Here is a 56,803-nt window from a genome sequence, read left to right as displayed (position 1 = left end):
GCCGCTGCCATCCGGCGCAATGGGCGCATCGAGATCATTCCGGGAAGGCCTGCTTCCCCCCGGAGGTGGCTTGGATTCGGCGCGAGTTCGGCGAGTGCCCAGCTGATGAGCTGGCTGGTCGGCCCGGGCCTGGTCGTGCTGCTGGGCTCGCTGGGACACTTTGCCGATTCGGCAAAATTCCGGATCCTGCTGACGGTGCTGCTGCCGGCCCAATATGTCCTGATGGCGCTCGGCTATCACCTGATGCCCAGGTTTGCGGCCTCGTTCAGGCAGGACGACACCATGGCGCTGGCCCGGATGTCTGTCCTGTTCGTGCTTGGCGGTGTCGCGCTGGCCGGCGCACTGAGCGTGCTGCTGCTGCTGTTCGGCGATGCCCTCGTCGTCATGCTGTTCGGCGCGGCGTATGGGGATCTCGATGTGCGCTTCTTTGCCCTGTTCCCTATCGTGTTTGCCGTCGTGATGTGCCTGAGAACCTTGTTGAAATCCTTCGGCATGCCCCGCGCCGTCTTCCTTGCCGCGGGCATCGGCCTGCTGGCAGGCATCGGCCTGGGGGCAGGGCGCTATCCTCAGCTCGACTACCTCGTGGCAGCGCAGATCATGCTGGTGTCGTTCCTGGCCATCGCGCTGATCCAGGGCGGTGCGCTCGCAATGGGCGTGCTGCGCAGGCATGCCGTCCAGTAAGGCCTTCGCCTTGCCCGGCCGTGCGCTTGCGCGCGCACTGGCGCTAGCCGCGAGCCTGGCGGTGTCTGGCACCTTGCCTTGTCAGCAAGCGCGCGCCGAACCGCCCCAGGCTTCGAGCCGGATTGCATCGATGCCGGCCTTTGCCGTGCAGATCGATCCCGCCACGGTGTCGTACCGCGACCTCGCCACGATCAAGAGCCTGGGTTTCTCGCATGTGCGATTCGGCGTGCGGCCCGAAGTGGTCCGCGGGCATCTGACGCAGGCGCGCTACGTGCAAGTCATCAGCCAGGCGCGCCAGGCCGGCCTGCACATGCTGATCACGCTTTACGGCGGACGCTATATCTGGGGGGATGCCGGCGAGGACGGTTCGAGCGATGCGAATGAAGCGAAATTCGCCGACTTCGCGGCCCGGTTCATGCTGCGCAACAAGGGGCCGGACCTGTCGTATGAGATCTGGAACGAGCCGGACAACAAGACATTCCTGCACCCGTCGGTACCGATCTCGCGGCTGCTCTCGACTGCCGGCAGGATTTGCGACGCGCTGGCGCAGCAGGATAGCGGTCCGCTGCCATCCCTGTACCTGTTCGGCCTTGCCCGGCTGCCGAAGCCAGGGAACCCTGCGGGGGAGCAGGCCTTTTCCCGGCTGCTGACGGATCCGCGCCTGGGCTGCTACAAGGGATTGAGCATTCATCCGTACCGGGCAACGCCCGAGACACTGTTGCAGGACTATCGGCAACTGAGTGGCCGGATCCGCAATTCGGCACGCCCGTCCGCGCAGCTGATCGTCAGCGAATGGGGCTATGCCTCGTACCTGCCGGTGCGCAGCGAGGAAACCCAGGCCGCGCTGATCGCCAGGCAGTTGCTCTCCGGCGTCATCTCCCAGGTGCCCATGCTGGGCATCTATTCCTGGCGCGACCGGGGTAATGCCCGCTGGGACCGGGAGGCGAATTTCGGTCTGGTAAGGGCTGATGGGTCCGAAAAGCCTGTCGTCGCCATGCTGCGCGACATGCTGGGCCTCCTGGCCGGTGCAAAGGATGCTGACTGGCGCGAGCGTAACGGAAGCTTTGTCCTGTCGCTGCGCAAGGATGGTGCGGTCCATCGCATCTATTGGGGACCGCAAAGCCGGTCCCTGATGCTCGAAGAACTGGGCAACGACAGGGCGGACGGCTGCAAGGTCAAGGCATTGGGTATGTCCACCGGAGCGCGGCCTTGCGCCGCGGTGCCGCAGGCCGATGCCGAATTCTCCAATGGGGCGATCCTGCTGGTCAGCCGGACAGGCGGGGCTGTGCCGCCCTGACCTGCAGGGTCGACGGGCGCATCAGGCCACTATGCAAGCGCTTCGCGTGAATAGAAGGATTCGAACTTCAGGGCCTGCGTGAAGATATTGAACTCGGACTTCGCGCGGGTTGCGGCGTGCCCGGACATGGTTTGCCAGAGCTGGTCGTCCCCGACGATCGCTTCAATGGCGCTTGCCATGGAAGGAGCATCATCTACCGGGACGATGAAGCCATTGCTGCCATCCACGATGATGTCCTTGATGCCATCGACATCGGTGCCGACCACCGGGATCGCCAGCGCATTGGCCTCGGCGAGCACGTAGCCGAAGCTCTCGTAGTGCGAGGTCAGCACCACCACTGCGGCGGAGCCCAGCAGCTCCAGCAGGTCGGACCGGCTCATCCACGCGATGGTCGTCACATCCGCGCCCTCGACCAGGTTGCGCTCCCGCAGCAGTGCATCGAGCGTGGCCCGGTCATCCTCGTAGTGGCCGTAGCCGACCAGCATGAATTCGATATCCTCGCGGCCCTGGAACAGCCTGGCCACGTCCAGGAACATGGGGATGTTCTTCTGCGGGCTGATTCGCGCCACCATGATCACTCGCTTGACGCCCGCAGCCAGCCGCCTTGACACTGGCAGGGGCCGCGGCTCGACGGCGTTCAGTATCGAGTGCGCGCGTTCCTGGGGCAGTCCGACGTCATGGATGGCGCGATGGCGTTCCGACGGCGAGGTGGCCAGCACCGCGTCGGTAAGACGATGCAGAAACCGCTCCGCCATCAGGAACACGCGGCGCTTGATCCCGCTGAGGCCGAGGTAGTAGTAGGCATGGGGCGTATAGACGACGCGTACGTTCAAGCCGACGCATGCCAGCCGGCCTACCAGTCCGGCTTTCGAGCTGTGCAGGTGGACGATCTGGGGGGCGACGCTTTTCACCAGCGCGCGCAAGCTGAGCGCCGCCTTCAGGTCGTTCAACGGATCGAGCTTGCGCGGAATCGGCAGGTAGCTGACGCCAAAGTTGCGGGCATCCGCAACGGTCGAGATGGAGCATTGCCTGGGCAGGGCAAAGTGGAAGCTGATGTGCTCGGCATTGATATGGGATGCCAGCAGGTGAAGGTAAGTCTCGACACCGCCCAGGCACTCGGTCACATGCAGGACTTTGATCATTGGTTGCGTATTGGTGTGGTCCGTGTGGATATGGTCCGCGGTCTCAGTAAGCGTTGCTTCCCACCCAGCCCCGGAATGCGGTCCAGAAGATGATGCGCAGGTCGAGCCAGAATGACCAGTTGCGGATATAGAAGATGTCGTGCTCCACCCGCTTGGCCATCTTGTCCAGGGTGTCGGTCTCGCCGCGGTAGCCGTTGATCTGGGCCCAGCCGGTGATGCCCGGCTTGACGCGGTGGCGCAGCATGTAGAAGTCCAGCTGCTCCTTGTACATGTTGTTGTGGGCCATGGCGTGGGGTCGCGGCCCCACCACGCTCATCTCGCCCTTCAGCACATTGATGAACTGTGGCAGTTCGTCCAGGCTGGTGCGGCGCAGGAAGGCGCCGATCGGCGTCACGCGGCTGTCGCCCCTGGTGGCCTGCGTGACGATGCCGTGCTCGTTATGCACCTTCATGCTGCGGAACTTGTAGACGTGGATGACACGGCCATCCATGCCGAGGCGTTCCTGCCTGAAGAAGACCGGACCCGGCGAGTCGCGCTTGATCAGGATGGCAATCAGCAGGAACAGCGGCGACAGCGCGACGAGCACGAGAGCCGAGAAGCCGCGGTCGAAGATGGCCTTGATGGTGCCTCGCACGCCGAGCGAGGGCGGCTTGTTCATTTCCACCGCGGGCATGCCCAGGAAGTTGCCGACGTTGTGGTTGAGCAGGTCGAAGTCGAGCACGCTCGGCATCCACTTGATGTCGATGAAGTCGTTGCGCAGCGAGAAGGCGATCTCCTGCATCAGGCGATGCTCGCTCATCGGCAGGGTGATCCAGATCTCGTGGATGCCGTGCTCGCGGGCGAAATCGGCGATGTGGGCGCTGTCGGTGATGCGACGGCGTCCTTCCGGCGTGGACTCGCCTTCGGCGGCATAGATGCCGCTGATCTTGAATCCGGTGGTGTGGTGTGCGGTCGCGCGGCGGTACATCTCCCGGCCGGTCCGGCCAAAGCCGACAATGATCACGCGCTTGTTGTTGGCGCCGGCAACGCGCAGCAGGTTGAGCACGGCACGGGTGACCACGCGCAGGCCCACCAGCCCGGCCAGCGCGAACGCGTACCAGTACACCATCCACAAGCGGGAAAGGGAATCGGCCTGGTGAAGCAGGTAGGTCAGCAGCAGGCTGATCAGCCAGACCAGGCTCCAGCCGGACATCAGGCGCGCGGCGAGCGAGAACAGGCCGCGGCCGCGCCAGGAAGTGTAGACGTCGAACCCCGGCAGCACGATGAAGGCGATGGCACAGCCAAAGTACTGGATGAACTGGTGGATCGGCGCGTGCGCAGTGGCAAACCGCACTTCACTGGCCAGGATTGCCGCAAGCCAGATGGCGCCGGCGTCGAGCAGGCGAGCCATCAGCGCGAGCTGATCGTGGTGCCTGGCAAACATATCGCGATAGATACCCAATTGCTTCCCCCAGAAGCGTTCGAGTAATGGGCGCCCAAGCGAGTGCCCATGCCCTTGTTGTCTCCTCCGAACTCGCAGTCCGCGCGCAGTGGCGGCCAGCTCGATGCATGGCATGCATCGTTGCTGTGCATGCTCGGGATGTGGACAAAGCAGAGTCGTGCGGGGCTGCTTCGCGGCAGCTGGTTCCATGGTGTGGCAGCGGTCAGCTGGTGACCGGCCACGGCCGGCTCCTTGAGGGCCGTCCATCGAACTGCAACGCTCTTGTGCTGCCGGCGCGCTGATGGCGCCGGCGTGCTTCGTGTTTTCAGGTGCGAATAGTGCGATGCAGCGAAATGCCTCGGTACCCTTCATCGGAAGGGAAAGCCTGGCCTTGGCCGATGAAGCGTTCGAGGTCTATTCGCGATGCGTTTCATCGGTTTTTCGCGCGCGAAGATGCCGTGCAACTGACTTGGGCGTTACCCCGCGCAAGGAGGGAAGCGAGATGGCAGCGCACCCCTCGCACTGGGGGTGAGAATAAAAAACAAGGCATTGGCGAGCGGATTCGGCACCGCCGAGTTTGTGTGATGCACATGAAAGGCGGAGGCGGCTCGGCCTCCGGCATCTGGGCATCCTTCACTCAACCGCGGCAAGGAAATGAGAAAAAAACCAGAGCCACATACGGTATTCACGCGCGAGCAGCTGGATTCGTATTTCGCGTCGTACGTAGGGATGGAAGGTGGAAATCCAGGCGCTGCAGTATGGTTCTGCGATAGCTCCCCGCATCCAAGCGGGCCGTCGCTCCTGGCCCCGTTGGTGCCGCTTGCACAACCCGGCGCATGGGATGCAGCCTACCGCTACAGGTATCGCCATCACATGGAGCGCTGGCAATCGCACCAGAAGATTGCCCGGATCATGTCGGCGGCGCGCGCGCAAGTCTTCAAGACGGCCGTCGGCGAGCAGGACTGGAAGCATTACTTCGACCACCATCTGTACGCGCCGCACGGCGCGGAGTTCAAGCTCAGCCTGTTCCCGCTGCCTGCGCGACTGGTCAACCAGACAGCGTGGTCGAAGGCGTTCCGCGGCCAGCCGGAACTCTTGCCCAGGCAGCGTTACCTCGATCTTTGCCGCGGTGGCCGGCGCTTCGCCTTCATCGATGCGATTCGCCGGCGCTGGAAGCCGAAGGTGGTGATATGCCTGGGCGAACGGCACACCGACGACTTCGTGCAGGCGTTCGACCTCGCGAATGCGCGCGCCACCGACCACGTCCTGCAGCCAGCCGATCAGCCCAAGAGCTTGCGGGTGCTGGAGCGGGACGGCACCACGTGGCTCATCTGTCCGGCTCTGGCCGGCCCGGCGGGCCTGATGTCTGACGTGTTGCTTGACGCGATGGGGCAGTACCTCACGCGCTGGCTGCGGCCGGACGATTTTCGCGGGCATTCCGCTGATGCAGAAGAACCGATAGCGAGGCGGCCATGCGTCATGGCGAGCGTGGATCGTTGACACCGCTGGCCTGCCTGCGGGACCTGCGTCGGCAGAGGATTGACTTTCCCCCGCCAAGTAGGGGTGACACGGATTGGCGGATGCGTTTATCTGCCGGCTGGCGCGATCTGCAAGCTGCTGCCGCGGTATTCGCTCGCCAGTTCGTGCGTGGCATCGGAGGCAGTGCAGGGCGCTGGAGACCGTGCGCGGCAGTGTCCCGTCGCAGGATTCCCCACCATGTTTCGTTGTATCGAAGTACCGACCTCAGGAGAGCAGCGTGCAAACCAAAACCCGGAACATCTTCATTCTCGGCATCATGGCAGGCGCCGCGGCGACGCTCGTGGCCTGCGGCGGTGGCGGCGACGATTCGCCCCCGCCTTCCCAGCCTTCCGGCACCGTGAGCGGAAAGGCGGTGGACTTCTACCTGTCCGGCTCGACTGTCACCTTCCTCGATTGCGACAACAAGACCGTGCTCACGAATGCAACCGGGGACTTTACCTTTCCGGCAGGGTGCACGAAGAGCGCGCTGAGAGTGACCGGCGGCACCGATATCGGTACCAACCAGCCGTTCACCGGGATGCTGCAGGCACCGGCGCAGGATTTCAGGGAGGGCGTGATACAGGTGGTATCGCCGCTCACCACGTTGGCGGTCCAGCTCGGCTCGGGCCAGGTTGCACCTCTGGCAGCGGGACTCGGTCTGGCAGGCAAGGACCTGGGCACGCTCGACCCGATGCAGGACGCGGCCGCGCTGCGGGCAGCAGTCGTGGTACAGCAACTGGTCGACCACGTCGCCAAGACGCTGACGGGCCTGGGCGCGGGTGGCACGCTGACTCCCGCGGATACCGCCGCAGCGGCCTCCAAGGCGGTCGCCAGCGCCGTGGCGAGCGCGCCAGGCACGGCGGATCTGACCAGCACCGCGCTGGTTACGAACGTGGTGTCCAGCGCAGTACAGAACGCCCAGTCCGGCCTGCCCGCCGGCTTGCAGTCGGACATCGGCGCCGTGGCAGCCAATGTGGCCGCACTGGCTGCGCCGGTGATCACGAGCCAGGTGACAAGCGTCAACACGGCGCTGGAGGACGTCGACCTGCGTAGCAGCCCCGCCGGGACGTTGTCCGCCCTGACAGAGAGCGGATCGATCAACGTCGTGACCGGGAGTGCCCAGTCCACGACGACCACGGCGCTGGTCCAGGCGGTGACGACTGGTGGGCTGACGGATGCATCGAACACGACCGGGCTGGCCGGACTCGGTGATGCAGTGTCGACCGGTAATACCGCAGCGATCCTGCAGGCAGCGACGGGCCTGGGCAGCGCGGTGGATGCTGGCGCAATCAACAAGGTGGCGGACGCGGTCCGGCTGAGGAACTCCCTGGTGCTGTCGAACCTGACGATCAACGGGGCGAATTATCCGATCACCGACGCGATCTCGGCCACGGGTGGCACGCTTGGCGCGATCCAGGTTGCGCTGACGCAGGATGGTGACGCTTTCAACGGCCGTCCGTCGCAAGTTCGCGCCGGCCTGAGCTACACCTACGGTGGCAATCAGGTCGATGTCATCATCGAGAACGTGGCGCTGACGTTCAACGGGCCGCAACTGGTGGATGCCGTAGTGCCTGCCAATACCGCTTATTCGTTCCGCATCAGCGGCAACCTGTCTGCCGCGGCAAGCCTGACCAATAACGCTGCCGACAGCCTGTTTTCCAGCGCCAACGGCGGCTCGCTGAACCTGCCGTTCACGGTGTTCCTCGGCAAGCTCAGGTCTGCCGGTGCGCTGAGCCAGGCGCAGGTTGACGCGCTTACGCCTAAGGCGACCAGCTCGCTCCCCGTGACGTTTGCGACAACCACTGGTGCTCCCGGCAGGGATGTGAGGCTGGGCATGCTGGTCAACGACGGCGTGGCGTTCGCCAAGACGGCACTGGTGAAGACCGACGCCGAGATGGTGGTCGGCGACGGCCTCAAGACCACGGTCACGCTCAACCCGTGACCGACGCGTAGGTGGTGCCTTCCGCCCGGATGGGGAAGGCCGAGCCCCCCGGTCATCCGGACGCGTGTCTCATCAAGGCAATGCCAAGGGTGACCGGGGTTTTCTTGTCTGCGCCGGGCGCCTCCTCCGGAGCGCGCCATGCATGAGGCTTGCCCAGTGGCCTCGGAGTTTTCTATGCAGTGGATTCGCAAGCGCCGGTTGAACCACGCCTGCGCCGTGATGCTGGGCCTGTCGTGCGCGGGTACGGCCAGTGCCGCGCCGGACGATGTGTTCATGCAAGCCGAGCCAGCCACCGGGGAGTTCACCTCGGTGCGTGTGGAGGCCAGTTACGACATGGTCGATCGCAACGTGGATATCTTCAACCTGCGCGGGCGGCAGGGTCCCGTGTCGGACAACGCCGGCGACTATCGTGGTGGCAAGCTGATGCTGGGCTACAAGTTCTCGCCGCACTGGTCGGGATCGGCCACCTACTGGCGGCGTGGCATCGATTACGGGCAAGACCACAACCAGATCGATACCTGGATGCTGGCGATGCACTATGACCCGTTGGCGGAGGCCGGTGCCCGCGATCGCATCATGCTGCGCTTCTCGCTATGGGGAGATCACGCCGGCAGCCTGAACCGCTCTTCGCCAGTGATGGTTCGCAATACGACGTTCAACAGCCTCACTGTGAATAACGCGAATGATGTCCAGGCCCAGGCCGACGTCATCTTCTCCGGCGAGTTGACCGAGCGCAGCCAGCTCACTGGTTTCATCGGGCTCGGCATCAGCCGCGTGACCATCGACAGCATCAATACCCGCCTGCAGCGAGGCAATTGCAACTTCAATGTTGCTATCGGCTCCGACAACCTCGCCAATGGCCAACTGGCCGCGCCGTGCAACGTGGGCAACGCCACGCTCCAGTCGGCATCATTCTCGGTCGACGCCAGCCAGTTCGGGCTGAATTTCAACGAGGATTTCAACTACACGGCCGGCTACCTGAACCTGGGCGGGTCATGGCGCTGGCAGTACGAGCGCTTCGCGGCGCGGCTCGGATACCAGTTCCAATACCTGCTGCGCAGCAATGTCGATAGCCGTGCGCAAGCCTATGGCAACTCGCCGATCCGCTCCAACCATACGCTGGGCCTGGAGCTGTCGTATGCGGTGGTGAAAAACGTGGAAGTGTTCCTGCGCGGCCAGGCGTCGCTGTACAACTTCGTCGGCACCATCCCATTCCTCTATAACGCGACGACCGCGGGCAAGCTGGATCGATACTACGGCTACGGCTCGATCGGCATTCGCTTCTCCGGGTTTTGAGCTTGAGTCCAGGTGACAGTTGCCCGTAATTTCCAGGGATCGCCGCGACATTTCGATCCCCTCCGGTGAGGGGATCGAAAACAGAGAACTCCTGAAATATTGCAGCGCAGCAGAGCCACTTATGTCAGACCTTAGAAGATTGAAATTCCTAAATCAGGAAGCTTTGGTTAAAATGATCACAATCGATAAAAGATATATATATACAAATCAATTTAATGAAAGTCGCGAGGTTGCACGGTCGGGATAAATATCAATTAATCCTTGGCAGCAGTCAGCGCCAAGCGTGCGATGCCAGGAGGGCTGTTTCCTCCATGGCAAACATCACCTGAAAACAAAAATTATCCCGGCTACGGGATAACGCAGGCTCACAGTTTCTGTGCGGGCCGAGATTGCTTTCAGCAGCCCCACGACTGGATTTCAGGCAGGCCGCACCGCATGCGAGTGCGAGCCTGTTTCCATCATTCAAGCAGGCCGTTCAGGGCATTGGAAAAGATCCAATCGGCGCAAGCATGCCGCTCGCGACGGCGCACTGACGCTTTCGCATCCTGTCTGCGGATAAAGATTTGTAAAAGACCACGGCAGTACGTGCGCCCCAGAGGTGCCGGCATGCTGCGGCATTGAATATTTGGGGGTCCCACCAAGCAGCAAGGGATAACATGCAGCATTCACAGGTGTTCGCGCGCCAGGAACTCGATCGTTACTTTGCCTCCTACGTTGGCATGGAGGGAGGCAATCCACGGGCTCCCGTCTGGATTTGCGACAGAAGCCCGGCGTGGTCGGAGCCGCTGGCCGCACCGCTACAACCGCGTATGGCACCGCCAGCCTGGGACGCCGTGTTCCGCAGCCAGCACCGGGAAGACATGGGCAAGTGGTTCGGCCATCAGTGCATTGCACGCATCATGGCCGCCGCACGCGCTGAGGCGCTGCGCGTCCGGCTCGGGGACAACGACTGGGAACAATACTACCGGCGCCATCTCTACTCGCCACGGGGTGCCGAGTTCAGGCTCAGCCTGTTTCCCCTGCCTGCCCAGGTCGACGGGCGCACGACCTGGTCCAAGGCATTCCGAGGTCAGCCTGAACTGATCCCGCAGTCGCGCTACCTGGATCTGTGCCGACATGGTGAACGCTTCCGGTTCCTCGAAAAGACGCGTGCCCGCTGGCGCCCGAAGGCGGTCATTTGCCTGAGCCATCGCCATGCCGACGAATACATCCACGCCTTCTCACTGAACGGGCTCACCAGCGAGGAGCATGCACTGCAGCCAGCAGACCAGGTCAGGCGCTTGCGCCTCTTCACCAAGGACGGAACGACGTGGATTATCTGCCCGGCTATCGGTGGCAGCGCCGGCATGACGTCGCAGGTTCAGCTGGATGCGTTTGGCAAGTTTCTGGGCATGCGCCTGGCGGCGAGCGACTTCAAGCACTGCCTCGATCTCGATGCCGTCGACCACGCAGCGTCGGCGCAGCCGGTGCGCTTGCCGGAGCCGCACCAGCGGAGCAGGTTGCCCGCCGACGCGGCTGTTGGCCATACTGTGGAACGTGTTCGACGCGTGTCTCCGGGAATGGAGCCCGCCCGGGCGGGAAATTTCGCATTGTTCGCGTAGGGCAACAGGAAAAAATCTGATTTAAATAAGTTTCAATTTTTTGAAGTGCAGATATTTGGCATAATTATCGTTCTTCATTCATTGAAATTTCCCATTGAAGGCACCGTTATGGCGGTAATGCCGTTCAGTTAACCCATCTCGTTATACATAAGTCGAGGCGCGCGATCGCCGCCCTGGCCGCCAGAAGTTGACGGAACTGGACGATATGACTGTTGTAAACCTGCTCGGAATGGCGTTTACTCTTGGATTTTCCAGAGCAAATGGGCAACGAGTCGGGGGCATGGGTGGACGAGGAATTTGAAACGCTGGATCTGGGCGATCCGAGACGGGATCGGCGAGCGAAGGCGCTGCTCAAGCGGTTTGCAGCCATGCCAACGGCAAGCATTCCGAGCGCCTGCGACGGCTGGGGCGAGACCATGGCGGCTTACCGCTTTCTCGGCAACGAAGAGATCGAATGGCGAGACCTGATGCAGCCGCATTGGGAGCGTACGGCTGAGCGCATGGGGCAATTTCCGGTGGTGCTGTGTATTGCCGATACGACCGAACTGGACTTCAACGGTCAGGAGATGGAAGGCGCGGGACCGTTGAGCTACGAAGCGCAGCGAGGGATCTATCTGCATCCGACCTACGCGGTGACGCCGGATCGGGAGCCATTGGGGGTTGTGGACGCCTGGATGTGGGCACGCGAGCTGCGGGATGCGAACGGAGAGCGCGGCGGCATCAAGGAGAGCGTGCGGTGGATTGAAAGCTATGAACGCGTGGCTGAGCAGGCGGGCACGCTGCCAGAGACCCGCCTGGTCTACGTAACGGATCGTGAAGGCGACATCGCTGCGCTGATGCAGCGAGCCGAGGAGTTGGGTCATCCTGCAGACTGGTTGATTCGTTCGCAACACAACCGCAGCCTTGGGGCCGAGGGCAAGCTGTGGGAGGCGGTGGAAGCAAGTGAAGCGCTCGGGGAGATTACCTTCATCCTGCCCGGACGTGCCGGCCAGAAGGCACGTGAAGTCAAACAGGAGTTGCGCGCCCAGCGCGTGAGGTTGCCGGGCAAGAACGGTCTGGCGCTCACTTGCCTGGTGGCCCAGGAATGCGGCGCCCCGGCCGGCGTGAAGCCGGTGGTGTGGCGCTTGCTGACTAACCGAGAAGCGCAAGACTTGGATGCGGTGATTGAGCTCATCGACTGGTATCGGGCCAGATGGGAGATCGAGCTGTTCTTCCATGTGTTGAAGAACGCCTGCAAGGTGGAGGCCTTGCAGCTATCGCAGATGGATCGCGTCGAACGGGCGCTGGTGCTGTACATGGTGATCTCATGGCGCATTGCGCGGCTGATGCGCCTGGGCAGGACGTGTCCTGATCTTGATGCGTCGCTGTTCTTCGACGCCGATGAGATACGAGGGACCTATCTGCTGTCGAAGAAGCCGCGGCCCCAGACGCCACCTACGCTCAATCAAATGATTCGCCTGATTGCATCGCTCGGTGGTTTCCTGGGCCGCAGGGGCGATGGTGAACCAGGCGTCAAAACCATCTGGCTTGGCTTGCAGCAGGTCATGGTCGCCGCTCAAACTTTGCAGGCTTTACGCGCCGAACAGCTGTGAGATCTGTATAACGAGATGCAGTTAACCACCGTCGTTCCCGCCTGCGCGGGAATGACAGTAGTGGTGGTGCCCGGGCTTAGCGTGTTTCTTGCCGGTTTCCCCAGTAGGGTTCGCGACCATAGTATTCGTGCACCGAGACGCCCCACTGGGGGTCGGCCATGCTCGGCCAGTTGTCCTTGTCGAAGCCGGGCGCCGTCTTGATCCGCTCTGCCGTCATGGCAATCCGAAAGCACTTCTCGTCGGTGTCCATCATCAGGGCGCTCCACGGAATTGCGTGCAGCCTGTTGCCGATACCGAGAAAGCCACCGGTGGTCAGCACTGCATAGGCAATGCGCCCATGCGGGACGTCAAGCATGATCTCGGAGATCTTGCCCACGTCTTGACCGTCCGACGAGTATGCGGTGGTGCCGTCGAGGCTCGACGCAGCCATCACTTGCGGGCCTGGCCCATCGCCTATGCCGGATCCTATGATTTCCGCGCCTGCGGGGATGTGAGGTTGTGATTGCATGCTGTGCTCCCATGGTGCGGGGTTGACGAACGCTAAGGATGTTGCAACGAGCATGCCTGGCCGGTCTCGCGCCTCCCGTCAACGGAGCTATTGCCGACAGGAGGCGTCATGCGTAATTTTTTCCAGGCGTTTGAAGGAAGTGACGGGTAGCGTTGCCTTCGCGGACGCTCTCAAAGTGGGACTATCGTCTGACGTGATTTGCCCCCGTACCTCCGGACATCGGGGCCACCGGCAACGAGGGGGGCGATTATCGAGCGAAGGCCTGGCCTGATGGCGGCTTGCCAAGGAGTGCCGGGGCATCTTCAGGAAATTGTTCAGCAGTGCTCGTCGGGCTGGCCCGTTACAATTTCCCCCCTTGGCCATCTTCCGTCTCGCTTCGCGCACCCATGGACCACAACCTGCCTCTCATCACCACCCTTGCCGCAGGCTTTGGCATTGCGCTCATCCTTGGATTCCTCGCCGAGCGCATCCAGATACCGGCACTGGTTGGCTACCTGGTGTCAGGCATCATCATCGGTCCTGGCACGCCGGGATTTGTCGCCGACGTCCACCTCGCCTCACAGCTTTCCGAAGTCGGCGTCATGCTGCTGATGTTTGGCGTCGGCCTGCATTTCTCCTTGACAGACCTGCTGGCAGTCAAGCGAATCGCGATACCGGGTGCCGTGGTTCAGATGGCGATTGCCACCGTGCTGGGCATGCTGATCGCATGGACCTGGGATTGGCATTGGGGGAGCGGGCTGATATTCGGCCTGTCATTGTCGTGTGCCAGCACTGTTGTGCTGCTGAAGGCACTGGAGAGCCGTGGTGTGCTGGAGACCATGAACGGCCGCATCGCCGTCGGCTGGCTGGTGGTCGAGGACCTGGCCACGGTATTGGTGCTGGTGCTGCTGCCCCCGCTGGCAGGGCTGCTGGGCGGCTCCAACAGTGCGCCGGCACAGGCCTCGGAGGCCATCGGCGTCACGATTCTTCAGACGCTGCTGCAGGTGGTCGCCTTCATCGCGTTGATGCTGATCGCCGGCCGGCGGGTATTGCCGTGGTTGCTTTGGCAGGTGGCCAAGACCGGCTCGCGCGAATTATTCACGCTTTCCGTCGTGGCGGCTGCCATTGGCATCGCGTTCGGCGCAGCCGAACTCTTCAGTGTGTCGTTCGCGTTGGGCGCTTTCTTTGCGGGCATGGTCATGCGCGAGTCACAGTTCAGCCACCGGGCGGCGGAAGAGTCCTTGCCGCTGCGCGATGCGTTCTCGGTGCTGTTCTTCGTGTCGGTTGGCATGCTGTTCAAGCCTGGCATCCTGCTGGAACAGCCGCTGCATGTCCTGGCAGTGGTCGCCGTCATCATTCTCGGCAAGTCGGCCGCCGCCTTTGCCCTTGTGCTGGCGTTTCGCTACCCGCTCAACACGGCTTTGACCGTTTCGGCCAGCCTTGCGCAGATCGGCGAGTTCTCGTTCATCCTGGCCGGCCTCGGCTTGTCACTCAACCTGCTGCCGGCGGAAGGGATGAGTCTCGTCCTGGCGGGAGCACTGATCTCCATTGCCCTGAACCCGTTACTGTTCGCGGCCGTGGAACCGGTCCGGAAATGGATCCTGGCGCGCTCGTCCATGGCACGACGCCTGGAGCAGCGTGGGGACCCCTACGCCGAGTTGCCGACGAGCACGGAACGAAAGTACCTTCAGGGCCAGGTGGTGCTGGTCGGTTATGGACGAGTCGGGAGGCGGATTGCCAGCGCCATGCAAGAGCGTGGCGTCCCCTTCGTGATTGCCGATGAGAACCGGGAGCTGGTGGAAAGCTTGCGGAAGTCGGGTCATGCAGCCGTATCCGGCAATGCCGCAGACCCGGCTGTCCTGATCCAGGCGCATATCGCAAACGCGGCAATGCTCGTGGTCGCGGTGCCTGAGCCTCTTTACGTCCGGCAGATGGTCGAGACCGCCCGGACGCTGAATCCAGAGATCGAGATTGTCCTCCGCACGCACAGCGAGGACGAGTCGGCGCTTCTTCGCAAGGAAAAATTGGGCACGGTCTTCTATGGCGAGGAGGAGCTGGCGAAGGGTATGTCCGTTCACGTGCTGGGGCGATTCGTTCCTCAAAGTGGCGGCGGGCACTGAGTCCCTTCCGGTCAGCCCGTATTGCCCACTACCGGGATCACCCCGAAGGCAACGGTAGCCACCAGCATGACCACCGCCGCCGACAGCGCCCACAGCAAGGTGTAGCGCTGATGGTCGCCGAATTCGACCTCCGCCAGTCCGACCAGCAGGTAGGTTGACGCGACCAGCGGGCTCAGCAGGTGGACCTGTTGCCCGATCAGCGAAGCGCGCCCGATCTCGGCGGCGCCAATGCCATAGACCGCGGCGGCCTTGGCCAGGATCGGCAGGATGCCAAAGTAGAACGCGTCGTTCGAAATGAAGAACGTGAACGGGACGCTCAGCACGCCGGTCACCAGGGCCATGTAGGGACCCATCCAGTCAGGCACGGCGCTGATCACGCTGTGGGCGATGGCGTCGACCATCTTGGTGCCGGACAGGATGCCGACGAAGACGCCGGCGGCGAAGATCAGCGATACCACCGGCACGACGTTGGCGGCGTGGGCGCCGATGCGTTCCTTCTGCTCCTCCAGCGTCGGGTAGTTGACCATCAGCGCGATCGCGCAGGCCACGATGAACAGGGCAGGCAGCGGCAGGGTGCCGAGGATCAGCATGACCATCAGGCCGATGGTCAGCAGGAAGTTGAACCACAGCAGCCTGGGCCTGGCGATCTGCGGGTCGCCGGCAGCAACCTCCGGCCCGGTGTCACCGGCGTGGTGCGAACACGGACCGGCATGGCCCGGCAGCCCGGTGCTCATCAGGGCCAGGGTGCCAAGCCGGTTGCGCTCGCGGCGGCCCAGCACGAAGGCCACGAACACGCCCCACATGCCGGTGACGATCATCGGCAGGATCATCGGCACGAACAGCGCCCCCACATCCACGCCCAGCGCGCTGGCCGCGCGCGCGGTCGGTCCGCCCCAGGGCAGGATGTTCATCAGCCCGCCCGCCATCATGATCACGCAGGCCAGCACCAGCCGGCTGATGCCGAGACGCTTGTAGAGCGGCAGCATGGCGGCGCAGGTGATCATGTAGGTCGTCGAGCCGTCGCCGTCCAGCGATACCAGCGCCGCCAGCACGAAGGTGCCGACCACGATCTTGACCGGGTCGCCGCCGACGAGCTTCAGGATGACGCGCACCACCGGGTCGAACAGGCCAGCGTCGATCATCAGGCCGAAGTACAGGATGGCGAACATCAGCATCACGCCGGTCGGGGCCAGCTTCTTGACGCCCTCGAGCATCATCGGCCCGAGTTCCGGGCCGAAGCCGCCAACCGCGCCGAAGGCAATCGGCACAAGGATCAATGCCACCATGGCAGACAGCCGCTTGGTCATGATCAGTGCCATGAACACGATCACCATGGAGTAGGCGAGCAGGGTCAACATCTTTTTCTGTATCTCTTTGCCGGCCATGCCGCGTAGCCACGCAGCCATGAGTCGCCGCGTGGGGGCGCGGCGGGAAACATCCAGACCGGCTGTGTGCGTCGTCCGGCGCACGGATTTCAGGGCAAGGCCGATCCCGCCGGCACGAGACAGCGTGCCGGAACATGGAGGAACGACCGGAGGGGGCGGCTGCCCTGCGCGTTGGCAAGGCCTGCCGGGTGTGTCTTAGCTGGCCGAAGCGATGCGCTTCGCTACCGCGTCAGCAAACTGAAGCGTGGAGGCCGTGCCGTGGAGGTCGCCGGTCTTCACCTGGTCCTGGTTGAGCGTCAGCCCGATGGCGGTACGCAGCCGCGTGGCAAGGTCCTGGCGTCCCACGTGGTCGAGCATCAGCCCGGCGGCGAGCATCAGCGAGATCGGGTTGGCAATGCCTTTGCCCGCGATGTCGGGCGCCGAGCCATGGACCGCCTCGAAGATCGCCGCGTGGTCGCCGATGTTGGCGCCCGGCGCCATGCCGAGCCCGCCGACCAGGCCGGCGATCTGGTCCGACAGGATGTCGCCGAACAGGTTGGTACAGAGCAGCATGTCGAAGCGCCACGGGTTGAGGACCAGCTGCATGGCGCAGGCGTCTACGATGATGTCGTCCATCTCGACACGGCCGGCATAGTCGCTGGCGACTTCCCGCGCCGCTTCCAGGAAGATGCCGGTAAGCGCCTTCAGGATATTGGCCTTGTGCACCACCGTGATCTTCTTGCGGCCGTTCCTGACGGCGTACTCGAACGCGAAGCGGGCAATGCGGCGGCAGGCGTCGCGCGTGTTGGTGCCGGTAGACACCGCCACCGCATGGGGGTCGTCGCCGACCGGGATGTAGTAGTCGTGCGCCACGTAGAAGCCGCCGACGTTCTCGCGCACCAGCACCAGGTCGATGTTGTCGAAGCGGCCGGGAACGATCGTTCGCGCGGGGCGCACATTGGCGTAAAGGTTGAATGCTTCGCGCAGGCGTACATTGACCGAGCGGAAGCCACCGCCCACCGGCGTGGTCAGCGGGCCCTTCAGCGCAAGGCCGGTGCGGCGGATGCTGTCCAGCGTGTCTTCCGGCATCGGATCGCCGCTGTATTCGACGCCGGCCATGCCCGCGCGCCGGAGGTCCCAGGCGAATGGGGCACCGAGCGCGTCCAGCACCCTGACGGTGGCATCCACCACTTCGGGGCCGATGCCGTCGCCGGGGATCAGCGTGGCGGGGATCTGTTCGCGTGCTCCGTTTTCCATCTGCGCTCCTGTCGATGTGTCGGGACCGCTGGCCGTCATGGGCTGCCGGCCCGGTTCCGTGTCTTGGGCTGGGAGCAGATTCTATGTAGGAAGGCTGTCAGCAAACTGTCAATGTTACGGATTTGTCATTGGGGTTTACGCGGATCAACGGCCTGGGAGACGCAGAGAGATACCGACGGGCCGGCACGGCGAAGCCGCCTTAGGGCAGGCTACGCCGGATGCTCGGCCATCCAGTGCCTGGCGATGTCCTCGCGGCGGCAGATCCACACGGCGTCACGGCCGCGCACGTCGTCAAGGAACCGCGCAAGCGCCATGGCACGCGCGGGATGCCCGCTGATGCGGGGATGCAGTCCGACGCTCATCATCTTCGGCGCGCGCGCGCCCTCGTGCCACAACTGGTCGAATGCGTCCCGCAGCATGCGGTAGAAATCGTCCCCGCAGGCAAAGCCGCCAGGCAGCAGGTAGCGGGCGTCGTTGTTGACAAGCGTATAGGGGATCACCAGCAGCGGCGGCGAGCTGGAGAGCCAGTAGGGCAGGTCATCGTTGTAGGCATCCGAGCTGTAAAGAAAGCCGCCTTCCTCGTGGATCAGGCGCCGGGTGCTGGCACTGACCCGACCCGTGTACCAGCCTACCGGCCGCTTGCCGCAGATGCGTTCGATCGCCGCGATCGTCAGGCGAATCTGGCGCCGCTCTTCGTCTTCAGGTACGCCACGGTAGTCGATCCAGCGGTAGCCATGTCCCGCCACCTCGTGTCCCGCGGCACTGAGCGCCTGCCCGATCCGCGGATTGAGTTCCAGTGCGCGACCGACCGCGAACGCGGTCAGCGGCAAGCGGCGCTCGGCGAACAGGTCGAGCAAGCGCCAGACGCCGGCACGCGCGCCGTACTCGTACATGCTCTCGACACTCCAGTCGCGCTCGGCCTGGCGCGGCGGCCGACCGGGCAGCTCGTGCAGGTACGCTTCGGAACTCGCGTCGCCATTGAGGATGCACGATTCCGCGCCTTCCTCGATGTTCAGCACAAACTGCAGCGCCACACGCGCGCCACCGGGCCAGCGCGGATCGGGCGGGGCGCTGCCGTAGCCGGCCAGGTCGCGCGCGGGCATCATCCCAGCTCAAAGGTCGTAATGCCAAAGATGCGCTTGTGCACCAGGCCGGGCGGCGGCCCGAGATACATGCGCGCGCAGCCGAAGACTTCCGCCATGCCGTGCCGATGCGCCAGCGCCATGGCTGCGGGATGGTTTTCCGGCACATCGAGGAACAAAGGGCCGCCCGATGCAAAGGCGGCCAGGCGTGCATAGAGTGCGTAGGCCGCGTCAGCGTCGTCAGCAAACAGCGGCCCGATCTTGCAGCCTTCCCCGCACCGGCGCACCACGCCGAATCCGGCCAGCTGGCCCTGGCGCAAGCACCCCAGCGCAAGCGCATCCGCCTGCCGGACCCATGCGCGCAGGAAGGCCTCGCGCGCGGCGGGAAAGCATGTGCGGTCGTATGCCAGCACGTCGTCGAAGGGCACAGCATCCAGCGGGACGATCGCATCGTCCGCGCGCGGCGGCTGGGGCTGGGAGCAGGGGGGCTGATCGAGCGGCACCTCGGCACGAAAGCGCAGGTTGCGATGGGAGAAAACGAAGCCGCCCCTGGCGTAGTAGTCCTGCATCGCAAAGACGCCGTCCAGCCCGATGGCAGCACCGGGCCGCAGCCGCCCAAGCAGCCGGTCCCGGCGCGCATGCCACAGCGTGTTGCCCAGCCCCCGGCCACGAAACTCCGGGCGAACGATAAAGAAGCCCATAAAGCCGAACTCCCCGTGGTACGAGGTGATCGCGCCCCCGCCGATCAACTCGCCATCCAGCTCCGCCGCGATAAAGGCATCCGGGTCCGCGGCCCAGAACAGCGCCGCGTCGTGAAGACCGGGGTTCCACCCCTCGCTTGCCGCCCAGCCGACCAGCTGATCCAGTTCGGCGCGTGTCATGTTCCGAATCACAAGGTCGTCAGACATCGCAGTCTCCCCAATCACTCTTGCGCTCTGCGGCGGCTACAGCTTCGTGGCCACAGTGCGGGCAGCGCCGGGCCGGTCGTGTTCCGCAATCCTGCCAGAACCTGGCGTCGGCGTGGTGCCCGGAACCGCCGTTTGTGTCGTGCAAACAGAACGTGTCACTTCAGCCCGCCTCCGCCGTCGCGATCTCCGGCACGACGCCGCTCGCCTGCAGCAACGTCTTGCGGAAGATCTCCACCAGCGGCCGCAGGTTGACCTTGTGCCAGGCCGCCCATAGGGGCGTGCGGTAACTGAACCACGACAGGTCATGCAGCACCACGCCCGCCGGCGCCTGGTGGCGCAGGCTTTGCTGGATCGTGGTCACGCCGAGTCCCGCGGCCACGAGCCCCAGGGCGGCCAGCGGTTCGGTCGCCTCCATCGTGATCGTCGGCGTGAAGCCAGCCTTCGCGCAAGCCGCGATGAACGTGTCATGCCGCAGCGCGGTTTCCTGGTGCATCACGCCGATCCATTTTTGCGCCGCGAGGTCGTCCGGGGTGAGCTGCTCCGCCCTGGCAAGCGGGTGGCCTTCGGGCAGCGCCAGCAGCATCGGGTCATTGAGCACCTGTGAGGCCTCCAGGTCCGGATCGTCGGGCGGCGGCGGCTCGCACACGAGTGCGATATCCAGGCTGCGCTGGCGCAGTCCTTCGAGCTGGGTCGCCGACTGCTGGTTGTACAGCGCGATGTGCACGGCGGGCCGGTCCTGGCGCAACTCGCGCAAGGCGTTCGGCAGGATGCCGGAGTGCATCGCGTATTCCAGGTAGCCGATGCAGAGGCCGCCCTCGTCGCCGCGCCCGAGCCGCCGCGCCAGCGATTCGAGCCGGTTGGCGTGCGTCAGGAAGGCGCGGGTCTCGGCCAGGAACGTGCGGCCGTCGCGCGTGAGCCGGATGCGTTGCTGGGAGCGCTCGAACAGCACCAGCCCGAGCTTTTCTTCAAGCTGGGCAATCTGCCGGCTAAGTGGCGATTGGGAGATATGGAGCCGTTCGGCGGCGCGTCCGACGTGCTCGTCTTCGGCCACGGCCACGAAATAGTGAAGTTGGCGGATATCTAGCATGTCCAGTCCTGAATTTCAGACCTCTGAGGAATCAAGTCTATCCAATTCTGTCTTGGACAGACTTAACTTGCAACCCTAGACTGCCTTCACCCCAACTTGATTTGTATCTGGAGCAGTCATGAGCATCAAAGACACACTCGCCGGCAACGTGCTCGGCTTTGGTACCGCCCCGCTGGGCAATATGTTCCGCGACATTCCGGAAGCGGAGGCGCAGGCCACCGTGGACGCGGCCTGGGCGCAAGGCGTGCGCTACTACGACACCGCGCCGTTCTACGGCGCGGGCCTGGCCGAAATCCGGCTGGGCGAAGCGCTGTCCCGGCACCCGCGCGACGAATACGTGCTCAGCACCAAGGTCGGCCGCCTGATCCTGGACGAAGTCGAAGACGCCAGCGCGCGCTCCCTGGGCGAGAAAAGCGGCCTGTTCGCCGCCGGCCGCCCGAACAAGCTGGTCAACGACTACTCGGCGGACGCCACGCTGCGCTCGATCGAGGACAGCCTCAGGCGGATGAAGGCCGACCGCCTCGACATCGTGTGGGTCCACGACATCGCCCAGGACTTCTACGGCGACGAGTGGCTGGCCTATTTCGAGACGGCCCGCAAAGGCGCTTTCAAGGTGCTGACCCGGCTGCGCGAAGAGGGCGTGATCAAGGCCTGGGGCCTGGGCGTGAACCGCGTCGAGCCGATCGAACTGACGCTGGACCTGACCGAAGTGCAGCCGGACGGCTTCCTGCTGGCGGGCCGCTATTCGCTGCTCGATCACGAGCGCGCGCTGCAGCGCCTGATGCCCAAGGCCGCGGAGCGCAAGACCGAGATCGTGGTCGGCGGCCCGTACAGCTCGGGCATCCTGGCCGGCGGCTCGCACTTCGAGTACCAGAAGGCGCCGCCCGAGATCATCAGCAAGGTCGAGCGCATCAAGGCGATCGCGCAACGCCATGGCGTCAGCATCAAGGCCGCCGCGCTGCAGTTCGTGCTGGCCAACCCGGCGGTCGCCGCCGTGATCCCGGGTGCGAGCCGGCCCGAGCGCATCGCCGAGGACACCGCCGCGCTGAAGGCGGTCATTCCCGCCGATTTCTGGCGCGAGCTGCGCGAGCAGCGCCTGGTTGCGGCAAATGCGCCGCTGCCTGGCGACAGCAACTGATCCGGGACCACATTCGATTCAAGGAGTCCACCATGGCACAAGCTTCTGCAACGATCACGCTGCCGGTTGCACCGGACCGCGTCTGGCAACTGATTGGCGGCTTCGATTCGCTGCCCGACTGGCTGCCGTATATCCCCAAGAGCGAACTGAGCGAGGGCGGCCGTGTGCGCAGCCTCGTCAATCCGGACGGCGACGCCATCGTCGAACGGCTCGAGGCCTTCGACCAGGGCGCGCGCAGTTACACCTACTCGATCCTGAAGGCGCCGTTCCCGGTCACCGGCTACCGCTCCACGCTGCGCGTGGTCGGCCTCGACGGGGACCAGGCCTCGCGCGTCGAATGGTCCGGCCAGTTCACGCCGGCCGGCGTGAGCGATGACGACGCATCGCGGCTGTTCGAGGGCATTTATCGGGATGGCCTCAAGGCATTGGAGGCAACGCTGGCCGGGGCGGCATCATGAGAGGGCTGATGGCCTTGCCGCTGGCTTTCGCGGAGTGCGTCGCTGCGCTCGCACGCGCTATCGCTGGCGAGTGCCCCTGACCTTTGTCTTTCGCTTGTTGGCTCCCCTCTCCCGCTCGCGGGAGAGGGGCCGGAGGTGAGGGCCGGCGCTTCAACGAAGTCGGGACCCCTCCCATTCCCAATCCCGCCGATTCCCTATGCAGCAGGCCCCGTGGACTCGCGGCGCACAAGCTTGATAGGAAGGGCCTGCTCTCTCACTGGATTGGTACGAGACGCGTGGGCGCCGACACAGCGCTCACGAAGCGACCAGCGCGCGCCTGTCTGCCCGGCTGAGCCACACCACCAGGAATCCCGCCGCGGCGAGCAGGCCGCCAGCGACCGGCACCGCGCTGTAGCCGAGATCCAGGCTGATAACCCCGCCACCGAGTGCTGCGCCCAGGGCATTGCCGAGATTGAAGGCGCCGACGTTGATCGACGACGCAAGTCCCGGTGCTTCCGCCGCGGCTTCCATCACCCGCATCTGCACCGGCGGGACGACGGCGAAGGTCGCGGCGCCCCAGGCCAGTAGTCCAAGGGCCGCGGTGACGTGGTGGGAGAGGGCGAAGGGGAGCATCAGCATGATGACGGCGAGCGCCGACAGGACGATTTTCGTCGCGCCATCGAGCGACCAGTCCGCGAGCCGTCCCCCCACGTGATTGCCGACCGTGAAGCCAACGCCGATCAGCACGAGCGAGAGGGTGACAAAGGTGTCGGATGCGCCGGTGAGATCGGCAAGCACCGGCGCAATATAGGTGTAGAGCGTGAACATGGCGCCCGCGCCCAGCACCGTTGTCGCCATCGCCAGCAACACGGGCGGGCGGGTGAGCACGGCCAGTTCCCGGCGCACATTGGGCGGGGTGCCGCGCTCGCCCTGCGGCAACGCCAGCCAGAGTGCAGCCATGGCGACCAGTCCCAGCACCGCGGTGCCGGCGAACGCCAGGCGCCAGCCGACCTGCTGCCCGATCCAGGTTGCCGCCGGCACGCCGCCGATATTGGCGATGGTCAGTCCCATGAACATCGTTGCCACGGCGCTGGCCTGCTTTTCCTTCGGCACCACGCTCGCGGCCACCACGGCGCCGAGGCCGAAGAAGGCGCCATGGTTGAGGCTGGTGACCAGGCGCGACGCCAGCAGCGTGGCGTATCCCGGCGCCAGCGCCGACAGCAGGTTGCCGACGGTGAAGATGGCCATCAGCGCCATCAGTGCGGCGCGCTTGCCGAAGCGGCTGAACAGCAGGGTCATCACCGGCGCGCCGACCATCACGCCCACCGCGTACGCGGTAATCAGCATCCCCGCGGTGGGGATGCTGACGTCGACGCCTTCGGCGATCACGGGGAGCAATCCCATCGGGGCGAATTCGGTGGTGCCGATGCCGAAGGCGCCGATGGCGAGCGCAAGCAGTGCGGTATTGGATTTCATCTTGGCAGATCCTGGCAGGTTCCTTACGCCGCGGCCTTGCCGTCGTAGGCGGGATAGTCGGTGTAGCCTTCGGCGCCGCCGCCATAGTGGAGCGCGCGATCGGACATGGCCAGGGGCCAGTCGTTCGCGAGGCGTGCGACCAGGTCGGGGTTGGCAATGAACGGCTCGCCGAATGCGGCAATGTCGATCAGGCCATCGGCGATGAGGTCCTCGGCGCGTGCGCGCGTCATGCCTCCGGCAAGGATCAGCACGCCTGTGAATCGGCTGCGGAATTTTTCCAGGAAATCGCTTGGGGTGGCCGAACTGCCGCGCGTGCTCTGATCCATCAGGTGGACGTAAGCGATATGGCGCCTGGAGAGTTCATCGGCGAGATGGAGATACGTTGCCTCGAGCTCAGGGTAGGCGGCCATGTCGCCGAGGCCGCCATAGGGCGACAAACGGATGGCCGTGCGTTGCGCACCGATCCGCGCCGCGACCGCGTCGATGGCTGCCAGGGTGAAACGGGTGCGGCTTTCCACGGTGTCGCCGCGGAATTCATCGGTGCGATCGTTCACCGTCGGGTTCAGGAACTGTTCGATCAGGTAACCATTGGCACCATGCAGCTCGACGCCGTCGAAGCCGGCTTCCATTGCATTGGCGGCGGCCTCGGCAAAATCGGCGATCACGCCATAGACCTCGCCGGTCGTCAGTGCCCGGGGCGCGGACACATCGACCGCACCCGGCGTGCCGTCGGCGGTGTAACCCCAGGCCTTGGTGTTCTTCGCGGTCTGGCCGGTGGCACTGACCGGCTGAATGCCACCGGGCTGGATCGAAACATGGCTCACACGGCCGACATGCCAGAGCTGGGTGAAGATCGTGCCGCCCTTGTCGTGGACGGCGTCAGTGACCTTGCGCCAGCCATCGACCTGTTGTGGTGTGTACAGGCCAGGGTTGAACAGGAAGCCCTGGGCGCTGGGCGATATCACCGTGCCTTCGGTCACGATCAGGCCGGCGTCAGCGCGCTGGCTGTAGTAGAGCGCGTTGAGGTCGTTGGGAACCCCGTCCGGATTGCGGGAACGGGTCAGCGGCGCCATGGCGATCCGGTTAGCGAGCTGGCGCTCGGCCATGGTAAAGGGCTTGAACAGTACACTCATTTTGGGACCTTGATCAGGGAGGGTGCGGCCACCGGGGGTAGTGGCCGCGGGCTCGGGAAGTTCGTCGATGGACCGCAGTTTGCGCGGTTTATATTTGTTGATTAAGCCGTGTATGGGTCAAATACTTTTGATTTCATATCAAATGTCAGGACCTGTCGTGCCGGCAGGGCTGGGCGGCATCCGAGGCCGCCGCCCAGATCAGGCACGGGTGCCCGTGATGGCCCGCGCTTATGCCGAAAAGTGCTCACCGGACCCCTTGGCGCCGCGAGCCCCTTCTGAGTAGGGATCGCGCGGGCCGTTGCCGCGTGCGCCATCCAGGTACGGGTCTGCCTGGCGCGCAGGACTGGCCGAGACACCGGTACGGTCGAGTCCGGCAACCACTTGCAGGTCGGGATGCGAATCGGCTGCGTTGGCGCCGTCGTAGAACGGGTTGCGACGGTCATTGCCGCGCGCACCGTCCAGGTAGGGGTCGACCTTGCGGGTGGCAATGTAGCCATCCCGATTGGTGATCCTGGCGCCATCGGTATAGCCGTCGCGGTTGCTGATGCGGGCGCCGTCGGTGTAGGCGTCACGAGGCGTGTTCACGCGGAATGCGCTGCCGGCGGTTTCCGGCCGGGCGGCTGCGTGGGCCACGCCGGCGGTCAGGGCGGCGGCCAATGTGATAGCCGTGAGGATGGTCTTTGCTTGCATGATGCTCTCCTGTTTAGTCCGATCGGCCAGCTTTTAAGTGATGCTATCTACTGGTAGATAGATAAACGGATCAAAAAAAACTGCCTGGTTTCACTGTTGAGAATCCGGGGCATTGCCCGGGGGTGAATGGAGTCTAGGCAGGGGGCGGCATGTCTGTCCAAGACGGAATGTGTCGGACTTAAGACCTTGCAGGTCTTGTGGGCCGGTTTGCTCCCCTCTCCCGCCCGCGGGAGAGGGGCCGGGGGTGAGGGCCGGCGCTTCAACGAAGTCCGGCCGCCACCCCGCAGCCCAGCAGTGCTCCTTACTTTTCGACAAGACGGCCCAGCGTCTCCGGCACGATCGCTGCCCCCACCAGATAGACCAGCGTGACGGCCGCGAGGAATACACCAAGGATCACCGGCAGGCCGGCGGGCGTGCCGGCGGCAAGCGATGCCAGCGTCGGCATCATCCCGCCGATGGCGAAGCCGATGTTCCACGACAAGCCCGTGCCAGAGGCGCGGATGCTGGTGGGGAACCGCTCGTTCAGGAAAATGAGGATAGGCGCGAAGCCGGCGCACCCGAGCATGCTCAGCGCCACCGCGTAGACGCCGCGCAGGGTCGCGGTTGGCGCGGCCGGCATCCATTGGTAGAGCAACGGCATCAGCACCAGGCTGACCGCGCCGATCAGCAGGAAGGCGCGCTTGCGGCCGACCAGCGTGCTGAAATGCCCCGCTGCCACCGACGCGACGATCACCCCGAGGCTGCTCAGCATCAGGATGGCCGAGGACTCGCCCGGGGATGCCTTGACCACGACCTTGAGAAAGGTGGGGAGGTAGCCGGAAGTCAGGTAGTAGGCGCTGCCCGCGCCCACGGTCAGCAGGATGTTGACCAGCAGGATGCCGCGATACTCGCGCGAGAACAGCGTGCGCAGCGGATGGGCTTGCGGCTTGGCGTGGCCGCTGGCGGCCTTTGCTGCCTGCAGCTGCTTCCACAGCGGCGACTCTTCCAGCGAATTGAAGATGACCAGCCCCAGCACCGAGCTGACGATGCCGGCGAAGAACATGCAGCGCCATCCCCACACTTCGAAGGCATCGCCGGGGAACAGCGCCGTCATCGCCATGTACGTGATCGACGCCAGCAACGCGCCGATGCCCGCGCCGCCGCCGCCCACCAGGCCGGACACCGCGCCGCGCCACGACGGCGGCACCGATTCCGTGCCGATGGTATGCGTCGAAGCGACCACGCCGCCGACGAACACGCCCTGCACCAGCCGCAGCAGGATGAACAGCGCCGGCGCGAACAGGCCGATCTGGGCGACCGTCGGCAGCAGCCCGAACGCGGCCGTCGACAGGCCGACGCCGGTCACGGCCACCACCATGGCCCCCTTGCGCCCGTGCCGGTCCGCATAGGTCCCGAAGATGGCCGAGCCGAGCGGGCGCATCAGCAGCGTCACCGCGAACGACGCGTACACCGCCGCCAGCGACAGCATCGCATGCTCGGACGGAAAGAACAGCTTGCCGATCACCGGCGCCACGAACAGCAGGATAAACAGGTCGAACAGGTCGAGCGCCCATCCCATGCACGAAGCCGTCACCGCGCCCAGCACCTGCCGGTTGTTCGCGGCCGCCGGCATCGCACCGTGCGATACCTTGTCATTTGCCAGCACTTCCATCGTTGTCTCCATATATTTTTGAATGAACGGCTCCCCGCGATGCCCACCAGGGGCATCGTCGATGCGTCCGTATGCGTCCGTATCTCCGGCGCGGCAGGCGGGTCAGCCCCGCCCGCACCCGCGCTCAGCTGCCGCGGAAATCGGGATTGCGCTTCGCGTGGAACGCTTCCACGCCCTCGCGGAAGTCGTCCGAGCTGCGCAGGCGGCTGTAGCAGTGCCCTTCGAGTTCGATGGCGATCGACAGCGGTGCGTCCTCGGTGTCGTTGAGCAGTTTCTTGGCGGTGCGCTGCGCCAGCGGGGAGAACGCGCGCAGTTCGTCGACCAGCGCATCGGTGGCGGCTTCCAGCTCGGCGTCAGCGACGCAATCCACGGCGATGCCCCACTCGTACGCCTGGCGCCCCGGGATGCGGCGCGAGCGCATGACGATGTCCTTGGTGCGGCCCACGCCCACCATCTTCTGCAGCCGCGCCGAGCCGCCGGATCCCGGAATCTGGCCGAGCTTCTGCTCCGGCAGTGCGTATTCCGTGGTGGCGGTGGCGATGCGGAAGTCGCACGCCAGCGACAGTTCGAAGCCCACGCCGAAGCAGTAGCCCTGGTTGGCCGCGATCACCGGCTTGCTGCAGCGCGCCGGCGCCGCCACGTTCCACGCGAGCTTCGACACATGCTCCGGCGACGCCTCCAGGAAGCCGCGGATGTCGCCGCCGCTGGAAAAATGCTTGCCCTGCGCGCGCAGCACGATGACGCGCACGCGGTCATCGGCATCCAGCGCCTCGAACACCGCACGCAACTGGTCGCGGGCCGCCATCGCGATCACGTTATAGGGCGGGCGATGCAGGATGATGTCCGCCCGCTCGCGGGCCGGGTCGATCTCCACGGAAAAGCCGTCGAGGTCCTGCAGGCGCTGCTGGTCGGGGTGGGTCAGTGCGAAGGACTGGGTCATGTCGTTACTCCTTGATGGGGTCGCTGTAGGGAAGAGAGGAAAGCGCGCTGTATTCGCCCGCCGACAGCTTGCGGCGCAGGATCTTGCCGACCGGCGATTTCGGGATGTCGGCGACGAACACGTAGTCGCGCGGTCGTTTGAAGTTGACGAGGTCGGAGCCGCGGCAGTAATCGTCGAGCGCGCCGGCGTCGACGCAGCCGCGCGGCTTGACGAAGGCCACCACCTTCTGACCCCAGCGGGCGTCGGGGACGCCGGCAACCGCCACCTCGTCCACGGCGGGGTGCAGGGACAGCACCGATTCGATATCGGCGGGCGAGATGTTCTCGCCGCCACTGATGATCATGTCGTCGACCCGTCCGGTCACGAACAGGTCGCCGTCGGCATCGAGGTAGCCGATGTCGCCGGTGAAGTACCAGCCGTCGCGCAGGGATTTGGCATTGGCGTCGTCGCGATTCCAGTAGCCCTCGAAGGCCTCGTCGCCGCGCAGGTCGGCGATGATCTGGCCTTCCTCGCCGGGCGCGGCCAGCTCGTCCGGCGAGGCCGCGTCAAGCCGCGCCACGCGCAGCCGCGTGTTCAGGCCGGCGCGGCCCGCACTGCCGGGTTTGCGCGCCGCGTGCTGGTCGACGCTGAAGGTATAGACCTCGGACGAGCCGTAGTGGTTGACGAACAGCTCCGGGCGGAACGCCTGCTCGAGCCGGGTCAGCAGGCCATCGTTCATGGCGGCGCCCGCGAAGCCGAGCTTGGTGACGGTGCGCACATCGTTGCTGTCGAAACCCGGCTCGGCCAGCAGGTCGTGGTAGAGCGTGGGCACGAGATAGAGGCAGCTCACGCGATGGGCGGCGATGGCCTGCAGCGCCTGCGACGCGCTCCAGCGCCGCACGCAGACAAAGAGGCCGTCCACCAGCGCCATGGCCAGCAGGGACCGCACGCCCATGGTGTGGTACAGCGGCATCACCCCCAGCGTCCGTTCGCCGCGCCGGTACAGGTTCTGCGCAACATGCGCCAGCGCGGCCGCGCGTTCCTGCCGGTGGCGGCGTGGAACACCTTTCGGCTTGCCGGTGGTGCCGGAGGTGTACAGCATGAGCGAGATGTCGCCGGCCTCAGCCAACTCAGCCTGCGTGCTGTCCCGGCGGGGCGTGGCACGGAGCAGGGTGTCGAACGACAGCGAGCCGCCCGGCGCGCCGTCCAGCGCGATGCAGGGGACTTCCTGCGCGGCGGCGCTGTCCAGCACGGCGTCGGCGCTGACCGGCTCGAACACCAGCGCCTTCACGCCGGCGTCGCGCACGCAGTAATCCAGCTCGTCCGGCTTGGCGCGCCAGTTCAGCGGGACGATGACCAGGCCGGCGAACTGGCAGGCCCAGTGCAGTGTCGCCATCTCCCAGCGGTTCTGCAGGATGGCGAGCACGCGGTCGCCCGGCCGCAGGCCCAGGTCGAGCAAGCCGGCGGCCACGCCGCGGATGCGCGCGAGCCATTGCTCGTAGGTCAGCAGCAGGTCGCCGTCGACGATCGCGGGGGCGTGGGGACTGCGCTCCACGCTTTGCAGGAAGGTGCGGCCGAGGTCAAGCATCGCAGCACTCCTCGGCAACCGGTGCCGCAATCCGGCGCGAGCGCGCGCGGCTGGCGGCCACGTCGAGGACGGCGGCGACGATCGGCGTGTAGCCCGTGCAGCGGCACAGGTGGCCGGACAGCATGTCGCGCACCTGGGCCTCGGTCGGCTCGGGTACGCGCTCCAGGTAGTCCGCACACGACATCAGGATGCCCGCGGTGCAGAAGCCGCACTGCAGCGCATGGTGGCGGCGGAAGGCTTCCTGCAGGTCGCCCAGGCCTTCGCGCGGGGCGAGGCCCTCGACGGTATTGATGGCGCGGCCGTCGGCCTGCACCGCCAGCATCAGGCAGGAGCGCGCGGCCACGCCGTCCACCCGCACCGTGCATGCGCCGCAGACGCCGTGCTCGCAGCCGACGTGGGTGCCGGTGGCGCCGAGCTCATGGCGCAGGAAGTCGGACAGCAGCTCGCGTGGCGCGCACAAGGCGCTGCGCTCGTTGCCGTTCAGCGTCAGGGTGATGCAGTGGCGCTCGTCGCGCCGCATCACCGGCGGCGCACCCGAAGGTGCGCCATTAAGGGTCTTGCTCATCTTGCCTCCTCGATTGCGCGCATGCCCAGTTGCCGCACCAGGTGGCGGCGGTACTGCGCGCTGACATGGGCGTCGTCCTGCGCGCCCAGCTTCCAGCTGAAATCGTTGATCGCCTCGGCCAGCGCCTTGCCCCGCAGGCGTGGCCAGGTCTCCAGCACCGGCCGGTCGGCCACGCCGCCCACGGCCAGCGCAATGGCGTCGTCCGTGACGATGGCGGCGCAGGCCACCAGCGCGAAGTCGCCATGCCGGGCCGAGAACTCCGTAAAGCCATAGCGCGCGCCGGGCCGCCGTAGCGGGAAGCGCACCGCTTCCACCAGCTCGTCGGGCTCGCGCGCCGTCATCAGCATGCCGCGGAAGAACTCGGCCGCCGGCAGTACGCGGCGGCGGCGCAGCGAGCGCAGCACCACCTCGCCGCCGAGCGCGGTGAGCACCAGCGGCAGCTCGGCGCTGGGGTCGGCGTGGGCGATGGAGCCGCACACCGTGCCGCGGTTGCGGATCTGGAAATGCGAGATATGCGGGAAGGCGAGCGCGAGCAGCGGCACCTCGTCGGCCAGTGACGGGCGCCATTCCACGTTGCCCTGCGTGGCGGCAGCGCCCACCACCAGATCGCCGTCTTCCACGCGCACGGTATCCAGGTCAGGGGTGCGCGAGATGTCGATCAGCAATTGCGGCTGCGCGAGCCGCATGTTCAGCACGGCCATCAGCGACTGGCCGCCGGCCAGCACGCGGGCACCCTCGCCGGCACGGGCCAGCGCTTCCAGCGCGTGCTGCGCGGATTCGGCGCGCAGGTAATCAAAGGCTGCAGGTTTCATCGACGGACTCCAAAGAGCGCCAGCAGACGCGCGATCCAGCCCGGCTTGCGCGCAGGCTTGCCCCCAGCCTGCCGGCCGAGCGATTCAAACAGCTGGCGCAATACCACCTTGGCCGCGCCTTCGAGCATGCGGCCGCCGACCGCGGCGACCTTGCCGGACACCTCGGCCTCGTAGTCGTAGGTGAGGCGGGTGCCGGCACCGTGCGGGGCCAGTTCGACCAGGCCCGCGCCGCGCGCACTGCCGAGCGACGACAGGCCCGCGCCCGCCAGCCGCAGCCGGTGCGGCGGCTCCAGGTCGGACAGCGCGATCTCGGCTTCGTAGCGGGCCTTGATCATGCCCACGCCCACGGTCACGTCGGCGCGGTAGCGGTTGTCGCCGATGGGCACGAGCGCGTGGCAGCCCGGCACGACCCTGGCCAGCGCCTGCGGGTCGAGCAGGACGGCGAAGACGGCTGCGGGCGTGGCGTCCAGGTCGACCGTGCCGCGCGCGCTCAGGGCCTTGCCGCCCTTGCCGCCGCTCTTGTTGTTCTCCGAGGCCTCTCTTGCCGCCTCGGCCAGTTCCGGACGCGATGGCGGCGGGTCGTCGAAGCCGATCATCGCCATCACCCTGGCGGGCGTGAGCGGCAGGCGGATGTCGCTCACGCCCAGCGCATCGGCCACCGCGTTGGCGACGCATGGCGGGGTGCTCATGTTGTTGCCCTCGCCGAGGCCCTTGGCGCCGAGCGGCGTGAACGGGCTTGGTGTCTCCAGGTGGACGATGAGCGGGTCGGGCACCTCGCATGTGGTCGGCATCAGGTAGTCCGCCAGCGTGCCGGACTGGAAGCTCCCGTCCGGGCCGTAGCGAAATTCCTCCATCAGCGCCGCGCCCAGCCCCTGCGCAAAGGCGCCGCGGATCTGGCCGTCGGCCAGCGCCGGGTTGAGCAGCTTGCCGGCGTCGTGCGCAGTCACGTAGCGGTCGATGCGCACGCGGCCGGTAGCGCGGTCGATCTCCACGCCGCACAGGTCGAAGGCAAAGCCGTAGCAGGCGGAGGTGTTGACGCGGTCCTGCTCGTCCGGCGCATCGAGGTTGGGGGGCGACCAGAACACGGTTTCGCGCAGGCCGGGTTCCTCGCCGGCCGGCAGCAGCTGCGGCGACCAATGCGGCGCGTTACTGGCCGCGCGCGCAAAGGGCAGGGCGGTATCCGGCGCGCCCCGGCGCACGATGCGGCCATCCGCGAAGACCAGTTCGGCCGGGTCGCAGCCCAGGTGCGAGGCCACGATGCGCGCCAGCTTGTCGCGCACGCGCGTGGCCGCCAGGTGCACGGTGCCGGCCACGGCGCCGGCGAAGCGGCTGGAGTAGTTGCCGGCGGCCACGGACCAGGCATCCTTGTGCGTGTCGAATTCGACGTTGACCACGACGTCAGCCGGATCGATGCCGAGCACGTCGGCCACGACCTGCGCCGACACGGTCATATGGCCCTGGCCCGCCGGCGTGGACGCGATGGTCACCACCACGCCGCCGAGCAGGTCCACGCTGACCGTGGCGCTGGCGATGGCGCCGTTCTTCGGGCCCGCCTTGCGGCGTGCCGCGGCCGGCGTGGCGGTGGTGATGTAGCCCATGTTCGACACCGATGGCTCGACGATGGCCGCGAAGCCGATGCCGTACAGCCTGCCCTCGGCGCGCGCGGCGTCGCGGCGGCGCTTGAGTTCACCGTAGTCGCCCGCTTCCAGCGCGCGCGACAGCGCCAGCTGGTAGTTGCCGGAGTCGAGCAGCGCGCCCGCCGCCGCGCGATAGGGAAAGGCATCGGCGGGCACGAAGTTGCGGCGGTATACGTCGAGCGGATCCAGGCCCAGCTCCACCGCGATCCGCTGCACCAGCCGCTCCAGCGCGAAGTACACCTGCGGCCCGCCGAAACCGCGCACGAGGCCGGTCGGCGTCTTGTTGGTCAGCACCACGCGGTTGCGCACCAGCAGGTTCGGGATCGCGTAGGCACCGGTTAGCAGGCCATGCATGCGGTAGAAGGTAGCGGGCTCCGGCGCACGCAGGTAGCCGCCGCAATCCTCGAGCTGGTCATACGAGAGCGCGACGATGCGGCCGTCCGCCTCGACCGCGGCTTCCAGGGTGGAAAGCCGCGCGGTGGCCGACGTGGCGGCGCTCAGGTGCTCGAGCCGGTCTTCCACCCACTTCACCGGCGCGCTCGCCTTGCGCGAGGCCAGGCACATCAGCACCACGTAGGGGAACACCGCCTGCTTGACGCCGAAGCTGCCGCCCGAGTCGCGTGGCGCGACATGGCGCAGGCGGTTGGCCGGGACCTGCAGCGCCATCGCCATCACGGCGTGCAGCGAGAACGGGCCCATGAAGTTGGAAGTGACCTGGTAGCCCTCGTCGCCGGGCAGGTGTTCGGCGATCACCACGCCGCACTCGATCGGCGTGCAGGTGTTGCGCGGGTAATGGGCGGTCAGCGCCACGCGGTGCGGCGCGGCGGCAAAGGCGGCCTCGGGCTCGCCATAGCGGAAATGGCGGTCGCTGGCCACGTTGCTGCCCAGGCCGGGATGCAGCACGCTCGTGTCGTCGGCGACGGCGGCTTCGATCGACACTACCGGCGGCAACACGCGGTACTCCACCCGCATGAGGTCGAGCGCATCCTCCGCCAGTGCGCGGCTCTCGGCCACCACCACGGCCACCGGCTCGCCCACGTAGCGCACGCGGTCGATTGCCAGCGCCCACTGTTCCATCGGTGCCTTCACGCCTACCACGAAAGGCCGTGACCAGGCGGGCAGGTCGGCCCCCGTCAGCACGGCACGCACGCCCGGCGCCTGCAACGCGGCGGCGCAGTCGATGGCGCCGAGTTCGGCATGCGCGTGCGGCGAGCGCAGGATGGCGGCCTGCAGGGTGCCGGGCCTGACGCCGAGGTCATCGGCGTAGCGGCCGCGCCCGGTCAGGATGGCGGCATCCTCGACGCGCGGCATCGGGCGGCCGAGATGTGGCGCCGGCCGGGCCTGCTGTGTCTCCAACGTGCCGGTCATTTCGCCAGCATCGAATCTTTTCATTTGCGACTCCGTTCGGTGCGACGGAACCGGGCCGGAAGGCGGCGGCGCCGTGCAACGTCAAACGGAGATTAGTGACATCTCGATATAAGTTCTAATATTGATTTCTGATTCAATGCATCATTTTTGATGATGTATAAGGGTCTTCCCGGAGACCAGCGGGGACGCACAGAAGGTGGTTAAATGCCGGAGTTATCCGCGGCACAAGCCGCAGCAATCTCATCACAAGAATTGATGCCTTGAGACCATCTTCATTGATAACCAACTGCCCATGGACCTCAAGCAAATCCAGTACTTCATCGCGCTGTTCGAGGACGGCTCCGTCACGCGCGCGGCCAAGCGCCTGAATATCGTGCAGCCGGCGCTCAGCATGCAGATCGCCCGGCTGGAAGAAGAATTCGGGCAGAAGCTGTTCGATCGCATCCCGCACGGCATGGTGCCGACCGCTGCGGGTCGCATGATGTACCGCCTGTTCCTGCCCATCGTGCGCGACATCGCCGGCGCGCGGCAGCAGATGATGCAGCGCGAGGAGCAGATGGCCGGCCGCATCACGCTTGGCATGGTGGCCTCCGAGACGGAGAGTGTGCTGGTGGGGTCGCTGGCGCGCTTCAATGCGCGCTATCCGAACGTGGAGGTATCCGTGGCGGACGGCTTCAGTGCGGCACTGATCGATCTGGTTTCCGCGGGCCAGCTTGACGCGGCGGTGGTCCATCGCCAGCGCGGCCGCCTGGGCTTGCAGGTGCAGCCGATGCACGACGAGGAAATGGTGCTGGTGACCAGCGTCGCACACGGCCCCGAACTGCCGGAATCGGTAGAAATGGCGAAGCTGCCAGGACTGGAACTGGTGCTGCCGACCAAGCGGCATGGCCTGCGCGTGGTGCTGGACACGGCGACGCAGGCGCAGGACGTCACCCTTGCGCCAAAGTTCGAGATCGACATCCTCGGCACCATCGTGCAGTTCGTGCAAGCCACGCGCTTCGCCACGGTGCTGCCGCGCATCGTGGTGCAGCGCGCCGTCGAAGACGGCCGGCTGCGGATGCATACCATCGTCGCGCCGCGCATCGTGCGGCATCTGGTGTGCGTGAGCCATCCGCAACGGCCGCTGAGCACGGCGGCCGAGGCGTTGATCGCGATCGTCACCGAGGAGATCAGGCGGGTTTCCGGGGTGGCGTAAGAGGGGAGCGGGTGGACTCGCCGGCCCGCTTCAGAGACGCTGCCGGCAAGGCGCGGGTCAGACCGCCGCCGTCACGATGATTTCCACCAGCAGTTCAGGACGTGCGAGCTTGGCCTCGCAGGTGGCGCGCGTCGGCACGGCGTCCTCGGGAATCCAGGCCTCCCAGGCTGCGTTCATGCCGGCAAAGTCCTTGTCGATGTCCTTGAGCCAGATCTGCGCGGACAGCAGCCTGGTCTTGTCGCTGCCGACGCTGGCGAGATAGCCCTCGATCTTTTCCAGGACATCGCGCGTCTGGGCGCCGATATCCCCGGAGATGTCGCTGGCCGTGACACCGGCCACGTAGACCACGCCGCTGTGCACGACGAGACGGGAAAGACGTTTGGTGGACTGGTAGCGCTGGATATTGCTCATCCGTATGACCTCGAAGAAGAATGATGGGTGGAGCGGCCGGCTGGAACCTGCGCCCGTGGTGTGCCGGCCATGGCACTGCGGGGCTTGCCGAAGCGGTCGATGGCAAAGGCATCGATCGGCAGGGTGGAGCGTTGTTCGGTGATGAGTTCGGCGACGATCTGGCCGACGATGGGGCCGAGTTCGAAGCCGTGCGCGGAGAAGCCAAAGGCATGCACCACGCCTGGGGCGGACTGGCTGGGGCCGATGACCGGGATCTGGTCGGGCATGAAGGCCTCGACGCCGGCCCATGCGCGGTTGATGCCAAGCGGGCCAAGGTGCGGGAACAGCGCCGTCACCGTCTGCGCGCTGGTGCCGAGCCTGAGCATGTCGACTTCGCCATGACGTGCCTGCGCATCGGCAGGGCAGCGCAAGCCGCCGCCGATCAGCACGGTGCCGTTGTCGAACTGCTTGAACGAGAGCGCACGCCCGGTGGCGCCGAGCACCGGCTTTACGAACGGGGCCACGCGGTGCGTGATCATCAGCATCAGTCCGCCGGCTTCTACCGGGACCGGCTCGCCGAGCTGCGCCGCGAACTCCCCGGCCCAGGCGCCCGCCGTGTTGACAAGGCGTTCGGCGCGGAACACGCCCCGCGGCGTATGCACATGCCAGCGGCCGCCGGCCTGTTCCAGGCGCGCGGCGGGCGTGGCTTCGTGCACCACCACGCCTGCCGCTTGCGCGGCCCGGCGGAACGCCATGACGGCGCGATAGGGCAACGCGTGGCCGTCACCGCCTGCCCAGATGGCGCCGGTGACATGCGGCGCAATGGACGGGACCAGCTCCCGCACCGCGTGTGCGTCGACAAGCTGTTCGTGCGTAAAGCCGAGGGCTTCCAGCCGGGCCACGCGCTGGCGCAGCGTGTCGAGCTCGGCGTCGGTCTCCGCCACCTTCAGCTGGCCGCTGGGGACGAAGCCGGCGTCGTCGCCGGTGAGTTCGTCAAGGCGATGCCAGAGCTCGCGCGAGGCCAGCGCCAGCGGGATTTCGGCGAGGTGGCGCCCCAGCGTGCGCACGCCGCCGGCATTGACGCCGGACGCGTGCCGGCCGCAATACTCGGCTTCGAGCAGCGTGACGCGCAGCCCCTTGCGCGCGAGATGGAGCGCGCTCGAGGTGCCATGCAAGCCACCGCCGATGACGATCACGTCGGCATCGGCACCGCAATCAGGCTTCACCGGCCAGTTCTCCAAGCGTGACCGGCTTGATCGGCGGCCGGATGCGGTAGTAACCCACCTCCTGCGGCGGCACGCCGCGCGCGTCGGCGATGACCTCGGTCACCGTCAGCCCGCATTGGCGCCCCTGGCAAGGCCCCATGCCGCAGCGTCCGAAAGACTTGGCCTGGTTGGGGCCGCTGCAGCCCAGCGCGACGAAGCCGCGGATATCGCCGGCGGTCACTTCCTCGCAGCGGCATACGACCACATCGTCGGCCGGCACCCGATTGGCCGGCTTGGGGCGGTACAGCGCGTCGAGGAATGGCCGGATGCCCAGGTGCGAGCGCAGCGCGGCGCGCAGCGGCACGGCCAGGCGGTCCCGTTGCGGGGCGCCGAGCTTGCCCACGTTGTAGGCGGCCGCCAGGCCGGCCAGCTCGCCCTGCAGCGCGGCGGCCACGGCGCCGCCAATGCCGCGGCCATCGCCCGCCACGAAGATGCCGGGCGCGTCGAGCGTGCCCCATTCGTCCACCACCGGCTGCCAGCACAGCTGCGTGTCGTCCCAGCGGTGCGCCGCGCGCAGCGCCCAGCTGAACTGGGTGTTGGGCACCACGCCCTGGTGCAGCAGCACCGCATTGGTGGCAAGGCGGTGGGCCTGCCCGCGGCTGGTGAAGTGCAGGGCCCGCACCGCGTCGTCGCCCTCGATCGACAAGGCCGACGCGCCCTTGTAGAACGGCACGCCGCCGCGCTTCAGGGCGCGCATCAGCGCGAGGCCCTTTTTCAGGTAGCGCCAGCCGGCCAGCGCGCCGCCCAGGTGGGCCAGCGCGCGCTGGTAGTCGGCGCCATCGGTGGTATCGACGATCGCGCGGATCGGCACCCCGGCCCGCACATATTGCCAGCCCAGCAGGTACAGCAGCGGGCCGCAGCCGGCCAGCACCACCGGTTCGGCGGGCACCACGTCGGCGCTCTTGAGCAGGATCTGCGCGGCCCCGGCGGTCAGCACGCCGGGCAGCGTCCAGCCCGGGATCGGGAAGGGGCGTTCCATGGCGCCGGTGCACAGGATCACCTGGCGGGCCTGCAGGCTGGCCACGCTGCCGTTGCGCAGGTAATGCACCGTGTGCTCGCGCGTGACCTGCCACACCGCTGCGCCGGTGATGTGCTGCGCGCCGCTGGCGGCAAAGCGGTCTGCCAGCGCGCGGCCGGCCGCGTAGTCGGGGCCCAGGATGCGCAGGCGCTCCGGCGGGGCGCTCTGGATGCTGCGGTAGATCTGGCCGCCACAGGCTTCCTGCTCATCGAGCAGGGCCACGCGCGCGCCGGTGGCGGCGGCGGCCACCGCGGCCGCCATGCCGGCCGGGCCGGCGCCGACGATGGCGATGTCCACGTCGAGGTCAGCCATGTTCCACCTCCGCGTCGCGGGCGGTAGCCACGGCGGGCGGCAACGGCAGGGTGCGGGCGCCATCCTGGGTGCGCACGCGCATGCCTTCGCTGACGGTCACCAGGCAGCTTTGCCGGCTCGGTTGCCCGTCGATTTCCATCAGGCATTCGAAGCAGACGCCCATCATGCAGTACGGTGCGCGCGGCTCGCCGCTGACCGGCGAGTTGCGGAAGCGGGTCACGCCGCTCGCCAGCAGCGCCGCGGCAACGCTGCACCCGGCCGGCACCCGCAGCGGCGCGCCGTTGAATTCGATGGCGACCGTATCGGCGCCGGCGCTGCTGCCGGCGGCGGACGTGTCCATCCGTTTGAACAAGCGATCAGTGGGCATGGTGGAAGGTCTGGTTGGAGTTCAGGAAGCGGTCGCCGGCAAACACGTCGATACCTGTGGGCCGGTCACCGCCGGCTACCCAGGGCGCCACCAGCAGCGCATGCGCGGCGGCCAGCGTGACGCCGCTATGGCACGTGGTGACAAAGGCGCCCGGACAGGCCGCGCTCTCCTGGTAGATCGGAAAACCGTCCGGGCTCATCACGCGCAGCGCACCCCAGGCCCGCACCAGCTTGAGGCCGGCCAGCGCGGGGAAGCTGCGCACGCCGCGCCGGGCAATCTGGGCGAGCACGTCGGCGGTGGTGCCATCGTCGAAGCCGACGTCTTCCATCGAGTCGCCCAGCTGGATCGTGCCTTCGTCGGTCTGGCGCACGTAGGTGGTCGGGAAATCGAGGAAGGGCGTGGCGCGTTCGCCGATCAGGACCTGGCCGCGGTTCGGCGCCACCGGCGCATGCAGGCCAACCTGCGCCGCAAGCATGCGGTTGCCGAGGCCGGCGGCCAGCACGACGCGTGGCGCGGCAAAGCGCGCCTTGCCGCCTGCGCCCGCATGGACGGTGAAGCCGCCCGCCTCGGGCGTGATCGATTGCGCGCCATGCCGGCCGACGATGCGGACGCCGCGCGCCTGGCAGGCGGCATGCAGCGCGCGCAGCAGCTTGAGCGGATTGGTGTGCCCGTCCATCGGCGTATAGCTGGCGCCGGCCACCGCGGGCCCGACGCCGGGCAGCCGCCGCGCAAGTTCGCGAGCGTCGAGCATCTCGAACGGATAGTCGCCGTGCAGCGCGTCCTGGATGCTCTGCAGCCGCTCGCGGCGCGCCTGCATTTCCTCATCGGAAAAGCACAGGTGGAAGCCGCCCGGCTGCCTGAGGCAGACGTCGATGCCGGTTTCGTCGCGCAGCGCGTCGTGCAGCTGCGGCCACAGGCGCGCCGAGCCCAGCGTCCAGCGCGCGTAGGGCGCCATGCCGAAGCCCTTGCCCTGGACCCATACCAGGCCGAAATTGCCGCGCGAGGCACGCAGGGCATCGTCGCCCTCGTCGAGCACGGTGACGCGCGCGCCTTGCCTGGCCGCGCCGTAGGCGATGGCAGTGCCAACCAGGCCGCCGCCAATCACGATGAGATCGGATGTAGTCATGTCAGTCGGGATTCAGTTCTTGCCGATCAGCACGCGGTCGAGGCCGACGATACGGTCCAGCAGCACCATCAGCACGAGCGTGCCGACGATCAGCACCGTGGATACCGAAGCCACCAGCGGATCGATGGTCTGCGCGATCTGGTTGTACATCGCCACCGGCAGCGTGGTGGTGCCGGGCGTGGCCACGAACACGGTCATGGTCAGCTCGTCGAAGCTCTGGATAAAGGCGAGCATCCAGCCGCCCACCACGCCGGGCAGGATCAGCGGCAGTACCACGCGGCGGAATGCCGTGAAGCGGCTGGCGCCGAGCGAGAGCGCCGCGCGCTCGGCATCGCGGTCCAGGCCGGTGGCGGCAGCCAGCACCAGCCGCAGCGCGTAGGGCATGACCACCACCACGTGCGTGAGCGCCAGCCAGAAGAACGAGCCGGTCGCGCCCAGCGTGGTAAAGAAGCGCAGGAAGGCCACGCCCAGCACCACGTGCGGGATCATCAGCGGCGACAGGAAGAACGCCATCAGCGCGCCGCGGCCGGGAAAGCGATGGCGGACCAGCGCCAGCGCGGCGGGCACCGCCAGCGCCACCGCGATGGTGGCGCTGGACAGGCCGAGCATCAGCGACAGCCAGAAGGCGTCGACGATCTCGTGCGCATCGGCAATGGCGCGGAACCAGCGCAGCGAGAGGCCGTCGGTGGGCATCGAGATATAGCCCTTGCCGGTGAAGGACACGGCCACCACCACCAGCAGCGGCGCCACCATGAAGACGATGAACAGGGCGTGGAACAGCAGGGAAAGCGGACCATTCTTGCGCATGGCGTCAGCTCCTTATGCGTCGAAGACCTGGCGGAAGCGGCGTTCCACCAGCCGGTTGCAGCCGACGATGACGATCACGTTGGCCACCAGCAGCAGCACCGCGATCGAGGCGCCCAGCGGCCAGTTCAGCGTGTTCAGGAATTCGTCGTAGGCGGCCGTGGCCACCACCTTGAGCCGACGGCCGCCGAGGATGGCTGGCGTGGCGAAGGCCGATGCCGACAGCGCGAAGACGATGATGCTGCCCGACAGGATGCCGGGCAGGATCTGCGGCAGCACCACGCGGCGGAACACCGTGAACGGCGAGGCACCGAACGCCTGGCCGGCCTGTTCCACCTGCGGGTCGAGCTTCTGCAGCGACGCCCATACCGAGATGACCATGAACGGCATCATCACGTGGGTCAGTGCGACAATGACGCCGGTCTGCGTGAAGACGAGCTTCAGCGGCGCGTCGACAATGCCCAGCCATTGCAGTGCCTCATTGATCAGCCCGTTGTTGCCCATCAGGATGGCCCAGCCCAGCGTGCGCACCACCACCGAGATCAGCAGCGGACCCAGGATGACGATCAGGAACAGCCCGCGCCACGGGCTGCGCATGCGCGACAGGATGATGGTCTCGGGCACGCCGAACACGATGGACAGCACCGTCACCGCCAGCGCCATGCCCGCCGTGCGCAGGAAGATCTCGTGGTAATAGCTGTCGCCGACGATTTCCAGGTAGTTGGCGGCCGTCATCTCCGGCAGCACGCCGCGCGTGCCGTCGAACGCGTGGAACGACAGCAGCGCCGTGAGCGCCAGCGGGACCAGCAGCATCGCGCAGAACAGCAGCAGGGCGGGGCCGCACAGCAGCCACGGTGCGGCGCCGGCGAACGGCTGGCCGGCCGGGCGTGGCGCCGACACGGGCGCGCCGGCCAGGTTGGGGGTTGCGGTATCAGGCATGCTTCGACTCCGAGGCCAGCACGCGCAGGTCCTGGTCTTGCCAGAGCACGCTGACGGCGGCGCCTTCCGCGGGTGGCGCCTCGCCAAGGTTGGGCTGGCTGACGCGCAGCCGGCCCAGCGCGCTGTCGACCTCGAGCATCCAGTGGTTGCCGAGGAACAGGCGTGCCTGCACCGTGCCGGGAATGCCGCCGTCGCCGGCCCGGCCGAGCCGGATCTTCTCGGGGCGGACGTAGACGTGCACGTCGCGCCCGACCTGGCGGCCTTCATGCGGCACGTGCGCGAGCGTTTCGCCCAGGCGCACTTCGCAGCAGCGCGGATTGGTCTGTTCGACCACGCCCGGGATACTGTTGGTCTTGCCCAGGAATCCCGACGCGAAGGCCGACTGCGGGCGTTCATAGGCCTCGAACGGCGTGGCAAGCTGGACGATGCGCCCGCCATGCATCACCGCGATGCGGTCGCTCATCGTCATCGCCTCGACCTGGTCGTGCGTGACCAGGATGGTGGTGATGCCGAGGTGGCGCTGGATCGCGCGCAGCTCGATGTGCATGTCCTCGCGCAGCTTGGCGTCGAGGTTCGACATCGGCTCGTCGAGCAGCAGCACCTCGGGACGGATCGCCAGCGCCCGGGCAATGGCCACGCGCTGGCGCTGGCCGCCCGACAGCTCTTTCGGAAAGCGCTTGCCGAGGCCGCCCAGGCGCACCAGCTCGAGCGCCTCGTCGATCCTGCGGGCGCGCTCCGCCGCCGCCACGCCGCGCATTTCCAGGCCGAAGCCGATATTGCCGGCCACGGTCATGTGCGGAAACAGCGCATAGCTCTGGAACACCACCCCCATGCCGCGCTTTTCCGGGCGCAGCGCGGTGATATCGCGCCCGTCGAGCACGATGCGCCCGCGCGTTGGGTCGACAAAGCCGGCAATCATCTGCAGCGTGGTGGTCTTGCCGCAGCCGGACGGGCCCAGCAGCGACAGGAATTCGCCGCGCCGGACTTCGAGGCTCAGGTCTTCGACGGCATGAAAGCTGCCAAAGGTTTTCGCGAGGCCGCTCAGTGTAAGGAAGCTCATGGTTATGCGGGGGCGGTCATGTTGACGGTGTCGAGGGGCGGGAGGATGGGCGGTCTAGCGTTCCACCGTCCGGTTCCAGCGGTTGGTCCACTCGGCGCGCTTTTCGTTGACCAGGGTCCAGTTGGTGGGCAGCAGCTTGTCGACCTGCGCCTGGCCGTACGGCACCTTGGCGGCCACCGTCGGCTCGAGCCTGGCCTTGCCATTGACCGGCCCCCAGCCCTGGCTGTCCGCCAGGATGGCCTGCACCTCCGGCGTGAGCAGGTATTGCACGAAGGCCTGCGATTGCTCGGGCACATCGCTCTGCACCACCGGACACGCGGCGGTCAGCAGGGCGGGAGCGCCTTCCTTCGGATAGACGAATTCCACCGGGAAGCCGGTGTCCTTCAGGCTTTGCGCGCGCCCGCTGCCCCACACGGCCAGCGTGACATCGCCGTTCTGGAACAGCTCGGTCATCTTGCCCGGCGACGGCTCCCACGCCAGCACATTGGGGCCGACCTCCTTTGCCAGCGCGGTGAAGCCGGGGTCGATGTTCTGGTCGCTGCCCTTGCGCAGCTTTGCAAACATGGTGAGCGTCTGCAGCCCGTAGGTGTTGCTGATCGGCGGGATGGCGACCTTCTGGCGCAATGTCTTGTCGGTCAGCGCTTCCCAGGAATCGGGCTTCGGCAGGCCGGCCTTTTTGAACGCCTCGGTGTTGTAGACCAGGCCGGTTGCCACCACGCCGATGCCGGTGGCCTTGTTGCCGCCGATTTTCGCGATCGGGTAGAGGTCCTTGTAGACCGGCGCATCCTTGATGGCGTCGCAGAAGCCGAACTGCACGGCCTGGTACATCGGGCCGTCATCCAGCAGCACCACGTCGAGTTCCTGCCTGGCCTTCTGCGCCTGCAGCTTGGCCAGGGTGTCGGTGGAGTTGCCGGCCACGTAGACCACCTTGACCTTATGCCTCGTCTCGAAGGCGGGAATGATCTTTTCCTTGAACGCCTTTTCGGTGGAGCCGCCGTACGAACCCACGTAGAGCGTGGGCTGCTGGGCCATGGCGGCCGAGGCACTGCACAACGCGAACACTGCTGCGGCCAGAACTTGCTGCTTCATGCTTTCCTCCGTGGTATGCACCAATAAAATGCAAGTCGATCACCACATCCATGCATTAGGGTTATCCCTGCACCATAACGACAATGTTCAGGAAATATGCGGCGTTCAGATAGATTAGGAGGATGTGGCGGCCGTGAAAAATTCTTTTTTTTGGCACATCCATAATGGCATGTTATAGACTTGCTCCATGAAAATCCGCCAGCTCGAAGCCTTCCGGGCCGTGATGCTCTGCCAGACCGTCACGCGCGCCGCCGAGATGCTGCACATTTCGCAGCCAGCCACCACGCGCCTGATCGCGGACCTGGAAGAGGCGGTAGGGTTTGCCCTGTTCGAGCGCTTGCGCGGCCGGCTCCACCCCACCGCCGAGGCCCAGGCGCTGTTCGACGAAGTGCAGCGCTCGCTGGTGGGGATCGACCGGATTGCGCAGACTGCGCTGGAGATCCGCGACATGCAGCGCGGCTCGCTGCAGATTGCCGCCGCGCCGGCGCTGGCGTTGTCGTTCCTGCCGCGCGCGATCGCCGCGTTCATGCAGGATCACCCGCAGACCCACATCACCATGCTGCCGCATTCGTCGCGCACGGTCGTGCAGATGGTGTCGGAGCAGCGCTGCGACGTGGGCTTTGCGATCCTGTCGATGAACCATCCCAGCACGCACGGCGAGCGCCTGCTCTCGACCCGGATGGTGTGCGCGTTGCCGGCCGGACACCGGCTGGCCAGCCAGGACGTCATCCGGCCCCAGGATCTCGCGGGCGAGCGCTTTGTCTCCCATCCGCGCGTGCTGGATTCCCGCCTGGAGATCGATGCGCTTTTTGCTTCCTACGGCATCGAATGCAAGGTGCAGGTGGAAACGCAGGTGTCCTGGAGCATCTGCGCATTCGTGGAGGAAGGGCTGGGCGTGGCGCTGATCGATCCGGTCACCGCGCACGAGTACAAGGGCACCGGGGTCTGCTTCCGGATGTTCGAACCGTTGCTGACGACGGATTTTTCCGTGCTGTTTTCGGCGCAGCGTTCGCCGTCGATCCTGCTCAAGGCGTTCGTGGCCCACACACGGGCCTATGCGTTGTCGAGGCTCGATCCCCGCTTTGTCGTGGGCTAGGTGATTTGCGGGCTTTGACGCACGGCGCCGGCGGCGCCACGGCGGGCGCGCCACCGGCGTCGCTGGCGGGTCAGTCCTCGCTGTACCCCGGATACTGCACGCGCGCCACGGCGGGCGTCACCTTGCCGTCGCGCAGGTCGCGGGCGAGCGCGTGCGCGGGGCGCTGCGCCGGATCGCCATAACCGCCTCCGCCCGGCGTCTCGATGCGCACGCTTTCGCCCTCCGCGAGTTCGATGTTGGCCGTCTTGGAGAACAGCTCGGTCGCCTGTCCGGTGCCATAGTTGCGCACCAGCCGGGCGCGCCTGCCGTCATGGCCGCCATCCACGCCGGCGGGGATGCCGACCGTATGGCTGTCCGAGCGCGCCGAGAAGACGATGCCGGGCGTCAATGCGCGGATCTGCTTGGCGATGCCCAGCCCGCCGCGCGTGCGGCCGGCGCCGCCCGAGTCCGGAATCATCGCGTACTCGTCCATGCGCAGCGGATACTCGTGTTCGAGCGCTTCGACCGGCAGATTGGAGGTATTGGTCATGTGCACGTGGACTGCGTCCATGCCGTCGCCGTCATAGCGCGCACCGCTGCCGCCGCCGATGGTCTCCAGGTAGACGAAATGGCCGTCACGCTGGCGCAGCCGCCCGGAGAACACGATTGCCGGGCAGGAATCGTTGCCGGAGGCCATCATCTTCTCCGCCGGCAACAGCCCGCGGAACGCGCCGAAGATGGCGCCGGCCACCTTCTGCGCGGTAATGGAGCGCGCGCCCACCGCGGCGGGCGGCTCGGGATTGGTGATGGTGCCGCGCGGCGCCGTGACGGTGATCGGCGCGAACATGCCGGCATTGGGTACCAGTTCGGGATCGAGCAGGGCCTTCACCGCGTAGTAGGCCGTGGCCCGCAGCGCATTGATGGGGAGGTTCATCGCCCCCCGTGCCTGCTTGCCCGAGCCTTCGAAATCGAGATGGAGCCTGCCGCCGGCCACGGTCAGCGTGACGCAGATCGGCACCGGATCGCCACCCAGGCCGTCGTCGTCCAGATAGCTGCTGAAGGTGTACGTGCCCTCGCGCAGTTCGGCCACGCGGTTCATCAGGCGGCGGCGCGTGTAGCGGATCACGTCTTCGACGCAGCGCAGCACCTCTTCCAGGCCCATCTGCCGGATCAGCCCACGGACGGCGTCGGCGCCGCGCGCGTTGGTCGCGATCTGCACCCGCAGGTCGAGCATCCGCTCCTCGGGGTCGCGGGTGTTGCAGCACACCAGCCGCAGCAGGTCATCGTTGGGCTTGCCGGCATCCACGATGCGGCAGGCGGGGATCCGCACACCTTCCTCGAAGATGCTGCGCAGCGTGCCGGCGATCGAGCCCGGCACCGCGCCGCCGACGTCCGAATGGTGCGCGATATTGGCCGTGAAAAAGCGCAGCGTGCCGTCCCAGAATACCGGCGTGACGATATTGATGTCGGGCAGGTGGCTGCCGTTGGCCAGGTAGGGATCGTTGCAGATGAACACGTCGCCGTCGCGGATGCTGCCGGCCGGGAATTGCGCCAGCACCGCCTCGATCGCCCCGTTCAGCGAGCCCAGGTGCAGGGGAATCTGCGTGCCTTGCGCCACCAGCCTGCCGGCGGCGTCGAACAGCGCGACCGAGCAATCCTTGCGTTCCTTGATATTGGTCGAGAATGACGCCCTGACGAGCGTGTTGTTCATGTCCTCGGTGATCGAAAGCAGCCGGTTGCTGAACACCTCCATCCCGATCGGGTCGGACAAGGCTTCAATCTCGGCGGCGGTGGCGTGAGTTTCAGAGGGCATGCTGGGGCTCCGGGGCGGCGGTATGCTGTTGCGTGTCTGCATGGGCAGGGGCGGCGTGTGCGGCGGGTGCGGCGGGTGCGGCGGGAGCGAGCATGACAAGCAGGTTGCCATAAGCGTCCACCTCGGCGTGATGATGCGGGCCGAGCACGGTGGTCGAGCTCATTTCCTCGATGACCGCCGGGCCGTCGATGCGGTGGCCGGCGCACAGCCGGTCGCGGTCATAGACCGGCGTGGCTTGCCAGCCGTGGGCGCGGCCGTGGTAGACCTCGCGCGCGCCGGCCCGGGCCTGCGCCAGCGACCCGCCGGTGCGTGCCGGGGCGAGCGGCGCCTTGATGACCTGGCCCACCGCCTGCACGCGGCAGTTGATGACCTGCACGGCGCGGCCGGGCACGCGGTAGCCATACTCGCGGGCGTGCGCGGCGTCGAAGCCGTCAAGGAAGGCGTCCAGGCTGTCCGCGTCGACGTGGTCCATCGGAACCTGGACTTCAAAATTCTGGCCGTCGTAGCGCGCGTCGATGGCAAAGCACAACCGCTGGCGTGCCGGTTCGACGTGCTCGGCCTCCAGCCAGGCGAGTGCCTCGGCCCGCAACTGGGCGAAGGCATCCACCACGCGGTGCCATTGGGCCGGCTCGGCGATGGAGATCTCGCTGCGCACGAAGTCGAACGAGATGTCCGTCAGCAGGATTCCGCGCGCGCACATGGTGCCGGGCTCCTGCGGCACGATCACCACCGGGATGCCGCACTCCTGCGCCACCTCTACCGCATGCAGGGGACCCGCGCCGCCATAGGCATAGAGCGCAAAGCGGGACAGGTCATAGCCCCGCTCGGTCGATACCGCGCGGATGGCACGGCTCATATTGGCATTGGCGATCCGGATGATCCCCTCGGCCGCCTCCTCCAGCGTGATGCCCAGCGGTACGGCGACCTGCTCGGTGACCGCGCGGCGCGAGCCGGCCAGGTCGACCGGCATGCGGCCCTTCAGCAGGGCCACCGGATTGAGCCGCTGCAGGGCAATCTCCGCGTCGGTGATGGTGGCCTGCGTGCCGCCACGTGCATAGCCGACCGGCCCGGGCACGGCGCCGGCGCTATGCGGGCCGACCTTGAGCGAGCCGGCGTCGTCGCGCCACGCAATGCTGCCCCCGCCGGCGCCGATCACATGGATATCCACCATCGGCGTCTTGACCGGATAGCCCGCGACCTGCCGGTTCGACGTGAACAGCGGCCTGCCGCCGGAAATCAGCGAGACGTCGGTGCTGGTGCCGCCCACATCGAACGTCACCAGCTCGGTCCGGCCGATGGCGCGGCCGACCGCCGCCGCGCCTACCACCCCCGCCGCCGGCCCCGACAGGCAGGTACGCACCGGGAATTGCCGCACGGCGCTGGCAGACATCAGGCCGCCGTTCGAATGGATGGTGTAAGGCGCATGGCTGACGCCGAGCGCCCTGGCGCGCTCCAGGAAACGATCCAGGTAGCGCGCCATGCGCGGCCCCACGGCGGCATTGAGCACCGTCGTGGACAGCCGCTCATACTCGCGGAACTCCGGCAGGACCTCGCTGGACAAGCTGACATAGGCGCCGGGCATGACTTCCTGCACGATCGCGCGCGCGCGCTGCTCATGGCAGGGGTTGCGGTAGGCATGCAGGAAGCCGATCGTGACCGCTTCGAGGCCGGCATCGCGGAAGGCCTCCGCGGCGCGGCGCACGGCCGCCTCGTCCAGCGGCGTGACCACGCGGCCCTGTGCGTCGAGCCGCTCCGGCACTTCGATGCGATGCTCGCGCGGCACCAGCACCGGCGGCTTGGTCACGCTGTAGTCGAACAGGTGGGGGCGGGTCTGGCGGCCGATTTCAAGGATGTCGCGGAACCCTTGCGTGGTGATCAGGCCGACCTTCGCCCCCTTGCGCTCGATGATCAGGTTCGTGGCCACGGTCGTGCCATGGCCGATGTGAGCCACCTCGGCGGCGGCGATCCCGTGGTCGCCGAGCAGCTCGGCGATGCCGCGGTCGATGGCCTCCGACGGGTCATGCGGGGTGGAGGGAACCTTGTGGAAATGCACGGCTCCCGCGGTCTCGTCGATCATGGTGAAGTCGGTGAAAGTCCCGCCGACATCGATACCGATTCGGTACATGGTTGGTCCTGGCTGGTGCTGGTGAGGAGGGGAGTGCCGGGCGTCGCAGGCGGCCCGGTCCGGGACGGCGCACGCCGCCGCCCCCGGGAGCAGATCTCATTCCGGCTTGATGCCGGCGGCCACGGCAACGGTGTGCCACTTGGCCATGTCCTTGCGGATGAACTGGCTGAATTCCGCCGCAGACATCGGGGAGGGCTGCGCGCCCTGTTCCGTCAGGTAAGCGGTCATTTTTTTGCCTTGCAGCACGGCCGCCAGTTCGCGCGACAGGCGGCCGGCAATATCGGCCGGCATGTTCGCCGGCCCGAACAGGCCAAACCAGACGATGGCTTCAAAGCCGGGGTACCCCGATTCCGCCACGGTCGGCACGTTCGGCAGCAGGGGCGAGCGCGTCAGCGATGTCACCGCGATCGGCTTGAGCTTGCCGTTGCGGACGTAGCTGTACGAGGTCATGACCACGTCCATCATGCTGTTGACGTGGCCGCCCAGCAGGTCCGCCATGGCGGGGCCGGAGCCCTTGTAGGGCACGTGCGTGAGCGAGACGCCGGCCGTGGCCTTGAACAGCTCCATCGCCAGGTGGTTGGAGGTGCCGTTGCCGTTCGAGGCAAAGGCGAACTTGCCCGGTTCGCGCTTGATCAGGCCGACGAAGTCCTTCATGTTGCTTACCGGCATCGTGTTGTTGACGACCAGCACGTTCGGGATGGTGGCAACCAGGGCCAGCGGCGTGAAGTCCTTGATCGGATCGTAAGGCAGGCGGGCAAACAGGCTGGGGGCCACGGCATGGGTGCTGACCGATCCCATCAGGATGGTGTAGCCGTCCCCGGCCTGGCGGGCCACGTACTCGCTCCCGACGGTGCCGCCGGCGCCGGGCCGGTTCTCAACGATCACCGTCCCCTTGATGCGCTCACCCAGTTCTTCGGCAATCTTGCGCGCGATCAGGTCGGTCGAGCCGCCCGCCGCGAACGGCACGACCAGCCGGACGGGCTTGGCGGGCCAGGCCGGTTCGGCATGGCTGGCGGGGCTGGCAAGCAGCAGGGAACAGCACAAAGGCAGGCTTCGCAGCAGGTGCAAGAGATGCTTCAGGCGCGGCATCGTTCGATTCTCCGTGAGGGGCAGCCGGTCGGGACCGGAGGGGATGGTTGCGCTGGGCGGCTGGAGCGGTGCTGTTCTATGTGGGTGACTGCGCGGGTGATTGCGCACCGGTCATTGCCATGGTACGGACGGAATCGGCCTGAAACGATATAGTGCCGTTTATACCTACATCCACCGTATCTATACCCAGGCGTGCGCCATGAAGCATCCCGACCTGAACCTGCTGTCGCACTTCGATGCCTTGCTTGCGTGCCGCAGCGTCTCGCGCGCGGCTGAGCAGATGCAGCTTTCGCAGCCGGCCATGAGTGCCGCGCTGAGCCGCCTGCGGCGCCTGTTCAACGATCCGCTGCTGGTGCGCGACGGCGCGCTATGGAAGCCCACGGCGCGGGCGCTGGAGCTGCACCGGACCTTCGCCCCCATCCTGCAGCAATGGCAGCTCGCCACGGCGCCGCGCGAGGCGTTCCATCCGGCCACCAGCAAGCGCGTGATCTCCATCTATGCCACGGACTACGTGCAGTTCACGGTCATGCCCAGGGTCGCGGCCCGCGTGTGCCGCGACGCGCCCAACATGCAGCTGCGAGTCTTCCCGGCGCGCCTGCAGCACGGCCTGAGCATGCTGGAGACCAACCACGTCGAGCTGATCGCCGGCTATTACCCGGAACCGGCGCCGAACCTGCGCACCCGCTTCCTGTTCGACGAGTCGACGGTCTGCCTCGTGCGCGCCGGCCATCCCTCGCTGGAGCGGTCGTGGAACATCGACGCCTATCTGCACTACGGGCATATCGACCTGGCGGCGCACACGCGCTACTTCAGCGAGCGCATCGACCGGGCGCTGGAAGGGCTGGGCCGCAGCCGCAGGCTTGCCATTACGCTGTCGAGCTATCTGGCCTGCCCCCACGTCGTGGCATCGTCCGACCTGATCGCGACCCTGCCCAGCAGCGTGGCGACAGCGCTCGCGCGCAATACCCGCACGGTGATGCGGGAAGTGCCGCTCGCGCTGCCGATGCTGAGCGTGTCGCTGTACTGGCATGAGCGCTACCAGCATGATCCTGCGCATGCCTGGCTGCGGCAGCTGATTGCCGAGCTGTTCTAATGTCCTGCCCGGAAAGCCGCCCGCGCCAGCCGGGCGCAGGCAGATGCGGCCCGGGCGCCGTTCATCGTGCCGGTCATCGCGCCGTCCAAGTTGCCGCTCCGCGCGCAGGGCTCCCGCCGCCGAGCACTTCGATCAGATACTCGACGAACGACGCGATCCGCGACGAGATCGCCGTGTTGCGGTAGTAGACGGCATGCACCGGCTGCCGCACGTCCTGCGTGTGACGCGCAAGGACCTGCACGAGACGCCCGGACTCGCGGTCCTGCGCGGTCATGAAATCCGACAGGCAGACGATGCCTGCGCCGTCGAGCGCGAGTTGCCTGAGCGTCTCTCCGCTCGACGACCACACGGCCGGCGCGATCCGGTACGGCTCGCCGTCCGCGCCAGGTATCGGCCACACGTTCAGTGATTCGGGCTGGTTGAAGCCGAGCAGCGCATGCCCGCCGAGATCCTCCGCCTTGCGCGGCTGGCCGTGCGCGTCGAGATATGCCGGACTGGCGAGAATGCGCACGCGGCTGTTGCCGATCAGCCGGCTATGCAGCGTCGAATCCTTCAGGCGGCCGATCCGGATCGCCACGTCGGTGCGCCGCTCGAGCAGGTCGATGATGCCTTCGTTGCTGTTCAGCTCCAGCTCCACCTGTGGATAGCGCTCGCGATAGCCGCGCACGAGCGGCACGATCACGTGCAGCATGAACGGCGTCGCGGCATCGACCCGCAGTCGCCCCGACGGCTTCTCGCGCCGCGCGAGCATCTGCTCTTCGGCGCTTTCGACCGAGTCGATGATCGCCCGCGCATTCTGCAGGAAGGCCCGGCCTTCCTCGGTCAGCTCCAGGCGGCGCGTGGTCCGCCGCAGCAGCGTGGTCTTCAGCTTTTCCTCGAGCCGCGCGAGCGTGCGGCTCGTCGCCGACACGGTCAGGTCCAGCTGCTGCGCGGCCGCGGTGATCGAACCGGTGTCGACCACGGTCGCAAATGCCTGGAGTTCGTCGAGCGTGATGTTCATTGTTGATATGAAATCAAAACTGTTTGGTTTATAGACGACTTTTTATGCAAAAGTAAAGCGGGCACACTGCGCTCCATCCTCACCGGTCCCTACCAAGGAGCACACCATGCGCAATATCCCCGCTTTCGGCCTCGGCACGTTCCGCCTGCAAGGCCAGGTTGTCATCGACTCGGTCCGCAACGGCCTCGAACTCGGCTACCGCGCGCTCGACACCGCCCAGATCTACGGCAATGAAGCGGACGTGGGCGAGGCGATCGCCGCTTCCGGCGTGCGCCGCGACGATCTGTTCCTGACGACGAAGATCTGGGTCGACAACTACGCACAGGACAAGCTCGTGCCCAGCCTCGAGGAAAGCCTGGCGAAGCTGCGCACGGACTACGTCGACCTGACGCTGATCCACTGGCCGGCGCCCGGCAACGGCGTGCCGCTCGAGGCCTACATGACCGCGCTCGCCGAGGCGAAGGAAAAAGGCCTGACGCGGCAGATCGGCATCTCGAACTTCAACATCGACCTGACCAGGCAGGCGATCGCCGCGGTCGGCAAGGACGCGATCGCGACGAACCAGATCGAGCTGAGCCCCTATCTGCAGGGCCGCAAGCTGGTGGACTTCCTGCAGCAAGAGGGTATCCACGTCACGTCGTACATGACGCTGGCGTACGGCAAGGTGCTGGGCGACCCGGTGATCGGCGCGATCGCGCAGCGGCACCAGGCGACGCCGGCCCAGGTCGTGCTGGCCTGGGCGCTGCAGCTCGGCTACTCGGTGATCCCGTCGTCGACCAAGCGCGAGAACCTCGCCAGCAACCTGCTCGCGCAGACGCTGCGCCTGAGCGACGAAGACATGGCGCAGATCGCCGCGCTCGAGCGCAACGGCCGCGAAGTCAGCCCCGACGGCCTCGCGCCGCAATGGGACTGAACGCGCAGGCACTCTTTTTTCGACCCGTCTTTCATCGATCCCTCCGCGGCCCGCAGGCCGCGGATCCGACCGCACACGCACCATGACCCAGGATCCGCTGTTTCAATCGCTTCAACTCGGCGGGCTGACGCTGCCGAACCGCATCGTGATGCCGCCGATGACACGCTCGCGCGCCAGCCAGCCCGGCGACGAGGCCCACGACCTGATGGCCGCGTACTACGCGCAGCGCGCGGGCGCCGGCCTGATCGTCGGCGAAGGCACCTACATTGCGCCGCTCGGCAAGGGCTACGCATGGACGCCCGGCATCCATACGCCCGCGCAGGTGGCCGGATGGCGCAAGGTGACCGATGCCGTGCACGCCGCCGGCGGCCACATCTTCGCGCAGCTCTGGCATGTGGGCCGGCTCAGCCACGCGAGCCTGCTTGGCGGGCAACAGCCCGTGTCGTCGTCGCCGATCCAGGCGCAGGGCGTGAACGTGTTCATCGCCGGCGAGGACGGCAGCACGCCCGGCTTCGTCCAGGCCTCCGCACCGCGCGCGCTGACCGTCGACGAGATCCGCGAAGTCGTGGACCAGTACCGCGCCGCCGCGCGCAACGCGATCGAGGCGGGTTTTGACGGCGTCGAGCTGCACGGCGCGAACGGCTACCTGGTGAACCAGTTCATCGACTCGAATGCCAACACGCGCACCGACGCCTACGGCGGGTCGCTGGAGAACCGCTTGCGTTTCCTTGGCGAAGTCGCGCAGGCGCTGGTCGAAGGCACGGGCGACGCGTCGCGCGTCGGTATCCGCCTCGCGCCGCTGACCACGCTGAACGGCTGCGTCGACGACGATCCCGAAACCACATACCTTGCCGCGGCCAGCCTGCTCGGCGAACTCGGCGTCGGCTACCTCCACATCGCGGAAGCGGACTGGGACGATGCGCCGCTGATGCCGGTGGCATTCAAGCGCAGGCTGCGCGAGGCATTCCCCGGCGTGCTGATCTATGCCGGCAAGTACACCGCGGAACGCGCGCGCGAGGCGATCGCCGCGGGCTGGACCGACCTGGTCGCCTTCGGCCGTCCGTTCGTCGCGAACCCGGACCTGCCCGAGCGCCTGCGCGTGGGCGCGCCGCTCGCGCAGCATGACCGCGGCACGCTCTTCGGTGGCGGTGCGCAAGGCCTGACCGACTACCCCACGCTGGCCGCAGCCTGAAAGACATCAGGAGATCGATGATGAAGACGATTTTCGCGAAACTTGCGCTGGCCGCCATGCTGCCGCTTGCCATGCAAGCTGCCTCCGCGGCGGACTGGCAGCCGTCCGCCTACGGCCCGGACGACGAAGTCGGCGCGGCGAACTTGCTGACTCCCGATGTGGTCAGGCAGGCCGTCACGCTGGTGAAGACTGGCAAGACCTATCCGCTGGCCGTGCCCGTGGACAAGGACCTGCCCGCGTTCCGCCACCGCAGCTTCCGGCTCTACAACGTGCAGGTGGGCCAGCAGGCCGGCAAGTCGCTGGGGCCCAACAAGTTCACCTTCAACGACGAACTCGTGAACGCCTGGACGGGTGTCGGCACGCAGCTCAACGGCATCGGCCACATCGGCATCGACAACGTCTACTACAACGGGAACAAGGCGGCGGACTTCGTCACCGTCGACGGCGTGAAGAAGCTTGGCGTCGAGAAGGTGCCGCCGATCGTCACGCGCGGCGTGGTGCTCGACATGACCGCGCACTATGGCAAGGCGATCGTCCCGGGCGGTACCGAGTTCACCGTCGCCGACATCCAGGCCGTCCTGAAAAAGGAGGGCCTGACCCTGCGCAAAGGCGATGTGGTGCTGTTCAACACGGGCTGGCTGGAGCTGATCGGCAAGGACAACAAGCAGTTCCTGGAAGTGGAGCCCGGCATTGGCATGGAGGCCGCGAAGTGGCTCGCCGACCAGGGCATCGTCGCGTTTGGCGGCGACACCTGGGCGTCCGAGGTCTATCCGAACCCGCGCGGCAAGGACGAATTCCCGGTCAACCAATACATGCTCGCCAAGCGCGGTATCTACAACCTGGAACTGATCGACAGTCGGGCGCTCGTGCGCGACCAGGCCTGGGAGTTCCTGTTCGTGCTGGGCCAGCCGCTATACGTCGGTTCCACGCAGGTCAACGTCAACCCGGTAGCCATCCGGTGACGGCGCCAGCCCGGGCATGCCAGGTGCGGGAACGTGGCCGCAGGTTCCGGCTCCTGCCGTTGACGGCAAAAAGTCGGGCAAAAGTCGCGCTAATCCGCTGATTCGTATCCATAAGCCCCGTTTCTGGCGCACATGCTTTCGCTACATAGCGGTGCCGGTTCCGGGCGGGAAACTGCTATCAAGGGTTCTTTGCCGTTGCCGCAAACCGTCGCCACCTGCCTCATGAAGCGCTCCACCACCATCCCGACCCCGCCGCCGGACGCCGCCCAAGCGACCGCGCCGGCCGGCGGGCAGGCGAACCGGGGTGGCGCCGACGACCGCAATTTCGTCACGGCCCTGGCGCGCGGCATGGAACTGCTGCGGGCCTTCGGGCCACAGGACGATTACCTCGGCAATGCCGAGCTGTCGCGCCGCACCGGCATCCCGCGGCCGACCGTGTCGCGGCTGACCTACACCCTGGCCACGCTTGGCTACCTGACCTATATCGAGAGCGCGGAGAAATACCGGCTCGGGCAGGGCGCGATGGTGCTGGGCCATCGCTACATCGGCGGCGCGGGCATCCGCGAGATCGCGCAGCCGCTGATGCAGTCGCTGTCCTTTGCCACCGACTGCACCGTGGCGCTGGCCATGCCGGACCGGCACGCCATGGTCTACCTGGAAAGCTGCCAGCCGCGCGGCGCGCTGGTGATCCGGCTGGCGCCGGGGGCGCGCCTGCCGATGGCGACTTCGGCGATCGGGCGTGCCTGGCTGGCAGGGCTCGACGCCGGGCACCGTGAAGCCGCGCTGGCCGAGCTGGCGCGCCACTACGGCGCGCGCTGGCCGGCCGTGCGCAGCGGCATCGAGCGCGCGCTGCAGGACCACGCCCGCCGCGGCTTCTGCGTGGCGCACGCGGAATGGGACCGCACCGTCAGCGGTGCGGCGGCGCCGCTGCGGCTCGCGGGCAGCAGCGAAGTGCTGGCCATGAATATCGGCGGCTCCGCGGCGCGGCTGTCGCCGGAGATCCTGGAAGGCAATCTCGGCCCGCGCATCCGCGACCTGGCCGAGACGTTGCAGGCGCGCCTGTGGCAGCCCGGCGGTGCGCGCGCATCGATGCGGCTGCCTGCGGATGCGCCCGAGGCGGGCGCATGTGCCGCCGGCGAGCGTGCCGCCAACGCATGACGCGGTGACAGACCCCGGTGACAGACCCATATCAACAAGCATCGATGAGGAGATAGCGCATGGACGTACGTAACAAGACCGTGGTGGTGACCGGGGCGGCCACCGGCATTGGCCGCGCGCTGGCGCTGGCGTTTGCCCAGGCCGGCGCACGTGGCGTGGCGGTGGCCGACCTGAACGAGGCCGGCGCCGCCGGGGTTGCCGCCGAAGTCCAGGAGGCCGTGCCGTCGTGCCAGGTGTTCGCGCAAGCGGTCGACGTCGCCGACGCTGCCGCGGTGCAGGCACTGGCCGACGAAGCCACGCGCCGCTTCGGCCAGGTCGACATCTTCTGCTCCAACGCCGGCATCATCCTGCGCAAGGGCCTCGACGCGGGTGCCGAAGAATGGCAGCGCATCTGGGAAATCAACGTGATGGCGCATATCCATGCGGCGCGCGCCGTGCTGCCGCAGATGCTGGAGCGCGGCGACGGCTATTTCGTCAACACGGTATCGGCGGCGGGGCTGCTGTCGCAGATCGGCTCGGCGCCGTATGCGGTGACCAAGCACGCGGCGATCGGGTTTGCCGAATGGCTGTCGATCACCTACGGCGATCGCGGCATCAAGGTCAGCTGCAT

General features: G+C 66.7%; 48 protein-coding genes (2 of these 48 cut by a window edge). 18 read left to right on the top strand and 30 right to left on the bottom strand.

Features of this window, described 5'->3' with window-relative positions; translation table 11 throughout:
- Together JTE92_RS09845 and JTE92_RS09840 are read left to right on the top strand one after the other, a co-directional pair.
- A protein-coding gene (locus JTE92_RS09845) for a lipopolysaccharide biosynthesis protein (RefSeq protein ID WP_063242116.1) crosses the window boundary here: on the top strand, nt 1–681 show its 3' portion. Its footprint begins 519 nt before the window's first position; 681 of the gene's 1,200 nt are visible here — the last part of the coding sequence; the start codon falls outside the window, past its left edge; it ends in the stop codon at nt 679–681.
- Nucleotides 682–811: 130 nt separating this feature from the next.
- A complete protein-coding gene (locus JTE92_RS09840) occupies nt 812–1,978 on the top strand; it encodes a glycoside hydrolase family protein (RefSeq protein ID WP_232353424.1) in 1,167 nt (388 codons plus the stop codon).
- Nucleotides 1,979–2,007: 29 nt separating this feature from the next.
- Here the strand turns inward: JTE92_RS09840 and JTE92_RS09835 are convergent, their stop codons facing one another.
- Nucleotides 2,008–3,120 (bottom strand): glycosyltransferase, encoded by a 1,113-nt coding sequence (locus JTE92_RS09835; protein ID WP_063242114.1) that lies wholly within the window; start codon nt 3,118–3,120, stop codon nt 2,008–2,010.
- Between the two features lie 43 nt (nt 3,121–3,163).
- The gene (locus JTE92_RS09830) at nt 3,164–4,543 is read right to left on the bottom strand and encodes an undecaprenyl-phosphate glucose phosphotransferase (protein WP_063242113.1); all 1,380 of its coding nucleotides are present in this window, start codon (nt 4,541–4,543) and stop codon (nt 3,164–3,166) included.
- An 870-nt stretch (nt 4,544–5,413) separates the two neighbouring features.
- Here JTE92_RS09830 and JTE92_RS09825 point away from each other — a divergent pair.
- The 5 genes from JTE92_RS09825 (at nt 5,414) to JTE92_RS09805 (ending at nt 12,489) form a co-directional block, all read left to right on the top strand.
- Nucleotides 5,414–6,040: a transcriptional regulator gene (locus tag JTE92_RS09825; protein ID WP_232353425.1), complete on the top strand. Its 627-nt coding sequence runs from the start codon at nt 5,414–5,416 to the stop codon at nt 6,038–6,040.
- 256 nt (nt 6,041–6,296) lie between these two features.
- Nucleotides 6,297–8,000, top strand: a complete 1,704-nt coding sequence (locus tag JTE92_RS09820; protein ID WP_063242111.1) for a hypothetical protein — start codon at nt 6,297–6,299, stop codon at nt 7,998–8,000.
- 174 nt (nt 8,001–8,174) lie between these two features.
- Complete coding sequence (locus JTE92_RS09815; protein WP_063242110.1) at nt 8,175–9,296, top strand: hypothetical protein; 1,122 nt, start codon at nt 8,175–8,177, stop codon at nt 9,294–9,296.
- A 656-nt stretch (nt 9,297–9,952) separates the two neighbouring features.
- A complete protein-coding gene (locus tag JTE92_RS09810; protein ID WP_063242109.1) occupies nt 9,953–10,897 on the top strand; it encodes a hypothetical protein in 945 nt (314 codons plus the stop codon).
- A gap of 260 nt (nt 10,898–11,157) precedes the next feature.
- Nucleotides 11,158–12,489: an IS4 family transposase gene (locus tag JTE92_RS09805; protein WP_063242164.1), complete on the top strand. Its 1,332-nt coding sequence runs from the start codon at nt 11,158–11,160 to the stop codon at nt 12,487–12,489.
- A gap of 76 nt (nt 12,490–12,565) precedes the next feature.
- Here the strand turns inward: JTE92_RS09805 and JTE92_RS09800 are convergent, their stop codons facing one another.
- Entirely contained in the window at nt 12,566–12,997 is a 432-nt protein-coding gene (locus tag JTE92_RS09800) for a PRC-barrel domain-containing protein (protein WP_063239659.1), read from the bottom strand.
- 386 nt (nt 12,998–13,383) lie between these two features.
- Between JTE92_RS09800 and JTE92_RS09795 the strand changes: the two genes are divergently transcribed.
- Nucleotides 13,384–15,096 (top strand): cation:proton antiporter domain-containing protein, encoded by a 1,713-nt coding sequence (locus tag JTE92_RS09795; RefSeq protein WP_063239660.1) that lies wholly within the window; start codon nt 13,384–13,386, stop codon nt 15,094–15,096.
- Nucleotides 15,097–15,107: 11 nt separating this feature from the next.
- Here the strand turns inward: JTE92_RS09795 and JTE92_RS09790 are convergent, their stop codons facing one another.
- The 5 genes from JTE92_RS09790 to JTE92_RS09770 all read right to left on the bottom strand — a co-directional run bounded on the left by JTE92_RS09790 (nt 15,108) and on the right by JTE92_RS09770 (nt 20,794).
- Entirely contained in the window at nt 15,108–16,454 is a 1,347-nt protein-coding gene (locus tag JTE92_RS09790; protein WP_063239850.1) for a CitMHS family transporter, read from the bottom strand.
- A gap of 222 nt (nt 16,455–16,676) precedes the next feature.
- Nucleotides 16,677–17,717: an isocitrate/isopropylmalate dehydrogenase family protein gene (locus tag JTE92_RS09785; protein ID WP_063239661.1), complete on the bottom strand. Its 1,041-nt coding sequence runs from the start codon at nt 17,715–17,717 to the stop codon at nt 16,677–16,679.
- Nucleotides 17,718–17,926: 209 nt separating this feature from the next.
- Nucleotides 17,927–18,823 carry a polysaccharide deacetylase family protein gene (locus JTE92_RS09780; RefSeq protein ID WP_218017955.1) on the bottom strand — a complete coding sequence of 299 codons (897 nt, stop codon included), beginning with the start codon at nt 18,821–18,823 and terminating at the stop codon, nt 17,927–17,929.
- Nucleotides 18,820–19,707 (bottom strand): GNAT family N-acetyltransferase, encoded by an 888-nt coding sequence (locus JTE92_RS09775; RefSeq protein ID WP_063239662.1) that lies wholly within the window; start codon nt 19,705–19,707, stop codon nt 18,820–18,822. Before JTE92_RS09775 ends, JTE92_RS09780 begins: the two co-directional genes overlap by 4 nt.
- A 160-nt stretch (nt 19,708–19,867) precedes the next feature.
- Nucleotides 19,868–20,794: a LysR substrate-binding domain-containing protein gene (locus JTE92_RS09770; protein ID WP_063239663.1), complete on the bottom strand. Its 927-nt coding sequence runs from the start codon at nt 20,792–20,794 to the stop codon at nt 19,868–19,870.
- Between the two features lie 118 nt (nt 20,795–20,912).
- Between JTE92_RS09770 and JTE92_RS09765 the strand changes: the two genes are divergently transcribed.
- Both JTE92_RS09765 and JTE92_RS09760 read left to right on the top strand, forming a co-directional pair.
- The gene (locus JTE92_RS09765) at nt 20,913–21,932 is read left to right on the top strand and encodes an aldo/keto reductase (protein WP_063239664.1); all 1,020 of its coding nucleotides are present in this window, start codon (nt 20,913–20,915) and stop codon (nt 21,930–21,932) included.
- 32 nt (nt 21,933–21,964) lie between these two features.
- Nucleotides 21,965–22,390 (top strand): SRPBCC family protein, encoded by a 426-nt coding sequence (locus tag JTE92_RS09760; protein ID WP_063239665.1) that lies wholly within the window; start codon nt 21,965–21,967, stop codon nt 22,388–22,390.
- Between the two features lie 294 nt (nt 22,391–22,684).
- On the opposite strand, the gene JTE92_RS09755 is transcribed toward JTE92_RS09760, so the two are convergent.
- From JTE92_RS09755 to JTE92_RS09715, 9 genes are all read right to left on the bottom strand, one after another.
- Nucleotides 22,685–23,845 carry an MFS transporter gene (locus JTE92_RS09755; RefSeq protein WP_063239666.1) on the bottom strand — a complete coding sequence of 387 codons (1,161 nt, stop codon included), beginning with the start codon at nt 23,843–23,845 and terminating at the stop codon, nt 22,685–22,687.
- Nucleotides 23,846–23,868: 23 nt separating this feature from the next.
- Nucleotides 23,869–24,978, bottom strand: coding sequence for an alkene reductase (locus JTE92_RS09750; protein WP_063239667.1), 1,110 nt, complete (start codon nt 24,976–24,978; stop codon nt 23,869–23,871).
- Nucleotides 24,979–25,206: 228 nt separating this feature from the next.
- Nucleotides 25,207–25,668 (bottom strand): hypothetical protein, encoded by a 462-nt coding sequence (locus JTE92_RS09745; protein ID WP_063239668.1) that lies wholly within the window; start codon nt 25,666–25,668, stop codon nt 25,207–25,209.
- Nucleotides 25,669–25,969: 301 nt separating this feature from the next.
- Nucleotides 25,970–27,319: an MFS transporter gene (locus JTE92_RS09740; RefSeq protein WP_063239669.1), complete on the bottom strand. Its 1,350-nt coding sequence runs from the start codon at nt 27,317–27,319 to the stop codon at nt 25,970–25,972.
- Between the two features lie 124 nt (nt 27,320–27,443).
- A complete protein-coding gene (locus tag JTE92_RS09735) occupies nt 27,444–28,259 on the bottom strand; it encodes an enoyl-CoA hydratase/isomerase family protein (RefSeq protein ID WP_063239670.1) in 816 nt (271 codons plus the stop codon).
- Nucleotides 28,260–28,263: 4 nt separating this feature from the next.
- Nucleotides 28,264–29,826: an AMP-binding protein gene (locus tag JTE92_RS09730; protein ID WP_063239671.1), complete on the bottom strand. Its 1,563-nt coding sequence runs from the start codon at nt 29,824–29,826 to the stop codon at nt 28,264–28,266.
- The gene (locus JTE92_RS09725; RefSeq protein WP_063239672.1) at nt 29,819–30,391 is read right to left on the bottom strand and encodes a (2Fe-2S)-binding protein; all 573 of its coding nucleotides are present in this window, start codon (nt 30,389–30,391) and stop codon (nt 29,819–29,821) included. The genes JTE92_RS09730 and JTE92_RS09725 overlap by 8 nt, the downstream gene beginning before the upstream one ends.
- Nucleotides 30,388–31,203 carry an FAD binding domain-containing protein gene (locus JTE92_RS09720; RefSeq protein ID WP_063239673.1) on the bottom strand — a complete coding sequence of 272 codons (816 nt, stop codon included), beginning with the start codon at nt 31,201–31,203 and terminating at the stop codon, nt 30,388–30,390. The genes JTE92_RS09725 and JTE92_RS09720 overlap by 4 nt, the downstream gene beginning before the upstream one ends.
- Complete coding sequence (locus tag JTE92_RS09715) at nt 31,200–34,232, bottom strand: xanthine dehydrogenase family protein molybdopterin-binding subunit (protein ID WP_063239674.1); 3,033 nt, start codon at nt 34,230–34,232, stop codon at nt 31,200–31,202. Before JTE92_RS09715 ends, JTE92_RS09720 begins: the two co-directional genes overlap by 4 nt.
- Nucleotides 34,233–34,500: 268 nt before the next feature.
- On the opposite strand from JTE92_RS09715, the gene JTE92_RS09710 reads away from it, so the two are divergent.
- Nucleotides 34,501–35,403, top strand: a complete 903-nt coding sequence (locus JTE92_RS09710) for a LysR family transcriptional regulator (protein WP_063239675.1) — start codon at nt 34,501–34,503, stop codon at nt 35,401–35,403.
- A gap of 57 nt (nt 35,404–35,460) precedes the next feature.
- Here JTE92_RS09710 and JTE92_RS09705 read toward each other — a convergent pair whose 3' ends face one another.
- The 9 genes from JTE92_RS09705 to JTE92_RS09665 all read right to left on the bottom strand — a co-directional run bounded on the left by JTE92_RS09705 (nt 35,461) and on the right by JTE92_RS09665 (nt 43,773).
- On the bottom strand, nt 35,461–35,814 hold the full coding sequence (locus JTE92_RS09705) for a RidA family protein (protein WP_063239676.1): 354 nt from the start codon (nt 35,812–35,814) through the stop codon (nt 35,461–35,463).
- The gene (locus JTE92_RS09700) at nt 35,811–37,019 is read right to left on the bottom strand and encodes an NAD(P)/FAD-dependent oxidoreductase (RefSeq protein ID WP_063239677.1); all 1,209 of its coding nucleotides are present in this window, start codon (nt 37,017–37,019) and stop codon (nt 35,811–35,813) included. Before JTE92_RS09700 ends, JTE92_RS09705 begins: the two co-directional genes overlap by 4 nt.
- Nucleotides 37,009–38,388: an FAD/NAD(P)-dependent oxidoreductase gene (locus JTE92_RS09695; RefSeq protein WP_063239678.1), complete on the bottom strand. Its 1,380-nt coding sequence runs from the start codon at nt 38,386–38,388 to the stop codon at nt 37,009–37,011. Before JTE92_RS09695 ends, JTE92_RS09700 begins: the two co-directional genes overlap by 11 nt.
- Nucleotides 38,381–38,755, bottom strand: coding sequence for a (2Fe-2S)-binding protein (locus JTE92_RS09690; RefSeq protein WP_063239679.1), 375 nt, complete (start codon nt 38,753–38,755; stop codon nt 38,381–38,383). The genes JTE92_RS09695 and JTE92_RS09690 overlap by 8 nt, the downstream gene beginning before the upstream one ends.
- The gene (locus JTE92_RS09685; protein WP_063239680.1) at nt 38,745–39,881 is read right to left on the bottom strand and encodes an NAD(P)/FAD-dependent oxidoreductase; all 1,137 of its coding nucleotides are present in this window, start codon (nt 39,879–39,881) and stop codon (nt 38,745–38,747) included. The genes JTE92_RS09690 and JTE92_RS09685 overlap by 11 nt, the downstream gene beginning before the upstream one ends.
- Before the next feature lie 12 nt (nt 39,882–39,893).
- A complete protein-coding gene (locus JTE92_RS09680) occupies nt 39,894–40,688 on the bottom strand; it encodes an ABC transporter permease (RefSeq protein WP_063239681.1) in 795 nt (264 codons plus the stop codon).
- A gap of 12 nt (nt 40,689–40,700) precedes the next feature.
- Nucleotides 40,701–41,498: an ABC transporter permease gene (locus JTE92_RS09675; protein ID WP_232353513.1), complete on the bottom strand. Its 798-nt coding sequence runs from the start codon at nt 41,496–41,498 to the stop codon at nt 40,701–40,703.
- A gap of 118 nt (nt 41,499–41,616) precedes the next feature.
- The gene (locus tag JTE92_RS09670) at nt 41,617–42,684 is read right to left on the bottom strand and encodes an ABC transporter ATP-binding protein (protein ID WP_063239682.1); all 1,068 of its coding nucleotides are present in this window, start codon (nt 42,682–42,684) and stop codon (nt 41,617–41,619) included.
- A gap of 54 nt (nt 42,685–42,738) precedes the next feature.
- Nucleotides 42,739–43,773 (bottom strand): ABC transporter substrate-binding protein, encoded by a 1,035-nt coding sequence (locus JTE92_RS09665; RefSeq protein ID WP_063239683.1) that lies wholly within the window; start codon nt 43,771–43,773, stop codon nt 42,739–42,741.
- Between the two features lie 187 nt (nt 43,774–43,960).
- On the opposite strand from JTE92_RS09665, the gene JTE92_RS09660 reads away from it, so the two are divergent.
- The gene (locus JTE92_RS09660) at nt 43,961–44,869 is read left to right on the top strand and encodes a LysR substrate-binding domain-containing protein (RefSeq protein WP_063239684.1); all 909 of its coding nucleotides are present in this window, start codon (nt 43,961–43,963) and stop codon (nt 44,867–44,869) included.
- A gap of 70 nt (nt 44,870–44,939) precedes the next feature.
- Here the strand turns inward: JTE92_RS09660 and JTE92_RS09655 are convergent, their stop codons facing one another.
- From JTE92_RS09655 to JTE92_RS09645, 3 genes are all read right to left on the bottom strand, one after another.
- Complete coding sequence (locus JTE92_RS09655) at nt 44,940–46,661, bottom strand: hydantoinase B/oxoprolinase family protein (RefSeq protein WP_063239685.1); 1,722 nt, start codon at nt 46,659–46,661, stop codon at nt 44,940–44,942.
- Nucleotides 46,651–48,786 carry a hydantoinase/oxoprolinase family protein gene (locus tag JTE92_RS09650; RefSeq protein WP_084254655.1) on the bottom strand — a complete coding sequence of 712 codons (2,136 nt, stop codon included), beginning with the start codon at nt 48,784–48,786 and terminating at the stop codon, nt 46,651–46,653. Before JTE92_RS09650 ends, JTE92_RS09655 begins: the two co-directional genes overlap by 11 nt.
- Nucleotides 48,787–48,882: 96 nt before the next feature.
- The gene (locus JTE92_RS09645) at nt 48,883–49,875 is read right to left on the bottom strand and encodes a Bug family tripartite tricarboxylate transporter substrate binding protein (protein ID WP_063239686.1); all 993 of its coding nucleotides are present in this window, start codon (nt 49,873–49,875) and stop codon (nt 48,883–48,885) included.
- Between the two features lie 199 nt (nt 49,876–50,074).
- On the opposite strand from JTE92_RS09645, the gene JTE92_RS09640 reads away from it, so the two are divergent.
- Complete coding sequence (locus tag JTE92_RS09640; RefSeq protein WP_174544865.1) at nt 50,075–50,968, top strand: LysR family transcriptional regulator; 894 nt, start codon at nt 50,075–50,077, stop codon at nt 50,966–50,968.
- Between the two features lie 73 nt (nt 50,969–51,041).
- Here the strand turns inward: JTE92_RS09640 and JTE92_RS09635 are convergent, their stop codons facing one another.
- Entirely contained in the window at nt 51,042–51,968 is a 927-nt protein-coding gene (locus tag JTE92_RS09635) for a LysR family transcriptional regulator (protein WP_063239687.1), read from the bottom strand.
- Between the two features lie 106 nt (nt 51,969–52,074).
- Here JTE92_RS09635 and dkgB point away from each other — a divergent pair, with 106 nt between their 5' ends.
- From dkgB to JTE92_RS09610, 5 genes are all read left to right on the top strand, one after another.
- On the top strand, nt 52,075–52,881 hold the full coding sequence (dkgB, locus tag JTE92_RS09630; RefSeq protein WP_063239688.1) for a 2,5-didehydrogluconate reductase DkgB: 807 nt from the start codon (nt 52,075–52,077) through the stop codon (nt 52,879–52,881).
- Between the two features lie 82 nt (nt 52,882–52,963).
- Nucleotides 52,964–54,073: an alkene reductase gene (locus JTE92_RS09625; protein WP_063239689.1), complete on the top strand. Its 1,110-nt coding sequence runs from the start codon at nt 52,964–52,966 to the stop codon at nt 54,071–54,073.
- Nucleotides 54,074–54,093: 20 nt separating this feature from the next.
- Nucleotides 54,094–55,035, top strand: coding sequence for a cyclase family protein (locus JTE92_RS09620; protein ID WP_063239690.1), 942 nt, complete (start codon nt 54,094–54,096; stop codon nt 55,033–55,035).
- A 222-nt stretch (nt 55,036–55,257) separates the two neighbouring features.
- Nucleotides 55,258–56,193: an IclR family transcriptional regulator gene (locus JTE92_RS09615; protein ID WP_063239691.1), complete on the top strand. Its 936-nt coding sequence runs from the start codon at nt 55,258–55,260 to the stop codon at nt 56,191–56,193.
- A 59-nt stretch (nt 56,194–56,252) separates the two neighbouring features.
- On the top strand, nt 56,253–56,803 hold the 5' portion of the coding sequence (locus tag JTE92_RS09610; protein ID WP_063239692.1) for an SDR family oxidoreductase. 262 nt of this gene lie beyond the right edge of the window; the window shows 551 of its 813 coding nt (coding positions 1–551); it begins with the start codon at nt 56,253–56,255; its stop codon lies beyond the right edge, outside the window.

The organism is Cupriavidus oxalaticus, assembly GCF_016894385.1.
GTDB lineage: Bacteria > Pseudomonadota > Gammaproteobacteria > Burkholderiales > Burkholderiaceae > Cupriavidus > Cupriavidus oxalaticus.
The sequence above is the reverse complement of the archived record's forward strand: the minus strand, read 5'-3'. Positions and strand labels throughout refer to the sequence as shown.

What these genes read in the sequence shown, in the direction of transcription:
- JTE92_RS09840 (WP_232353424.1), top strand. Translation starts at nt 812, where the DNA reads ATGCCGGCCTTTGCCGTGCAGATCGATCCCGCCACGGTGTCGTACCGC.
- JTE92_RS09835 (WP_063242114.1), bottom strand. Translation starts at nt 3,120, where the DNA reads ATGATCAAAGTCCTGCATGTGACCGAGTGCCTGGGCGGTGTCGAGACT.
- JTE92_RS09830 (WP_063242113.1), bottom strand. Translation starts at nt 4,543, where the DNA reads ATGTTTGCCAGGCACCACGATCAGCTCGCGCTGATGGCTCGCCTGCTC.
- JTE92_RS09825 (WP_232353425.1), top strand. Translation starts at nt 5,414, where the DNA reads ATGGAGCGCTGGCAATCGCACCAGAAGATTGCCCGGATCATGTCGGCG.
- JTE92_RS09815 (WP_063242110.1), top strand. Translation starts at nt 8,175, where the DNA reads ATGCAGTGGATTCGCAAGCGCCGGTTGAACCACGCCTGCGCCGTGATG.
- JTE92_RS09810 (WP_063242109.1), top strand. Translation starts at nt 9,953, where the DNA reads ATGCAGCATTCACAGGTGTTCGCGCGCCAGGAACTCGATCGTTACTTT.
- JTE92_RS09805 (WP_063242164.1), top strand. Translation starts at nt 11,158, where the DNA reads ATGGGCAACGAGTCGGGGGCATGGGTGGACGAGGAATTTGAAACGCTG.
- JTE92_RS09800 (WP_063239659.1), bottom strand. Translation starts at nt 12,997, where the DNA reads ATGCAATCACAACCTCACATCCCCGCAGGCGCGGAAATCATAGGATCC.
- JTE92_RS09795 (WP_063239660.1), top strand. Translation starts at nt 13,384, where the DNA reads ATGGACCACAACCTGCCTCTCATCACCACCCTTGCCGCAGGCTTTGGC.
- JTE92_RS09790 (WP_063239850.1), bottom strand. Translation starts at nt 16,454, where the DNA reads ATGTTGACCCTGCTCGCCTACTCCATGGTGATCGTGTTCATGGCACTG.
- JTE92_RS09785 (WP_063239661.1), bottom strand. Translation starts at nt 17,717, where the DNA reads ATGGAAAACGGAGCACGCGAACAGATCCCCGCCACGCTGATCCCCGGC.
- JTE92_RS09780 (WP_218017955.1), bottom strand. Translation starts at nt 18,823, where the DNA reads ATGATGCCCGCGCGCGACCTGGCCGGCTACGGCAGCGCCCCGCCCGAT.
- JTE92_RS09775 (WP_063239662.1), bottom strand. Translation starts at nt 19,707, where the DNA reads ATGTCTGACGACCTTGTGATTCGGAACATGACACGCGCCGAACTGGAT.
- JTE92_RS09770 (WP_063239663.1), bottom strand. Translation starts at nt 20,794, where the DNA reads ATGCTAGATATCCGCCAACTTCACTATTTCGTGGCCGTGGCCGAAGAC.
- JTE92_RS09765 (WP_063239664.1), top strand. Translation starts at nt 20,913, where the DNA reads ATGAGCATCAAAGACACACTCGCCGGCAACGTGCTCGGCTTTGGTACC.
- JTE92_RS09760 (WP_063239665.1), top strand. Translation starts at nt 21,965, where the DNA reads ATGGCACAAGCTTCTGCAACGATCACGCTGCCGGTTGCACCGGACCGC.
- JTE92_RS09755 (WP_063239666.1), bottom strand. Translation starts at nt 23,845, where the DNA reads ATGAAATCCAATACCGCACTGCTTGCGCTCGCCATCGGCGCCTTCGGC.
- JTE92_RS09750 (WP_063239667.1), bottom strand. Translation starts at nt 24,978, where the DNA reads ATGAGTGTACTGTTCAAGCCCTTTACCATGGCCGAGCGCCAGCTCGCT.
- JTE92_RS09745 (WP_063239668.1), bottom strand. Translation starts at nt 25,668, where the DNA reads ATGCAAGCAAAGACCATCCTCACGGCTATCACATTGGCCGCCGCCCTG.
- JTE92_RS09740 (WP_063239669.1), bottom strand. Translation starts at nt 27,319, where the DNA reads ATGGAAGTGCTGGCAAATGACAAGGTATCGCACGGTGCGATGCCGGCG.
- JTE92_RS09735 (WP_063239670.1), bottom strand. Translation starts at nt 28,259, where the DNA reads ATGACCCAGTCCTTCGCACTGACCCACCCCGACCAGCAGCGCCTGCAG.
- JTE92_RS09730 (WP_063239671.1), bottom strand. Translation starts at nt 29,826, where the DNA reads ATGCTTGACCTCGGCCGCACCTTCCTGCAAAGCGTGGAGCGCAGTCCC.
- JTE92_RS09725 (WP_063239672.1), bottom strand. Translation starts at nt 30,391, where the DNA reads ATGAGCAAGACCCTTAATGGCGCACCTTCGGGTGCGCCGCCGGTGATG.
- JTE92_RS09720 (WP_063239673.1), bottom strand. Translation starts at nt 31,203, where the DNA reads ATGAAACCTGCAGCCTTTGATTACCTGCGCGCCGAATCCGCGCAGCAC.
- JTE92_RS09715 (WP_063239674.1), bottom strand. Translation starts at nt 34,232, where the DNA reads ATGAAAAGATTCGATGCTGGCGAAATGACCGGCACGTTGGAGACACAG.
- JTE92_RS09710 (WP_063239675.1), top strand. Translation starts at nt 34,501, where the DNA reads ATGGACCTCAAGCAAATCCAGTACTTCATCGCGCTGTTCGAGGACGGC.
- JTE92_RS09705 (WP_063239676.1), bottom strand. Translation starts at nt 35,814, where the DNA reads ATGAGCAATATCCAGCGCTACCAGTCCACCAAACGTCTTTCCCGTCTC.
- JTE92_RS09695 (WP_063239678.1), bottom strand. Translation starts at nt 38,388, where the DNA reads ATGGCTGACCTCGACGTGGACATCGCCATCGTCGGCGCCGGCCCGGCC.
- JTE92_RS09690 (WP_063239679.1), bottom strand. Translation starts at nt 38,755, where the DNA reads ATGCCCACTGATCGCTTGTTCAAACGGATGGACACGTCCGCCGCCGGC.
- JTE92_RS09685 (WP_063239680.1), bottom strand. Translation starts at nt 39,881, where the DNA reads ATGACTACATCCGATCTCATCGTGATTGGCGGCGGCCTGGTTGGCACT.
- JTE92_RS09680 (WP_063239681.1), bottom strand. Translation starts at nt 40,688, where the DNA reads ATGCGCAAGAATGGTCCGCTTTCCCTGCTGTTCCACGCCCTGTTCATC.
- JTE92_RS09675 (WP_232353513.1), bottom strand. Translation starts at nt 41,498, where the DNA reads ATGCTGCTGGTCCCGCTGGCGCTCACGGCGCTGCTGTCGTTCCACGCG.
- JTE92_RS09670 (WP_063239682.1), bottom strand. Translation starts at nt 42,684, where the DNA reads ATGAGCTTCCTTACACTGAGCGGCCTCGCGAAAACCTTTGGCAGCTTT.
- JTE92_RS09665 (WP_063239683.1), bottom strand. Translation starts at nt 43,773, where the DNA reads ATGAAGCAGCAAGTTCTGGCCGCAGCAGTGTTCGCGTTGTGCAGTGCC.
- JTE92_RS09660 (WP_063239684.1), top strand. Translation starts at nt 43,961, where the DNA reads ATGAAAATCCGCCAGCTCGAAGCCTTCCGGGCCGTGATGCTCTGCCAG.
- JTE92_RS09655 (WP_063239685.1), bottom strand. Translation starts at nt 46,661, where the DNA reads ATGCCCTCTGAAACTCACGCCACCGCCGCCGAGATTGAAGCCTTGTCC.
- JTE92_RS09650 (WP_084254655.1), bottom strand. Translation starts at nt 48,786, where the DNA reads ATGTACCGAATCGGTATCGATGTCGGCGGGACTTTCACCGACTTCACC.
- JTE92_RS09645 (WP_063239686.1), bottom strand. Translation starts at nt 49,875, where the DNA reads ATGCCGCGCCTGAAGCATCTCTTGCACCTGCTGCGAAGCCTGCCTTTG.
- JTE92_RS09640 (WP_174544865.1), top strand. Translation starts at nt 50,075, where the DNA reads ATGAAGCATCCCGACCTGAACCTGCTGTCGCACTTCGATGCCTTGCTT.
- JTE92_RS09635 (WP_063239687.1), bottom strand. Translation starts at nt 51,968, where the DNA reads ATGAACATCACGCTCGACGAACTCCAGGCATTTGCGACCGTGGTCGAC.
- dkgB (WP_063239688.1), top strand. Translation starts at nt 52,075, where the DNA reads ATGCGCAATATCCCCGCTTTCGGCCTCGGCACGTTCCGCCTGCAAGGC.
- JTE92_RS09625 (WP_063239689.1), top strand. Translation starts at nt 52,964, where the DNA reads ATGACCCAGGATCCGCTGTTTCAATCGCTTCAACTCGGCGGGCTGACG.
- JTE92_RS09620 (WP_063239690.1), top strand. Translation starts at nt 54,094, where the DNA reads ATGAAGACGATTTTCGCGAAACTTGCGCTGGCCGCCATGCTGCCGCTT.
- JTE92_RS09615 (WP_063239691.1), top strand. Translation starts at nt 55,258, where the DNA reads ATGAAGCGCTCCACCACCATCCCGACCCCGCCGCCGGACGCCGCCCAA.